General features: G+C 73.5%; 63 protein-coding genes (1 of these 63 only partly in view). 11 read left to right on the top strand and 52 right to left on the bottom strand.

Annotated elements, in window-relative coordinates; genetic code table 11:
- From FB380_RS10325 to FB380_RS10300, 6 genes are all read right to left on the bottom strand, one after another.
- Positions 1–1,569 carry the 5' portion of a stealth family protein gene (locus FB380_RS10325; protein ID WP_166754968.1) on the bottom strand. It extends 186 nt beyond the left edge of the window, so only the first 1,569 of its 1,755 coding nucleotides appear in the window; its start codon is at positions 1,567–1,569; its stop codon lies beyond the left edge, outside the window.
- Between the two features lie 76 nt (positions 1,570–1,645).
- A complete protein-coding gene (locus FB380_RS10320) occupies positions 1,646–2,317 on the bottom strand; it encodes an ABC transporter ATP-binding protein (RefSeq protein WP_425563413.1) in 672 nt (223 codons plus the stop codon).
- 83 nt (positions 2,318–2,400) lie between these two features.
- A complete protein-coding gene (locus tag FB380_RS10315) occupies positions 2,401–3,222 on the bottom strand; it encodes an ABC transporter permease (RefSeq protein ID WP_166754967.1) in 822 nt (273 codons plus the stop codon).
- A gap of 53 nt (positions 3,223–3,275) precedes the next feature.
- Complete coding sequence (locus tag FB380_RS10310; protein WP_166754966.1) at positions 3,276–4,337, bottom strand: glycosyltransferase family 2 protein; 1,062 nt, start codon at positions 4,335–4,337, stop codon at positions 3,276–3,278.
- Positions 4,338–4,638: 301 nt separating this feature from the next.
- Entirely contained in the window at positions 4,639–5,298 is a 660-nt protein-coding gene (locus FB380_RS10305; protein WP_188959614.1) for a response regulator, read from the bottom strand.
- Positions 5,295–6,533 carry an ATP-binding protein gene (locus FB380_RS10300; protein WP_166754965.1) on the bottom strand — a complete coding sequence of 413 codons (1,239 nt, stop codon included), beginning with the start codon at positions 6,531–6,533 and terminating at the stop codon, positions 5,295–5,297. The genes FB380_RS10305 and FB380_RS10300 overlap by 4 nt, the downstream gene beginning before the upstream one ends.
- Positions 6,534–6,667: 134 nt before the next feature.
- On the opposite strand from FB380_RS10300, the gene FB380_RS10295 reads away from it, so the two are divergent.
- Both FB380_RS10295 and FB380_RS10290 read left to right on the top strand, forming a co-directional pair.
- Positions 6,668–7,609, top strand: a complete 942-nt coding sequence (locus FB380_RS10295; RefSeq protein ID WP_166754964.1) for a PspC domain-containing protein — start codon at positions 6,668–6,670, stop codon at positions 7,607–7,609.
- Positions 7,602–7,895, top strand: a complete 294-nt coding sequence (locus FB380_RS10290; RefSeq protein ID WP_166754963.1) for a hypothetical protein — start codon at positions 7,602–7,604, stop codon at positions 7,893–7,895. Before FB380_RS10295 ends, FB380_RS10290 begins: the two co-directional genes overlap by 8 nt.
- Before the next feature lie 106 nt (positions 7,896–8,001).
- Here the strand turns inward: FB380_RS10290 and FB380_RS10285 are convergent, their stop codons facing one another.
- From FB380_RS10285 to guaB, 4 genes are all read right to left on the bottom strand, one after another.
- Entirely contained in the window at positions 8,002–9,027 is a 1,026-nt protein-coding gene (locus FB380_RS10285) for a sodium:calcium antiporter (RefSeq protein ID WP_229682137.1), read from the bottom strand.
- Between the two features lie 343 nt (positions 9,028–9,370).
- The gene (gene guaA, locus FB380_RS10280) at positions 9,371–10,954 is read right to left on the bottom strand and encodes a glutamine-hydrolyzing GMP synthase (protein WP_166754962.1); all 1,584 of its coding nucleotides are present in this window, start codon (positions 10,952–10,954) and stop codon (positions 9,371–9,373) included.
- Between the two features lie 6 nt (positions 10,955–10,960).
- On the bottom strand, positions 10,961–12,124 hold the full coding sequence (locus FB380_RS10275) for a GuaB3 family IMP dehydrogenase-related protein (RefSeq protein ID WP_166754961.1): 1,164 nt from the start codon (positions 12,122–12,124) through the stop codon (positions 10,961–10,963).
- A gap of 3 nt (positions 12,125–12,127) precedes the next feature.
- Positions 12,128–13,648, bottom strand: a complete 1,521-nt coding sequence (gene guaB, locus FB380_RS10270) for an IMP dehydrogenase (RefSeq protein WP_166754960.1) — start codon at positions 13,646–13,648, stop codon at positions 12,128–12,130.
- Between the two features lie 189 nt (positions 13,649–13,837).
- Between guaB and FB380_RS10265 the strand changes: the two genes are divergently transcribed.
- Positions 13,838–14,272, top strand: a complete 435-nt coding sequence (locus FB380_RS10265) for a DUF5319 family protein (RefSeq protein ID WP_166754959.1) — start codon at positions 13,838–13,840, stop codon at positions 14,270–14,272.
- Positions 14,273–14,397: 125 nt separating this feature from the next.
- On the opposite strand, the gene FB380_RS10260 is transcribed toward FB380_RS10265, so the two are convergent.
- Positions 14,398–15,156 carry a response regulator transcription factor gene (locus FB380_RS10260; RefSeq protein ID WP_166754958.1) on the bottom strand — a complete coding sequence of 253 codons (759 nt, stop codon included), beginning with the start codon at positions 15,154–15,156 and terminating at the stop codon, positions 14,398–14,400.
- 368 nt (positions 15,157–15,524) lie between these two features.
- On the opposite strand from FB380_RS10260, the gene FB380_RS10255 reads away from it, so the two are divergent.
- Positions 15,525–15,824 (top strand): WhiB family transcriptional regulator, encoded by a 300-nt coding sequence (locus FB380_RS10255; RefSeq protein WP_036334333.1) that lies wholly within the window; start codon positions 15,525–15,527, stop codon positions 15,822–15,824.
- Positions 15,825–15,921: 97 nt separating this feature from the next.
- Here the strand turns inward: FB380_RS10255 and FB380_RS10250 are convergent, their stop codons facing one another.
- The 3 genes from FB380_RS10250 to groES all read right to left on the bottom strand — a co-directional run bounded on the left by FB380_RS10250 (position 15,922) and on the right by groES (position 19,740).
- A complete protein-coding gene (locus tag FB380_RS10250) occupies positions 15,922–17,526 on the bottom strand; it encodes a GGDEF domain-containing protein (RefSeq protein WP_166754957.1) in 1,605 nt (534 codons plus the stop codon).
- Positions 17,527–17,679: 153 nt separating this feature from the next.
- On the bottom strand, positions 17,680–19,317 hold the full coding sequence (groL, locus tag FB380_RS10245) for a chaperonin GroEL (protein ID WP_166754956.1): 1,638 nt from the start codon (positions 19,315–19,317) through the stop codon (positions 17,680–17,682).
- Between the two features lie 114 nt (positions 19,318–19,431).
- Positions 19,432–19,740, bottom strand: a complete 309-nt coding sequence (gene groES / locus FB380_RS10240; RefSeq protein ID WP_014742799.1) for a co-chaperone GroES — start codon at positions 19,738–19,740, stop codon at positions 19,432–19,434.
- Between the two features lie 173 nt (positions 19,741–19,913).
- On the opposite strand from groES, the gene FB380_RS10235 reads away from it, so the two are divergent.
- Entirely contained in the window at positions 19,914–21,182 is a 1,269-nt protein-coding gene (locus FB380_RS10235) for a THUMP-like domain-containing protein (RefSeq protein ID WP_166754955.1), read from the top strand.
- A gap of 73 nt (positions 21,183–21,255) precedes the next feature.
- Here the strand turns inward: FB380_RS10235 and tsaD are convergent, their stop codons facing one another.
- The 3 genes from tsaD to tsaB are packed head-to-tail and all read right to left on the bottom strand — an operon-like array spanning position 21,256 to position 23,374.
- On the bottom strand, positions 21,256–22,290 hold the full coding sequence (gene tsaD / locus FB380_RS10230; RefSeq protein ID WP_166754954.1) for a tRNA (adenosine(37)-N6)-threonylcarbamoyltransferase complex transferase subunit TsaD: 1,035 nt from the start codon (positions 22,288–22,290) through the stop codon (positions 21,256–21,258).
- On the bottom strand, positions 22,287–22,748 hold the full coding sequence (rimI, locus tag FB380_RS10225) for a ribosomal protein S18-alanine N-acetyltransferase (protein WP_229682138.1): 462 nt from the start codon (positions 22,746–22,748) through the stop codon (positions 22,287–22,289). Before rimI ends, tsaD begins: the two co-directional genes overlap by 4 nt.
- On the bottom strand, positions 22,745–23,374 hold the full coding sequence (gene tsaB / locus FB380_RS10220; protein ID WP_166754953.1) for a tRNA (adenosine(37)-N6)-threonylcarbamoyltransferase complex dimerization subunit type 1 TsaB: 630 nt from the start codon (positions 23,372–23,374) through the stop codon (positions 22,745–22,747). The genes rimI and tsaB overlap by 4 nt, the downstream gene beginning before the upstream one ends.
- Before the next feature lie 109 nt (positions 23,375–23,483).
- Here tsaB and FB380_RS10215 point away from each other — a divergent pair, with 109 nt between their 5' ends.
- Positions 23,484–24,164, top strand: a complete 681-nt coding sequence (locus tag FB380_RS10215; protein ID WP_166754952.1) for an alpha/beta hydrolase — start codon at positions 23,484–23,486, stop codon at positions 24,162–24,164.
- 3 nt (positions 24,165–24,167) lie between these two features.
- Here the strand turns inward: FB380_RS10215 and tsaE are convergent, their stop codons facing one another.
- From tsaE to FB380_RS10150, 13 genes are all read right to left on the bottom strand, one after another.
- Positions 24,168–24,620, bottom strand: coding sequence for a tRNA (adenosine(37)-N6)-threonylcarbamoyltransferase complex ATPase subunit type 1 TsaE (gene tsaE, locus FB380_RS10210; protein WP_166754951.1), 453 nt, complete (start codon positions 24,618–24,620; stop codon positions 24,168–24,170).
- Complete coding sequence (locus tag FB380_RS10205) at positions 24,617–25,234, bottom strand: uracil-DNA glycosylase (RefSeq protein ID WP_166754950.1); 618 nt, start codon at positions 25,232–25,234, stop codon at positions 24,617–24,619. Before FB380_RS10205 ends, tsaE begins: the two co-directional genes overlap by 4 nt.
- A 32-nt stretch (positions 25,235–25,266) precedes the next feature.
- Complete coding sequence (locus tag FB380_RS10200; protein WP_166754949.1) at positions 25,267–26,454, bottom strand: alpha/beta fold hydrolase; 1,188 nt, start codon at positions 26,452–26,454, stop codon at positions 25,267–25,269.
- On the bottom strand, positions 26,454–27,605 hold the full coding sequence (gene alr / locus FB380_RS10195) for an alanine racemase (RefSeq protein ID WP_166754948.1): 1,152 nt from the start codon (positions 27,603–27,605) through the stop codon (positions 26,454–26,456). Before alr ends, FB380_RS10200 begins: the two co-directional genes overlap by 1 nt.
- A gap of 27 nt (positions 27,606–27,632) precedes the next feature.
- Positions 27,633–29,069 (bottom strand): NAD(P)H-hydrate dehydratase, encoded by a 1,437-nt coding sequence (locus tag FB380_RS10190; protein ID WP_166754947.1) that lies wholly within the window; start codon positions 29,067–29,069, stop codon positions 27,633–27,635.
- Positions 29,066–29,443, bottom strand: a complete 378-nt coding sequence (locus FB380_RS10185) for a holo-ACP synthase (RefSeq protein ID WP_166754946.1) — start codon at positions 29,441–29,443, stop codon at positions 29,066–29,068. Before FB380_RS10185 ends, FB380_RS10190 begins: the two co-directional genes overlap by 4 nt.
- Before the next feature lie 98 nt (positions 29,444–29,541).
- On the bottom strand, positions 29,542–30,729 hold the full coding sequence (locus tag FB380_RS10180; RefSeq protein ID WP_243850147.1) for an IS30 family transposase: 1,188 nt from the start codon (positions 30,727–30,729) through the stop codon (positions 29,542–29,544).
- A 95-nt stretch (positions 30,730–30,824) separates the two neighbouring features.
- A complete protein-coding gene (glmS, locus tag FB380_RS10175; protein WP_166754944.1) occupies positions 30,825–32,687 on the bottom strand; it encodes a glutamine--fructose-6-phosphate transaminase (isomerizing) in 1,863 nt (620 codons plus the stop codon).
- Between the two features lie 153 nt (positions 32,688–32,840).
- Positions 32,841–34,196: a phosphoglucosamine mutase gene (gene glmM / locus FB380_RS10170; RefSeq protein ID WP_166754943.1), complete on the bottom strand. Its 1,356-nt coding sequence runs from the start codon at positions 34,194–34,196 to the stop codon at positions 32,841–32,843.
- A 10-nt stretch (positions 34,197–34,206) separates the two neighbouring features.
- Positions 34,207–34,626 carry a 30S ribosomal protein S9 gene (gene rpsI / locus FB380_RS10165; protein ID WP_166754942.1) on the bottom strand — a complete coding sequence of 140 codons (420 nt, stop codon included), beginning with the start codon at positions 34,624–34,626 and terminating at the stop codon, positions 34,207–34,209.
- Positions 34,623–35,075, bottom strand: a complete 453-nt coding sequence (rplM, locus tag FB380_RS10160; RefSeq protein WP_425563404.1) for a 50S ribosomal protein L13 — start codon at positions 35,073–35,075, stop codon at positions 34,623–34,625. The genes rpsI and rplM overlap by 4 nt, the downstream gene beginning before the upstream one ends.
- A 167-nt stretch (positions 35,076–35,242) precedes the next feature.
- A complete protein-coding gene (locus FB380_RS10155; RefSeq protein ID WP_188959505.1) occupies positions 35,243–35,746 on the bottom strand; it encodes a beta-class carbonic anhydrase in 504 nt (167 codons plus the stop codon).
- Positions 35,747–35,798: 52 nt separating this feature from the next.
- Complete coding sequence (locus FB380_RS10150) at positions 35,799–36,764, bottom strand: PfkB family carbohydrate kinase (RefSeq protein WP_166754941.1); 966 nt, start codon at positions 36,762–36,764, stop codon at positions 35,799–35,801.
- Between the two features lie 108 nt (positions 36,765–36,872).
- Between FB380_RS10150 and moeA the strand changes: the two genes are divergently transcribed.
- Genes moeA through FB380_RS10135 form a run of 3 tightly spaced genes read left to right on the top strand, consistent with a single transcriptional unit; the run spans position 36,873 to position 39,126 of the window.
- Entirely contained in the window at positions 36,873–38,150 is a 1,278-nt protein-coding gene (moeA, locus tag FB380_RS10145) for a molybdopterin molybdotransferase MoeA (protein ID WP_229681865.1), read from the top strand.
- Positions 38,147–38,632: a cyclic pyranopterin monophosphate synthase MoaC gene (moaC, locus tag FB380_RS10140; RefSeq protein WP_166754940.1), complete on the top strand. Its 486-nt coding sequence runs from the start codon at positions 38,147–38,149 to the stop codon at positions 38,630–38,632. Before moeA ends, moaC begins: the two co-directional genes overlap by 4 nt.
- The gene (locus FB380_RS10135) at positions 38,629–39,126 is read left to right on the top strand and encodes a MogA/MoaB family molybdenum cofactor biosynthesis protein (RefSeq protein WP_166754939.1); all 498 of its coding nucleotides are present in this window, start codon (positions 38,629–38,631) and stop codon (positions 39,124–39,126) included. Before moaC ends, FB380_RS10135 begins: the two co-directional genes overlap by 4 nt.
- Before the next feature lie 125 nt (positions 39,127–39,251).
- Here FB380_RS10135 and fdhD read toward each other — a convergent pair whose 3' ends face one another.
- Positions 39,252–40,082: a formate dehydrogenase accessory sulfurtransferase FdhD gene (fdhD, locus tag FB380_RS10130; RefSeq protein WP_166754938.1), complete on the bottom strand. Its 831-nt coding sequence runs from the start codon at positions 40,080–40,082 to the stop codon at positions 39,252–39,254.
- Positions 40,083–40,124: 42 nt separating this feature from the next.
- Here fdhD and mobA point away from each other — a divergent pair, with 42 nt between their 5' ends.
- The gene (mobA, locus tag FB380_RS10125; RefSeq protein WP_166754937.1) at positions 40,125–40,712 is read left to right on the top strand and encodes a molybdenum cofactor guanylyltransferase; all 588 of its coding nucleotides are present in this window, start codon (positions 40,125–40,127) and stop codon (positions 40,710–40,712) included.
- Between the two features lie 58 nt (positions 40,713–40,770).
- On the top strand, positions 40,771–41,436 hold the full coding sequence (locus FB380_RS10120; RefSeq protein ID WP_166754936.1) for an NAD(P)H-binding protein: 666 nt from the start codon (positions 40,771–40,773) through the stop codon (positions 41,434–41,436).
- A 52-nt stretch (positions 41,437–41,488) separates the two neighbouring features.
- Here the strand turns inward: FB380_RS10120 and truA are convergent, their stop codons facing one another.
- The 21 genes from truA to rplN form a co-directional block, all read right to left on the bottom strand.
- Positions 41,489–42,334 carry a tRNA pseudouridine(38-40) synthase TruA gene (gene truA / locus FB380_RS10115; RefSeq protein ID WP_166754935.1) on the bottom strand — a complete coding sequence of 282 codons (846 nt, stop codon included), beginning with the start codon at positions 42,332–42,334 and terminating at the stop codon, positions 41,489–41,491.
- A 28-nt stretch (positions 42,335–42,362) separates the two neighbouring features.
- Entirely contained in the window at positions 42,363–43,076 is a 714-nt protein-coding gene (gene rplQ, locus FB380_RS26330) for a 50S ribosomal protein L17 (RefSeq protein ID WP_166754934.1), read from the bottom strand.
- Positions 43,077–43,204: 128 nt separating this feature from the next.
- Positions 43,205–44,272 carry a DNA-directed RNA polymerase subunit alpha gene (locus tag FB380_RS10105; RefSeq protein ID WP_166754933.1) on the bottom strand — a complete coding sequence of 356 codons (1,068 nt, stop codon included), beginning with the start codon at positions 44,270–44,272 and terminating at the stop codon, positions 43,205–43,207.
- Positions 44,273–44,431: 159 nt separating this feature from the next.
- Positions 44,432–45,058: a 30S ribosomal protein S4 gene (gene rpsD, locus FB380_RS10100; protein ID WP_036334300.1), complete on the bottom strand. Its 627-nt coding sequence runs from the start codon at positions 45,056–45,058 to the stop codon at positions 44,432–44,434.
- A gap of 33 nt (positions 45,059–45,091) precedes the next feature.
- Positions 45,092–45,499 carry a 30S ribosomal protein S11 gene (gene rpsK, locus FB380_RS10095; RefSeq protein WP_026844840.1) on the bottom strand — a complete coding sequence of 136 codons (408 nt, stop codon included), beginning with the start codon at positions 45,497–45,499 and terminating at the stop codon, positions 45,092–45,094.
- 128 nt (positions 45,500–45,627) lie between these two features.
- Positions 45,628–46,002: a 30S ribosomal protein S13 gene (rpsM, locus tag FB380_RS10090; RefSeq protein ID WP_036334299.1), complete on the bottom strand. Its 375-nt coding sequence runs from the start codon at positions 46,000–46,002 to the stop codon at positions 45,628–45,630.
- A gap of 14 nt (positions 46,003–46,016) precedes the next feature.
- The gene (gene rpmJ, locus FB380_RS10085) at positions 46,017–46,130 is read right to left on the bottom strand and encodes a 50S ribosomal protein L36 (protein WP_014742835.1); all 114 of its coding nucleotides are present in this window, start codon (positions 46,128–46,130) and stop codon (positions 46,017–46,019) included.
- A gap of 72 nt (positions 46,131–46,202) precedes the next feature.
- Entirely contained in the window at positions 46,203–46,424 is a 222-nt protein-coding gene (gene infA, locus FB380_RS10080) for a translation initiation factor IF-1 (RefSeq protein WP_012950459.1), read from the bottom strand.
- Positions 46,425–46,731: 307 nt separating this feature from the next.
- On the bottom strand, positions 46,732–47,535 hold the full coding sequence (gene map / locus FB380_RS10075) for a type I methionyl aminopeptidase (RefSeq protein WP_166754932.1): 804 nt from the start codon (positions 47,533–47,535) through the stop codon (positions 46,732–46,734).
- An 81-nt stretch (positions 47,536–47,616) separates the two neighbouring features.
- Positions 47,617–48,252, bottom strand: coding sequence for an adenylate kinase (locus tag FB380_RS10070; RefSeq protein ID WP_166754931.1), 636 nt, complete (start codon positions 48,250–48,252; stop codon positions 47,617–47,619).
- Positions 48,252–49,562, bottom strand: a complete 1,311-nt coding sequence (gene secY, locus FB380_RS10065; RefSeq protein ID WP_166754930.1) for a preprotein translocase subunit SecY — start codon at positions 49,560–49,562, stop codon at positions 48,252–48,254. The genes FB380_RS10070 and secY overlap by 1 nt, the downstream gene beginning before the upstream one ends.
- A gap of 197 nt (positions 49,563–49,759) precedes the next feature.
- On the bottom strand, positions 49,760–50,203 hold the full coding sequence (gene rplO / locus FB380_RS10060) for a 50S ribosomal protein L15 (protein WP_166754929.1): 444 nt from the start codon (positions 50,201–50,203) through the stop codon (positions 49,760–49,762).
- A 25-nt stretch (positions 50,204–50,228) separates the two neighbouring features.
- Positions 50,229–50,411 (bottom strand): 50S ribosomal protein L30, encoded by a 183-nt coding sequence (gene rpmD, locus FB380_RS10055; protein WP_164699904.1) that lies wholly within the window; start codon positions 50,409–50,411, stop codon positions 50,229–50,231.
- Position 50,412: 1 nt separating this feature from the next.
- Complete coding sequence (gene rpsE, locus FB380_RS10050) at positions 50,413–51,054, bottom strand: 30S ribosomal protein S5 (RefSeq protein ID WP_166754928.1); 642 nt, start codon at positions 51,052–51,054, stop codon at positions 50,413–50,415.
- A 37-nt stretch (positions 51,055–51,091) separates the two neighbouring features.
- Positions 51,092–51,508, bottom strand: a complete 417-nt coding sequence (gene rplR, locus FB380_RS10045; RefSeq protein ID WP_166754927.1) for a 50S ribosomal protein L18 — start codon at positions 51,506–51,508, stop codon at positions 51,092–51,094.
- Positions 51,508–52,047 carry a 50S ribosomal protein L6 gene (gene rplF, locus FB380_RS10040; protein WP_166754926.1) on the bottom strand — a complete coding sequence of 180 codons (540 nt, stop codon included), beginning with the start codon at positions 52,045–52,047 and terminating at the stop codon, positions 51,508–51,510. The genes rplR and rplF overlap by 1 nt, the downstream gene beginning before the upstream one ends.
- A 15-nt stretch (positions 52,048–52,062) precedes the next feature.
- Positions 52,063–52,473, bottom strand: a complete 411-nt coding sequence (gene rpsH, locus FB380_RS10035) for a 30S ribosomal protein S8 (protein WP_166754925.1) — start codon at positions 52,471–52,473, stop codon at positions 52,063–52,065.
- A 133-nt stretch (positions 52,474–52,606) separates the two neighbouring features.
- The gene (locus tag FB380_RS10030; protein WP_036334286.1) at positions 52,607–52,792 is read right to left on the bottom strand and encodes a type Z 30S ribosomal protein S14; all 186 of its coding nucleotides are present in this window, start codon (positions 52,790–52,792) and stop codon (positions 52,607–52,609) included.
- Between the two features lie 32 nt (positions 52,793–52,824).
- Positions 52,825–53,409 carry a 50S ribosomal protein L5 gene (rplE, locus tag FB380_RS10025; protein ID WP_166754924.1) on the bottom strand — a complete coding sequence of 195 codons (585 nt, stop codon included), beginning with the start codon at positions 53,407–53,409 and terminating at the stop codon, positions 52,825–52,827.
- A gap of 5 nt (positions 53,410–53,414) precedes the next feature.
- A complete protein-coding gene (rplX, locus tag FB380_RS10020; protein ID WP_425563405.1) occupies positions 53,415–53,762 on the bottom strand; it encodes a 50S ribosomal protein L24 in 348 nt (115 codons plus the stop codon).
- A 2-nt stretch (positions 53,763–53,764) separates the two neighbouring features.
- A complete protein-coding gene (rplN, locus tag FB380_RS10015; protein ID WP_026844850.1) occupies positions 53,765–54,133 on the bottom strand; it encodes a 50S ribosomal protein L14 in 369 nt (122 codons plus the stop codon).
- Between the last annotated feature and the right edge of the window lie 177 nt (positions 54,134–54,310).

Here is a 54,310-nt window from a genome sequence, read left to right as displayed (position 1 = left end):
GAGCATCCGCTCCAGCCGCCGCGCGGTCTCCGGCGCAGCGATGTCGGCGTACATGTAGCGCATCCGCCCTTCCACCGCCCGCCCGCTCAGGTAGGCGTAGTGGTGGTGCAACGAGGAGACGATGGAAAGGTCTGCCGGGCTGCGGAACTGGTGGCCCGCCGTCGCCGCGAACTCCGCGGCAAACCGCTCCTCCATCTCCAGGAGCAGGTCGCGGTGCAGGCTCTGCGGGACGTGCTTGAACTTGTTCGTGACCACTCGGTCGAAGGCCTTGAACAGCAGGTCCCGGTTGTTCTTCCCCCCACTCATCACCGGCCGGTCGAACGCACCGGTACCGCCGAGACCCAGCTTCGCGGTCGAGGTGAAGAAGCGGGCCAGTCCGTTGCCGTCGAAGAACGTCTGTGGAGCGACCGGCCGGCCGAAGAAGAAGTCGTCGTTCAGGTAGAGGAAGTGGTCGCTGAGTCCGGGGACGTGGTGCAGCTGCGACTCGATCGCGTGCGAGTTGAACGTCGGCAGCTTCCCCCGGTCAGCGAACAGCTCCCGGTGGCTCACCACGGTGATGCGCGGGTTCGAGACGTCCAGCCAGTCGGGCACCTGGTCATCGGTCACCAGGTAGACGTGCCGCACCCAGCTGGCGTACATGTCCAGCGACCGCAGCGAGTAGCGGAGCTCGTCCCGGGACAGGAAGCGCGACTCGTTGCTGGCGAACTCGTTCAGCTCACCGAGACCCACGGCGGCGTGCGCCGCCGCCTTGCGCTCCTGCCACGCCGGGTCGCTGCCGTCGACCCAGGTGTAGACCACGTCGATGGGGAAGTCGACGTCGAACGCGTGCCGCCCGGTGAGGGCCGGGACCGCCGGACGCTCGACCCCGTCGACGACCCAGCGCGCCGGCTCACCGATGTCTCCGGGCACCGCGTCCACCCAGCGGTTCCGCCGCGGGGCCACCCAGGACCCGGCACACAGCGGCTCACCCGTCTGGTGGTCGTCCGGCACGTCCTCGGCGAGCTCCCGCCAGAACTCCAGCACACAGCCCAGCTCGGGGCCGGCCAGTGCCTCGCCCGACCCGGCTGCCGCCTGGACCTGGAACACCGTGGCGGCCGTGGGTCCGGTGGAGGACCCCGCCAGCGAACCGAGGCGCACGCTCGGCCGGTCCCCCCGGGGGCTCAGCTCACGGACGTAGACCGGCATCCGGTCACCCGCCGCCACCAGGGCCGCCCAGGCCGCGGTCCGGTCGGTGTCGGCCACGGCCAGCACCCGCCGGCGGTTCACCGGGGCCTCGACGACGAGGTACCGCACGCCGGCCCGCTCGAGGGCGTCGGCGACGAAGGCGGCATTGGCGGCGAGGGTGTCCGCCGCGCGGAACCGGTCGACCGGCCGGGCGAGAAAGCGTTCGTTGCGGTAGCGCACGACCGTGAGCGGCCCGTCGACGTCCGGCTCGGCCGCGCGCCGCATCCGCTCGAACCGCGCTGCGGTGACGCGCTTCTGCCACGCGGTCGTCCCCGTGCCCACGTCCCGTGCCAGCCGCCACGCGGGCGCGGGGAGGACGCGGTGGGCCTGCTGCTGCAGGCGCACGGGGACCCTGCTCGTGAGACTGGGGCTCATCGTTCTCTCCGGCATCCGGTCGGTCGCGGTGCCGACGGGCACTCGCTCATGAGTCCTTGCCGTCCTGCGCGGCGTAGGAAGTGAGGACGTCGTCCATCGGCCCGTCCTCGACGAGCCGCCCCTGCCGCAGGTACAGGCCGCGGGTGCAGAACCGACGGAGGTCCCGGTCGCTGTGCGAGACCAGGAACAGGGTCCGCCCCTCGGCGATCAGCTCGTCGATCCGGGCGTAGCACTTGCGCTTGAAGGCCTTGTCGCCGACGGCGAGCACCTCGTCCACCAGGATCACGGGCTCCTCCAGCCGGGAGACCACCGCGAAGGCGACCCGCACCTGCATGCCGCTGGAAAGGTGCTTGTACGGGGTGTCGAGGAACTCCGAGATCTCGGCGAAGTCCACGATCTCGTCGAACCGCTCGGCGATCATCGCCTTGGACATGCCGTGCAGACCCGCCGTCAGACCGATGTTGTCGCGAACGGTGAGGTCGGCGACGAAACCACCGGTGATCTCGATCAGCGGAGCGACCCCCTCGCGGACGGTCACCTGGCCCCGGTCGGGGAGCAGGACGCCGGCGATGAGCTTGAGCAGCGTCGACTTGCCCTGCCCGTTGCGGCCGACCACGCCGATGGCCTCACCCGGCCGGACGTCGAAGGAGACGTCGTCCAGGGCCCAGAACTCCCCCGGACGCGTACCGCGGTCGGCACGCAGCGCCCAGTCACGCAGGCTGCGCTGCCGCCGGCCGCGCTGGAAGCGGACCCCGACGTCCCGAACCGAGATGACCGGCCGCAGGTCGATCGCCGTCGCCATCAGATCTCCTTCAGCACGGTGCGCTCGAGCCGGGCGAAGACGGCCCACCCGCCGGCGAGGACGGCGAGGGAGAACACCACGGAGACCCCCACGTGGGCCCAGTTCAGCTGCTCGGGGAAGAAGCCGGCCCGGCACAGCTCGAAGATCCCGGACAGCGGGTTGAGTGCGAACAGCCCGGCCCATGGCCCCGGCACGTCGGAGACGGCGAAGATCACCGGTGAGGCGTAGAAGCCCAGTCGCAGCGCGATCCGTACGACCCTCTCCAGGTCGCGGACCAGCACGATCATCGGGGCGAGCATCAGGCCCAGGCCGAGCAGGAGCGTCGCCTGCAGCAGCACCGCCGGGACGAGCAACAGGATCCGCCAGTTCACCGACGCCGCCTGGACGAGCGCGAAGAGGAAGAGCACCGGCAGGCTGAGGACGAACTCGATGCCCTTGGACACCACCACCCGCAGCACCCAGATCTCCCGGGGCACGTTGGTGGACCGGACCAGCTTCGCGTCGCTGCGCAACGCCTTCGCCGTGTCTCCGACCGCGGTGTTGAACCACGTCCAGGGCAGTAGCCCGGCCAGCAGGAAGACGATGTAGGGCTCCGCGCCCACCGACCGGGCGAAGACCTGGGTGAAGACGAACCAGTAGATGCCCGCCATCAGCAGCGGCTCGAGCACCGACCACAGGTAGCCCAACGAGGAGGACGCGTAGCGCACCTTGAGGTCACGGGCCACCAGCAGGCGGAGGGCCCGCCGCCGTCCCCACAACGCCACGACCCGCCGCGCGGGACCTCGCCGGCGGGCCGCGACCAGTTCGGTGCTGCCCGCCATGCCCTCAGACGGTAGACAGGCGACGCGCTCCAGGTCCTCGGAGGTGCGCAGGGTCACCGGCCGCGACCGCCCGGCCGCCGGCCGAACAGGAAGCCCGCACCCCAGCTGAGGTGGATGGTGGCGAGCACTGCCGGGAACCAGGCACGGGCGCGCCAGCCCAGGTCCCGGCTCTGCAGCACCGAGGCCCCCAGCACGCCGAGTCCGTAGGCCACCGGGGCCAGCCAGCCCCACAGGAGGGCGGGCACCCCGACCGTCGCTGCGGCCAGACCCGCTGCGGCGCCCAGGAGGATCGCGCAGACGACCAGCGGTGGTGCCAGGTACCGGGCGCAGATGGTGTCCGGGTACTGCCGGATGACCTCGCGGCGCCACCGACCGGTCGCGTAGAACTGGCGGGCGAGCTCGACCCAGGAGGACCGCGGCCGGTAGGTGACGGCGAGGTCCGGGGAGAACCAGACGAGCTCGCCGGCCTGCCGGATCCGGTGGTTCAGCTCCCAGTCCTGTGCGCGCTGGTAGTGCTCGTTGAACCCACCCAGTCGCTGCAGGACCTCGCGCCGGAAGACCCCGAGGTAGACGGAGTCGGCCGGGCCCTCGACGCCCCCGACGTGGAAGCTCCCGCCGCCCAGCCCGACCGGCGAGCGGTAGGCCTGGGCGACGGCCTGCTCGAACCCCGTCACACCGACCGCGAGCATGAGCCCGCCGACGTTGGCGGCGCCGGTGGACTCCAGCAGGCAGACGGCCCGCTCCAGGTAGCCGGGGAGCAGGATGCCGTGCCCGTCGACCCGGGCGACGATCTCATGACTGGCCGCCAGCACGCCGACGTTGAGCCCCGCAGGCGTCTTGCCCGTCGGGTTCCGCACCAGCTTCACGCGGGAGTCGGAGGCGGCGAGCTCCCGGGCCACGCGGTCCGTGTCGTCCCGCGACGGTCCCAGGGCGATGATCAGTTCGAGCTCGCCGAGGTAGTGCTGGGCGAGGATCTCGCCGACGCTCTCGGCCAGGTGCCGGGACTCGTTCAGCACGGGCATGACCACGGAGATCGACGGCCAGGCGCGCTGGCTGGTGGGAGCCGGCCACTCGATCGGGTGACCGCTCGACGCCTCCGTGACCGTCTCTGTCATGCCGGGGACTCTAAGTACACGAACGGCCACAATTGGCTCGAACGGGACGCTTCGGCAACTACTGCCATCACTCATCTGCACCGCCGATCCCGGCAGTCACACCCGTCTCACGCACCCCATCGACCTGGTGCCGGACACCCTCACTGCGGTCATCCCGAGGGCGGTGTGCAGATCGACCGCACAGCGTTCCTGACAGACCTCCCGGCTGCCGCGGACATCGCGGTCTCCCCGGTGGATGACAGCGCCGTCGGGTGCGCAGCGTGATCCCGGCGGGCGTGGTCCGGCCCGGAGGGCCGGGACCTCACAGCAGGCGGTTGGTCGCCGCCCAGCGGGTGAGCTCGTTGCGGTTGGACAGCTGCAGCTTGCGCAGCACGTTGGAGGCGTGGGACTCCACCGTCTTCACCGAGATGAACAGCCGCTGGCCGATCTCCCGGTAGGTGTAGCCGCGGGCCAGCAGCTGCATCACCTCCCGCTCCCTGGCCGACAGCAGGTCCAGGCCCGGGTCGGTGGCCGGGTCGTCGGCGGGCGCGGGGGCGGCGGGGCCGGCGGAGAAGGCGTCGAGCACGAAGCCGGCCAGCCGGGGGCTGAAGACCACGTCGTCCTCGGCGACCCGGCGCACGGCGTCCCGCAGGTCGGCCCCGGAGATCGTCTTGGTGACGTACCCCCGCGCCCCGGCCCGGATGACCGCGATGACGTCCTCGGCGGCGTCGGAGACCGACAGCGCCAGCCACCTCGTCGCGGGCAGCTCCGCACGCAGCGACTCCAGGACGGCGTGACCGCCACCGCCGGGCAGGTGGACGTCGAGCAGGACGACGTCCGGTGTGCTGGCCCGGATGCCGGCCACCGCGGTCGGGACGTCGGCGGCCTCGCCGACCACCTCGACCTCCTCGCCCAGCTCGGCGCGCACCCCGGCGCGGACCATCGCGTGGTCGTCGACCAGGAAGACCCGGGTGCGGCTCACGCCGTCGCCTCCGTCCGCTCGCGTGGGAGGCAGAGCTCCACCTCGGTCCCCTCTCCCGGCGCGGAGCGCACCGTCGCCGTGCCGCCCAGCCGGGTCAGCCGTCCCACCACCGAGTCGCGCAGTCCTCGCCGGTCGCCCGGCACGGCGGTGGGGTCGAACCCGGTCCCGCGGTCCCGGACGAACACCGTCACCGAGCCGGGCGTCACCTCGCTGTACAGCGACACCGACGGTGCGCCGGAGTGCTTGGCGGCGTTCACCACCGCCTCCCGGGCGGCCTGACCGAGGGTGGCGACGGCGTCGTCCACGGGCAGGTCACCGACGACGACCGGGTCGACGGTGACGGCGTGGTCGGCCTCCACCTCGGCGACCAGGCGGGCGACCAGCCCGGCCCAGGTGCCACCCGTGGCGACGGTCGGCTCGTACAGCCACGCCCGCAGCTCCCGCTCCTGGCTGCGCGCCAGCCGGCCCACCACCGTGGGGTCGGCGGCGTGCCGCTGGATCAGCGCGAGCGTCTGCAGCACCGAGTCGTGCAGGTGGGCGGCGACCGCGGCGCGCTCCTCCGAGCGGATCCGGGCCGCCCGCTCGGTCGCGCGCTGGTCCAGCAGCCGGCGCCACAGCGGGGCGGTCGCCAGCGCCACGCCGACGAGGATCACCACGGTGGCGGTGAAGCCGTTGCGGGCGTTGGCCAGCTGCCCGGTGGTGGCCAGCAGCAGCACCACGCCGACCACGCCGACCACGACACCGGCGGCCAGCCCCCAGCGGCTGGTGCGGCGGGAGAGCGAGGCGTCGCTGTCGGTCTGCCGCCAGATCACCGCCAGGCCGATCCCGGCGAGCACCAGCGGCAGGACGACGTCGTAGCCGCCGAAGGTGAGCAGCTGCGAGACCAGCCCGAAGACGACGAACGAGAGCAGCGCCAGCAGGATCAGCTGGCGGCGGCTGGGTCGCTGCCCGATCACGGCCGTCGGTGTGCTGTCCCCGGACGGGTCGGCGACCGGCATGGTCAGCCACAGCAGGGCATAGGCGACGACGCCGACGCCGGTGAACGCCAGCCCGACGACGACGACCCGGACCACCAGCGGGTCCAGGCGCAGGTGCGCGGCCGTGCCGGCGACCACCCCGGCCAGCAGCCGGCCCGAGGCCGGCCGCGCCAGCGGGGGCCGGGCCGGCCGGCCGTCGGGGGACCGGGCCGCGGACGGGGCGGGCTGCCCGGCCGTCGGCGCGGTGCTGGTGGTCACGACAGCGATGGTGTCACCGTCCCCGCGCCGCGCACACCGGTGATCACCCGGAGGCAGGGCGGTCGGCGCGGATCAGGGTCGGTCCAGGGGGTTCCCTGATACCGCGAGGGCGACCGCGGCGGCAGGCTCGTGGCATGACCTCAGCACTCCCTCCCTCCGCCCCGCCCCCGGCGGCCGAACAGCCGCCGGGCTCCTGGCCGCCCCCGCCGCCACCGCCGCCGGGCCAGGTCGCGCGGCCACCGCTGCGCCGCAGCCGCACGGACCGGGTGATCGGCGGCGTCGCCGGCGGCCTGGCCGAGTACACCGGTGTCGACGCCCTGCTGTGGCGGGTGGGCGCCATCGCGCTGACCCTCGCCGGCGGCAGCGGCCTGATCATCTACGTGCTGCTGTGGCTGCTCATGCCGGCCGCCCCCGCCGCCCCGCCCGGCCAGCCCGGGGTCCCGGAGCAGACCCGGACCGGCCCGCGTTCGCCGGTGCCCGGCGTGACGGTGGCGGCGCTGCTGATCATCGCCGGCATCGCGGTGATGCTCGACCAGTTCACCACCGTGGACCTGGGCGCCCGCGGGGTGCTGGGCGCGGCCCTGCTGATCGTCGGCGTCGGCCTGGTGTTCGGCGCGCTGACCGGGATCAGCCGGGGCGCCAAGGGCGGGCTCATCGGGCTGGGCCTGCTGCTGTCCGTGGCGCTGGCGATCGCCTCGACGGTCGACGTCCCGTCGGGGAGCGTGGGCGACCGCACGTGGCGCCCGGCGTCGGCCGCCGCGGTGCAGTCGGAGTACCAGAACGGGGCCGGTGACCTGCTGCTGGACCTGCGCGACGTGGACCTGGACGACCTGGACTCCCCGATCACCACCCGGATCGACTCGGGGGTCGGTGACATCGACGTCATCGTGCCCTTCTCCGCCGACGTGCAGCTGGAGGTCGTCCAGGGGCTCGGCGCGACCGACCTGTTCGGCGACAGCGTGGAGACCGGCTTCTTCCCCGGCCGCGGCACGGCCGACTGGTCCGGGGACTCCGAGCCGGAGTTCGAGATCACCATCAACTCCGGTCTGGGCGACGTGGAGGTGTCCCGTGGCTGAGCACGACGACTACGGACGGCGGGACACGGAGGTGTTCCCGCAGGGCACCCTCGGCGGCTCCACCGCTTCCTCGACCGCCTCCCCCACCGAGCCCGACCGGCGACGGGACCTCGACGCCGGTGCGCTGGTCGCCGGGGTGCTGTTCATCCTGGTGGCGGTGCTGCTGATGGCCGGGGTGGACCTGGACCTGGACTGGTTCGGCAACGGGGTCGCCTGGGTCATCCTGATCGGGGCCGGCGTCGCGCTGCTGGTCAACGAGTGGCGCAAGGCCCGCCGCCGCAGCTGAGGGCAGCCGCCGCGGACCGGGGGCGGGCGGGGTCACCCGGCACCCACCGAGGCACAGCGACATCCGACCGCGAGGGCCCGGGGAGCGACCGCTCCCCGGGCCCTCGTCACCGGCTGACGACCGCCAGGGCGACCGTGGCGACGTAGATGACGGGTATCAGCAGGCCCTCGAACCCGATGCCCTTCCGGTCGCGCATCACCAGGCCGGCGGTGAGCACGGCGATCAGCAGCATGGTGCCGCCTAGCAGGATCAGGCTGGTCGAGCCGGCGTCCCGGTACAGCGAGCCGTTCAGGTAGCCGAGGTCCGCGACGGCGATCATCAGCATGTCGAAGACGTTCCCGCCGACGATGTTGCCGACGCCGAGGGTGAGCTGCCCCATCCGCACCGCGGTGACCAGCACGACCAGCTCGGGCAGCGAGCTCACGGCCGTGGTCAGCGTGAACCCGATGATGCCGCCCTCCAGGCCGGTGCCCGCCGCGACGCCGAGGCCGGCCTGCCCGACGACCCAGCCGGCCACCCCGACGATCAGCCCCCACACGGCGAGGGTGGCCCACAGCCGGGGGGTGGACCGGTCGGAGCCGTCGTCCTCGTCCGCGTGGTCGCCCTCGGTCGCCGAGGTGTGGGTGGGCACCCACATCGGGTGGTCGTGCATCCTGCGCAGCAACCGCAGCCCGTAGGCGTAGAGGAGGGGGATGAGCAGCGTCACCGGGTGGATCCAGCCCAGTGTCAGCTGCGGGGTCGCGTAGGCGATCACCGGCAGCGACAGCATCGCCATGAGGATCACCGACTGCATGACGTTCTCCAGCGACGCGGCCGCGTGCTCGAGGTTGGCCCGGCGGTACACCAGGTCGGCGATCGCCAGCCAGACGGTCTGCAGGGCGATCCCGCCGACCGGGTTCGCCAGCGCGAAGCCCGCGTCGCCCTCCAGGGCCCCGGTGAGGACGGTGACGTTGCCCGGCAGCGAGGTCACCGCGCCGAGCAGCAGCGCCCCGCCGATGGCGTCACCGAGGCCGGTGCGGTCGGCGAGCTCGTCGGCCGTCCGGGTCAGCCGGACGCCCACGAACACGATGACCGCGGCCATGGCGACCAGCGCGATCGCACTCGGGACGAGCGGCCACGTTCCGGTGGTCACCCGAGGGCCTCCAGGAGTCGACGATCAGATCGACGACAACCCGATCATGAGCTCCCAGCCCCCGCCACTCGGGCGGCCCCCGATCTCACGACAGGTGACGTTCCGGATCAACCTCGTGGCCCTGGCGCCCGCGACGAGCGCCGGCGAGGAGCGGTCAGGCCCGTCCCGGGCCACGCCGCGAGCTCGCTCGTGGTACTGGAGGACGGGCCCCTCGACTCAGGGAGACGTGACGGCCCGGATCACTCCCGTGGCTCTGGTGCCCGCGACGAGCGCCGGCGAGGAGCGGTCAGGCCCCGTCCCGGGCCCCGCCGCGAGCTTGCTCGTGGTGGGGAGGACGGGGTCCTCACTCCCACTCGATGGTGCCCGGGGGCTTGCTCGTCACGTCGAGCACGACCCGGTTCACCTCGGCCACCTCGTTGGTGATCCGGGTGGAGATCCTCGCCAGCACGTCGTAGGGCAGCCGGGTCCAGTCCGCGGTCATCGCGTCCTCGCTGGACACCGGGCGCAACACGATCGGGTGGCCGTAGGTGCGCCCGTCGCCCTGCACCCCCACGGAGCGGACGTCGGCCAGCAGCACCACCGGGCACTGCCAGATCTCGGTGTCCAGCTTCGCCGCGGTCAGCTCCTCGCGGGCGATCGCGTCGGCCTGGCGCAGCACGTCCAGCCGCTCCCGGGTGACCTCGCCGATGATCCGGATGCCCAGGCCCGGCCCGGGGAAGGGCTGGCGCTGCACGAGGGTGTCGGGCAGGCCCAGCTGCCGGCCGACCTCGCGCACCTCGTCCTTGAACAGCGTGCGCAGCGGCTCGACCAGGGTGAAGGTGAGGTCCTCGGGCAGCCCACCGACGTTGTGGTGGCTCTTGATGTTCGCCGTCCCGGTGCCGCCACCGGACTCGACCACGTCGGGGTAGAGCGTGCCCTGCACCAGGAAGTCGACGGTCTCGCCGTGCTCCTTGGCGTCGGCGATCACGTCGAGCGCGGCCTGCTCGAAGACCCGGATGAACTCCCGGCCGATGATCTTCCGCTTCGTCTCCGGGTCGCTGACCCCGGCCAGCGCGGCGAGGAACTGCTCGCTGGCGTCGACGACGCGCAGGTCGGCGCCGGTGACGGCGACGAAGTCCCGCTCGATCTGCTCGGTCTCCCCCTCGCGCATCAGCCCGTGGTCGACGTAGACACAGGTGAGCCGGTCACCGATGGCCCGCTGGACCAGCGCGGCGGCCACCGCGGAGTCGACCCCACCGGAGAGCCCGCAGATGGCCCGGCGGTCGCCGATCTGCGCCCGGATCGAGGCGACCTGCTCGTCGACGACGTTGGCCATCGTCCAGCTCGGCTCCAGGCCGGCGATGTCGAACAGGAAGTGCTCGAGCACCGTCTGCCCGTGCGGGGTGTTCTTCACCTCGGGGTGGAACTGCACCCCGGCCAGCCGCCGGTCGACGTCCTCGAAGGCCGCGACCGGGGCACCGGTGGAGGTGGCCGTGACGGTGAACCCGGGCGGCGCCGCGCTGACCGCGTCGCCGTGGCTCATCCACACCGACTGCTCGTTGGGCAGCTGGCCGAAGAGCTGACCGGGCGTGGTGACGGTCAGCGGGGTGCCGCCGTACTCCCGGTCCCCGGTGCGGGCGACGGTGCCGCCGAGGCTGGCGGCCATCGCCTGGAAGCCGTAGCAGATGCCGAAGGCAGGCACCCCCGCCTCGAAGACGGCCGGGTCGACCTGCGGCGCGCCCTCGGCGTAGACGCTGGAGGGACCCCCGGACAGCACGATCGCCGCCGGCTCGCGGGCCAGCAGCTCGGCCACCGGCACGTCGGAGCCGACCAGCTCGGAGTAGACGCCGGCCTCCCGGATCCGGCGGGCGATCAGCTGGGCGTACTGGGCACCGAAGTCGACGACCAGCACGGTCGGGAAGTCCATGTTCGACAGGCCACTGCTCATCTGGGGTCAGCCGGCCAGGTGGCCGGGGGCGTCGTCGCTGCCGCCGCCGAGCACCAGGTCGACCCGCTGGAACTCCTTGAGGTCCCGGTAGCCGGTCTTGGCCATCGTGCGGCGCAGGGCACCGAAGAGGTTGGTGCGCCCGTCGGCGGCGGTGGCCGGGCCGAGCAGCACCTCCTCGAGCGTGCCGCGGGCCTGCGCCGGTGCCGATGTGCCGCCGCGGGGCAGCCGCGGGTGCGCGGCCACCGAGTCCCACCAGACGCCGCCGGCCGGGGCCTCGGCGGCGGTGCGCAGCGGCTCACCGAGCTGGACGGCGTCGGCCCCGCAGGCCAGCGCCCGGGCGATGGCGCCGCTGGTCTCGATCCGGCCGTTGGCGATGACGTGCACGTACCGGCCACCGGTCTCGTCCAGGTAGTCGCGGCGGGCCGCGGCGGCGTCGGCGATCGCGCTGGCCAGCGGGACGCGGATGCCCATGACGGCGTCCGCGGTCGACCAGCTGTCGGCGCCCACGCCGACGATCACGCCGGCCGCGCCGGTGCGCATCAGGTGCAGCGCGGTCTGGTAGTCCGCCGCGCCCCCGACGATCACCGGGACGTCGAGGTCGGCGATGAACTCCTTGAGGTTCAACGCGTCCCCGCCGGTGGTGACGTGCTCGGCGGAGACGATGGTGCCCTGGATGACCAGCAGGTCGACCCCCGCCGCGAGCACGGTCGGGGCGAGCGCCACGGTGTGCTGCGGGGAGACGCGCACCGCCGTCGTCACGCCGGCGTCCCGCACCTCCTTGACCCGGGCGGCGATCAGGTCCGGCTTCACCGGCTCGGCGTAGACCTGCTGCAGCAGCGCGGTCGGCGGGCCGCTGTCGGCCCCGGCGGCGTCGCGCAGCCGGCGGTAGACGTCGGTCGGGTCGTCGTACCGGGCCCACAGGCCCTCGGCGTTGAGCACGCCCAGCCCGCCGGCCTGCCCGACCGCGACCGCGGTCCCCGGGCTGACCACCGCGTCGCTGGGGCTGGTGACGAGCGGGATGTCGAACCGGAAGGCGTCGATCTGCCAGGCGGTGGAGACGTCGTCGTGGTCCCGGGTGCGCCGGGAGGGGACGATCGACACCTCGTCCAGGTCGTAGCCACGGCGGGCGAAGCGGTTCAGGCCGATCTCGACGTTGTCACGTACTGGCATGGGTCAGCGGCCTCGGTAGTTCGGTGCTTCGACGGTCATCTGGATGTCGTGCGGGTGGCTCTCGGTCAGCCCGGCGGAGGTGATCCGGGTCAGCTGGCCACGCTCCTGCAGGTCGGCGACGGTCGCCGCACCGGCGTAGCCCATGCCCGCGCGCAGGCCACCGACCAGCTGGTGGGCGACCCCGGACAGCGGGCCCCGGTAGGGCACCTGGCCCTCGATCCCCTCGGGCACGAGCTTGTCGTCGGAGAGGACGTCGTCGGCGAAGTACCGGTCGCGGCTGAAGGACTGGTTGCCGCGCTTCTGCATCGCGCCGAGGGAGCCCATCCCGCGGTAGGTCTTGTACTGCTTGCCGTTCATGAAGACCAGCTCGCCCGGCGCCTCCTCGACCCCGGCGAACAGGCCGCCGATCATCACCGTGTCGGCGCCGGCGACGAGGGCCTTGGCGATGTCACCGGAGTACTGCAGGCCGCCGTCGGCGATGACCGGGACCCCGGCCGGGCGCGCGGCGAGCGCGGCCTCGTAGATGGCGGTGACCTGCGGGACGCCGACCCCGGCCACCACGCGGGTGGTGCAGATCGAACCCGGCCCGACGCCGACCTTGACCGCGTCGACCCCGGCGTCGATGAGCGCCTGGGCGCCGGCCCGGGTGGCGATGTTGCCGCCGACGACCTGCACGCCGTGCCCGACGTTGGCGAAGTCCGCCTTCACCCGGGCGACCATCTCCAGCACCGCACGCTGGTGCCCGTGCGCAGTGTCGACGACGAGCACGTCGACCCCGGCGTCCACCAGCAGCCCGGCGCGCTTGTAGGCGTCCTCGCCGACGCCGAGCGCCGCCCCGACCGACAGCCGGCCGTCGACGTCCTTGGTGGCGTGGGGGTACTGGTCGCGCTTGACGAAGTCCTTGACGGTGATCAGCCCGCGCAGCCGGCCGGCGTCGTCGACCAGCGGCAGCTTCTCGATCTTGTGCTGCTTGAGCAGCGCCAGCGCGCGGTCCGGGTCGACGCCCACCGGTGCGGTGACCAGCGGCAGCGGCGTCATCACGTCGCGGACGAGGCGGTGCTGGTCGGTCTCGAAGCGCATGTCCCGGTTGGTGACCATGCCGACCAGCACGCCGTCGGCGTCGACCACGGGCGCACCGGAGATCCGGTACCGGCCCGAGAGGGCGTCGACCTCGGCCAGGGTGTTGTCCGGGGAGCAGGTGACCGGGTTGGTGACCATGCCGGCCTCGGAGCGCTTGACCAGGTCGACCTGACCGGCCTGGTCCTCGGCGGCGAGGTTGCGGTGCAGGATGCCGATGCCCCCGGCGCGGGCCATGGCGATCGCCATCCGCGACTCGGTGACGGTGTCCATCGCCGAGGAGACCAGCGGGATGGCCAGCCGGATGCCACGGGTCAGCCGCGTGCTGGTGTCCACGTCGGTGGGCACGATGTCCGAGGCACCGGGCACCAGCAGGACGTCGTCGTAGGTCAGCCCCAGCGGGGCGAACTTGGCCGGCAGTTCGGGCGTGCGCTCGTCGGGCTGCATGTGCCGCCACCCTCTCGACTTCTTCGGTGGGAGCGCCTCCGAGGCGCACGGGATCCCCTCACATGCTAGGCGGAGCACCGGAGGGCTCCCTCCCCCCGCTACCGTGGTCCGGTGGTCGGGTGCGCCCGACCCGACTGCTGGCTGACCAGCACTGACCGAGGAGGCCGGCCCGTCCGGCGAGGAGGACACGTGGACGCGTGGGACGACGCATTCGGCGCGACCCCGGATCGCGACCCGGACTTCGGGGGCGAGCTCGGCTCGGGTGACCACTCGGTGCAGCCACCGCTGACCATGGAGGAACGGGCCGGGGTGCTCGACGACCTGGCCGAGCTGGAGGTCTTCCGCACGCTGCTGGAGCCCACCGGGGTCAAGGGCATTGTCGTGGACTGCCCCGACTGCGACGAGGAGCACCACGTCGACTGGGCACTGATGCAGGCGAACCTGCGCCAGCTGCTCGACGAGGGCCAGACCGGCCGGCACGAGCCGCCGTTCGACCCCGACCCGGCCGACTACGTCAGCTGGGACTACGCCAGCGGCTACGCCGACGGGGTGGCCGCCCTGGCCGAGCGCGAGGAGCCCACCGGCCGGCACGGCACCGGCGGTCGCCACGCCCGCGACGAGTAGGTGCACCGAGGACGACTCGGAGGCCGACGTCCCGCCGCAGGGGCCAGGGGCGGCGCCCGAGGAACGGCCGAGCGCGGTGTCCGGGGGTCCGGACACCGCGCTCGGGCGCTCCCCGCTGGGTCAGCTCAGTGCATCATCCCGCGGCGGAAGCCGGTGGCCACGGCCTCGGCGCGGTCCTTGGCACCCAGCTTGCGGAACAGCCGCCGCGCGTGGGTCTTGATCGTGTCCTCGGACAGGTAGAGCTCCCGGCCGATCTGGGCGTTGCTCTTGCCCTGGCTCATCCCGGTGAGCACCTGCATCTCCCGCGCCGACAGGGCGACCTGCGGCGTCTCGGGCACGGTGGAGCGCACCGTGGTCGGGGCCAGGCCGGCCAGCGGGGTGGCACCGCCCCAGCCCGAGCCCATGGGCGCGCCGGCGAGCACGCCGGCCTGCTGGGGGCTGCGGGGTGCCGGGGCCAGCTGCGAGGGCAGGCGCCCGCCGTCGGGCCGCATGCCGGTGCGGGACAGGCCCAGCCCGAGCTCGACCGGGCTGGCGTCCCAGCGGAGGTAGCCGCGGGCGCCGAGGGACACCGCGGCGCGCACGGTCTCCGCGTCGTCCGGCGCCCCGAGCATGAGCACCGGCAGCGCCGGGTGGGCGCGCAACACCTGGGTGGCGACGGAGAGCCCGCTGTCGGTCGCCCGCTGGGTGCCGACGAGGAGGACGTCGGGCACGCGGTTGTCCAGCCGGGCCATCAGCGCCGCCGGGTCGGCGACGGCCTCGACGCGGCTGACGAACGGCAGGGCGAGCAGCCGGCCGGCGACGTCGTCCCGGACCCGGCGACGCTCGTCGAACACCCAGACGACGGATCCACCGCTGCCGTTGCCCCGCGTCCTGTCCTCGATCACGACTGCTCCCGTCTGCGCCGGCCGGGGCCGGCGGCGTACCGACCGGGCGTCGCCCGGGCGGGTGGCCGGAGCGGGGTGGTCACCCCGCTCCCGGGAGCGCCGGCACCTCCGGTCTGCCGGACGGGTGTCGGGGTGTCCCCCACCCTGGTGGTCGGCACTCACTGTGATCACCTTGATCCTGTCGGTAGCGCGACGACAGTGGCCGTCACCCCCGCGGGTGACGACCCGTGAGTGCGCGGCGGCTGAAGCACAACTCGGCCGATTCCGCACGACGAACGCGAACGGTCGTGTTTGCGGCTCGTCAGCAGCGGGCATCGGCCCGGAAGCGACCGGGCAGACCCCCCGGTGCACCGAGCCGAGGAGGTCCAATGGCTGACATCCGCCGACTGCCCAACCCCGTGGCCGAGGTCTGGGACTGGCAGCTGCACGGTTCCTGCCGGGGTGAGAGCACCTCGCTCTTCTTCCACCCCGACGGGGAGCGCGGCCCGGCCCGCGCACGTCGCCAGGCCGCCGCCAAGGCCGTCTGCGGACGTTGTCCGGTGATCGAGTCCTGCCTCCAGCACGCCCTGTCCGTCCGCGAGCCCTACGGGGTGTGGGGCGGCATGAGCGAGGAGGAGCGCGCGCGGCTGATCGCCGCGGAGCCCGCCGCCATCGCCGCTGCGGTCTGATCCGTCCGCGGGAGACCTCCCCCCGCTGACGAGATGCCGAGAGGGCCGGTCCGACGACTCACGTCGGACCGGCCCTCTCGGCTGTCCAGGGGTCTGCTCAGCCCCCGTCGCCGACGACCCGGTCCCGCCCCCGCGCCTTGGCCTCGTACAGGTGCTCGTCGGCGCGACCGAGCAGGTCGGCGAGGGACGCGGCAGCGCTCCCGCCGGTGGTCGCCACCCCGGCGCTGAGGGTCACCGCGAGTCCGTCGGCCAGCTCGGCCCAGGGGTGGGCGGTGACCGCCCGGCGCAGGTCGTCCAGCTGCCGGACGGCACGGCGCTCGTCGCCGCCCACCAGCACCAGCAGGAACTCCTCGCCCCCCATCCGGGCGGCGAAGCCACCCGGCACGGTCCAGCCGGACGCCGCGACCTCGAGCCTCGCCGCCACGGCGCGGAGCACCTGGTCCCCCACGTCGTGCGACCAGGCGTCGTTGATCCGCTTGAAGTGGTCCAGGTCGACCAGCGCCACGGAGACCGTCCCGGCGGTGGCGGACGCCCGGTCCAGCAGCTGCGGGAGCTGGTCGTCGACGAAGCGGCGGTTGTACAGGCCGGTCAGCGGGTCGCGCAGCGAGAGCTCGCGGTAGCGCCGGCTCTGCCGCCGCGCCTCCGTGGCCTCGTACATCGCCTGCAGCGCCCGGGCCCGGGCGTCGCGCTGCGCGGACTGCAGGTCCAGCGCCGCCTGGCTGTACAGCTGGTGCTCCTCGAAGGCGGCCCGGTAGTCCCCGCCCGCCGCGTGCAGCTCGGCCTGCTCCCGCCGGGCACGCACCCGGATGGCGGTCAACCCGTGCTGCTCGCACCGGCGCACGCACTCGTCCAGCGCCTCCTGGGCGCCCGCCACGTGCCCCCGCCGGCGGCGGACCTCGGCCAGGGTCAGCAGGAAGTCGGCGCCGGCGTCCCCGTCCGGCGAGACGTCCAGTGCCCCGGACTCGGTGCCCGGCGCCAGCGCGTCCTCCGCCTCCGCCAACCGGCCCAGGCCCAGCAGGGCGCGGGCGATGGTGTCCAACCGCCCGACGTGCAGCGGCACCCCGTGCCGTTCGGCGAGGGCCTGCAGCTGCGCGCTCAGGCGCAGTGCGCCGTCGTACCGGCCGGCGATCGTCTCCACGTAGGCCCAGTTGTTCAGGATGAGCAGCTGGCGGTCCACGTCGCCGAGCCGCTCGGCCAGACCGAGCACCTCCGCGTAACGCTCGCCGGCTCCCTCGTCACCCTGCAGGCCCTGGCAGTCGGCCAGCCGGGCGAGGTGGTCGATCCGCTGGACCGGCGGGTCCTCGTCCCCGAGCAGGTGCACCGACTGGACGGCGTGCTCCAGGGCGAGCGAGAGGTCGCCCAGCTCCTGCAGGACGGCCGCGAGGAGGAAGTGGCTGCGGGCCAGCAGGTGACGGGAGTCCGCGTCGGTGGCCCAGCGCTGCACCTGACGGGCGATGCGGCCGGCCTCGGCCACGTCGCCGCGCCGTCGGGCCAGGTCCGCCAGCACCAGCCGGGCCCGCCGCTCCAGGTCGGGTGCGCCCAGCGCGCGGGCGGCGTCCTCGGCCTGCTGCGCCCGCTCGCCGATGCCGTCGACGTCGAAGCGGGACAGCGCCTCCAGGTCGTGGAGCGCAGCCGCCAGCCCGGCAGCGTCCTCAGGGGTCGCCGGAGGCACGGGGGGCACGACCCGCTCACCGACCGCCATCTCCTGCACCTCACCCCATCGACGGCGCGTCCGCCACGCTGAGCCCCTGACCCGGCGGACTGACCCGCACGGGTGGGCCCACCGGTCGCCGACACGGGTCCGCCCCCGCTCCCAGGAGGGAACGGGGGCGGAGGTCAGCCGGTCGCGCTCAGCTCAGTGGCTGTGCCCGTGGCCGTGCGAGTGCCCGTGGGTGTGGTGCCCACCGTCGGACTCCTCCTCGGCGGGCTTCTCCACGATCGCGGAGTCGGTGGTGAGCACCATCGCCGCGATCGAGGTGGCGTTCGACAGCGCCGCCTTGGTGACCTTGACCGGATCGATGACGCCCTGAGCGGCCAGGTCGCCGTACTCGCCGGTCGCGGCGTTGAAGCCCTGGCCGATGCCCAGCTCCCGGACCCGGCCGACGACGACCGGCCCCTCGAACCCGGCGTTGGAGGCGATCAGCGCCAGCGGCGAGTCGATCGCCTTGCGCACCGACCGGGCGCCGACCAGCTCGTCGCCGGTCAGGTCCAGGTCGTCGATCGCCGTGGCGGCGTGCACGAGTGCGGAGCCGCCACCGGGGACGACGCCCTCCTCCACCGCGGCGCGGGTCGCGGCGATGGCGTCCTCGATGCGGTGCTTGCGCTCCTTCATCTCGACCTCGGTCGCGGCACCGACCCGGATGACCGCGATGCCGCCGGCCAGCTTGGCCAGCCGCTCCTGCAGCTTCTCGCGGTCCCAGTCGGAGTCCGTCGCCTCGATCTCCTTGCGGATCTGGGCGACCCGGTCGGCCACGGCACCGGAGGTGCCGCCGCCGTCGACGATCGTGGTGTCGTCCTTGGTGACGGTCACCCGGCGCGCGGTGCCGAGCACCTCGAGGCCGACGCCGTCCAGGGACAGGCCGACGTCCTCGCTGACGACCTGACCGCCGGTGACGATGGCGAGGTCGGTCATGAACGCCTTGCGCCGGTCGCCGAAGTAGGGCGACTTCACCGCGACGACCTTGACGGTCTTGCGGATGGAGTTGACGACCAGGGTGGACAGCGCCTCGCCCTCGACGTCCTCGGCCACGATCAGCAGCGGACGGCTGCCGGTGGCCAGCACCTTCTCCAGCAGCGGCAGCAGGTCGGCCAGGGCGCTGACCTTGCCGCTGACCATGAGCACGAGGGCGTCCTCGAGGACGGCCTCCATCGACTCGTTGTCGGTGACGAAGTACGGCGACAGGTAGCCCTTGTCGAACTGCACGCCCTCGGTGACGTCCAGGTCGGTGGACATCCCGTTGGCCTCTTCGACGGTGATGACGCCGTCCTTGCCGACCCGCTCCATCGCCTCGCCGATCAGCTCGCCGACCTCGGCGTCCTGGGCGGAGACGGTGGCGACCCCGGCGATGGCCTTCCGGTCGTCGACCGGGATGGCGACGGAGTCGAGGGCGGCCGAGACCGCCTCGACGGCGGCGCGCATGCCGCGGCCCAGGCCCATCGGGTTGGCGCCGGCGGCGACGTTGCGCAGCCCCTCGTGGACGAGGGCCTGGGCGAGCACGGTGGCGGTGGTGGTGCCGTCACCGGCGACGTCGTTGGTCTTGGTGGCGACGTTCTTGGCGAGCTGGGCGCCGAGGTTCTCGTACGGGTCCTCGAGCTCGATCTCCCGGGCGATGGTCACGCCGTCGTTGGTGATCGTCGGGGCGCCGAAGTTCTTGTTGATGACCACGTTGCGGCCGCGGGGGCCGAGGGTGACCTTGACGGCGTCGGCGAGCTTGTCGACGCCACGCTCGAGGGCGCGACGGGCGTCCTCGTCGAACAGGATGATCTTGGCCATGCCAGACCTCTCTCAGGTGGTGCGGAGGAGAACGGGGGCAGACGACGACCGCCCCGGGACCCGGTGGTTCGGGTCGCCGGGGCGGTGTCGTGCTGGTCTAGCGGAGGAGCGAGGTCACTTCTCCACGACGGCGAGCAGGTCGCGCGCGGACAGGACGAGGTAGTCCTCGCCGCCGTAGCGCACCTCGGTGCCGCCGTACTTCGAGTAGATGACCACGTCGCCGACGTTCACGTCGAGCGGGACCCGGTTGCCGTTGTCGTCGACGCGGCCGGGGCCGACAGCGATGACGGTGCCCTCCTGGGGCTTCTCCTTGGCGGTGTCCGGGATGACCAGGCCAGAGGCGGTGGTGGTCTCGGCCTCGTTGGCCTGGACGACCACGCGGTCCTCGAGCGGCTTGATGTTGACCTTGGTAGCGGTCGTCACGTCGTGACGCCCCCTTCGGTGTCGGACGGGCTCTCGGTGGATGGTGCTGATGCTGTGGCACGGGGGCTGGGCCTCGCCGTCGCGGGGGTCGGGGCCCGGCCCGTGTCGATTGGCACTCTACCCAGGTGAGTGCCAGCCGCTCAAGCGGGGTCCCACCCCGGGAGGGACGCCCGATGCGCCAGGCTGTGCCGGTGCCCGGCGACCTCCACGACGACGACGCGCCCGGCGGGCAGGCCGCAGATACGGTCCGCCAGTTGCGGGCGCTCGCGACCCCGGCCGGCGCGGCGGCGCTGACCCGGGCACGGGAGCTGCTGGCCGACCGCGCCGACGCCGTCACCGCGCTGACCCGGCTCCGCGCCGAGGTGGGGGTGGAGCTGGCCGGCCCGGCCTGGGGCATCGCCCGGCAGCGCGAGCGGGCCCGGCCGGTGTTCGGCGCCGACGCCGACCGGTTCCTCTTCACCGCCGACGCCCTCGAGCAGGCCGGCCGTCCCGTCCTCGCCGACCGGCGGGCGGCCCGGCTGCTGGCCGGCGGCGCCCGGTCGGTGGTCGACCTCGGCTGCGCCGCCGGCACCGACACGATCGCGCTGGCCCGGGCCGGCGCCGCCGTGGTCGCCGTCGACCTGGACCCGGTCGCCCGCGAGCTCACCCGGCTCAACACCGCCGCGGCGGGGCTCGGCGGGGTCGAGGTCCGGGCGGCCGACGCGGTCGACCTGGTGGCCGCCGCGACCGGGGGCCGGGTGGCCGGCTGCGACGCCGCCGTCCTGGACCCCGCCCGGCGGGCCGGCGGACGCCGTCAGCTCGACCCCGACCGCTGGTCGCCGCCCTGGTCGACGGTGCAGGCGCTGCTCGACGCCGCGCCCACCTGCGTGGTGAAGGTGGCGCCGGGGCTGGACCACGACCGGGTGCCGGCCGGGGTCGAGGCCGAGTGGGTGTCGATGGGCGGGTCGATCGTCGAGGCGCTGCTGTGGGGGCGGGCACCGTCACGTGCCTGGCGCCGGGCCACCGTCGTCGGCCGGGACGGCGTGCTGCGCGAGCTGACCGCCGACACCGACTCCGGGGACGCCGCGCCGGGTCCGGTGCGCGGCTGGCTGCACGAGCCCGACCCGGCGGTGATCCGCTCCGGCCTGGTCGCCCTCGCCGCGGCGGAGCTGGACGCGACCCTGGTCGACCCGACGATCGCCTACCTGACCTCCGATGCGGCCGCGGACTCCCCGTGGGTCAGCTCCTACGCGGTGACCGAGGTCCTGCCGTTCAACCTGAAGAAGCTGAAGGCGCTGCTGCGGGCACGCGGCGTCGGCCGGGTGGTGGTGAAGAAGCGGGGCTCGCCGATCGAGCCGGAGACGCTGGCCCGCCAGCTCCGCGGGCCCGGCGAGGGCAGCGCGGTCGTCGTCGTCACCCGCGTCGCCGGCGCCCCCACCGTGCTGGTCTGCGACTCCCCGTGAGGGCAGAAATGGCCATTTCTGCCCCGTGTGGGTACCGGGAGATCCCGAGTGGCTACCGGGAGATCCTGGGTGGCTACCGGGAGACGAGGTCGATCGGCATGGAGCTGTCGGCGCCCAGGTCGATCGGCGCCGGGGCCACGCCCGCCTCGACCAGCCTGGACCCGAGGGCGGCCACCATCGCGCCGTTGTCGGTGCACAGCCGCGGGCTGGGCGTGCGCAGCACGATCCCGGCGGCGTCGCAGCGCTCCTGGGCCAGCGCCCGCAGCCGCGAGTTGGCCGCCACGCCGCCGCCGATGACCAGATGGTCGACCCCGTGGTCGCGGCAGGCGCGCACCGCCTTGGCGGTCAGCACGTCGACCACCGCCTCCTGGAAGGACGCGGAGACGTCGGCGACCGACACCGGCTCCCCGTCCCGCTGCCGGCCCTCGACCCAGCGGGCGACCGCCGTCTTCAGCCCGGAGAAGGAGAAGTCGTAGGCGGCGTCGCGGGGGCCGGTCAGCCCTCGGGGGAACGGGATCGCCCGGGGATCGCCCTCCCGGGCGGCGCGGTCGATCGGCGGACCACCGGGGAAGGGCAGGTCGAGCACCCGGGCGACCTTGTCGAAGGCCTCCCCCGCGGCGTCGTCGATCGTCCGGCCCAGCTCCTGCACGTCCTGGGCGAGGTCGGGGACCAGCAGCAGCGAGCTGTGCCCGCCGGAGACGAGCAGCGCGATCGACGGCTCGGCCAGCCGGCCGTGCTCCAGCTCGTCGACGGCGACGTGCGCGGCCAGGTGGTTCACCCCGTACAGCGGGACGTCGAGGGCCAGCGCGTAGGCCTTGGCCGCGGCCACCCCCACCAGCAGCGCGCCGGTCAGCCCGGGCCCGGCGGTGACCGCGATCGCGTCGACGTCGCCCAGCGTCACCCCGGCGTCGGCCAGCGACCGGTGCACGGTGGGGACCATCGCCTCCAGGTGCGCCCGGCTGGCGATCTCCGGGACCACGCCACCGAAGCGCTCGTGCTCGGCCATGCTCGTGGCCAGCGCGTCGGACAGCAGCGTCTGCCCGCGCACCAGCCCGATGCCGGTCTCGTCGCACGAGGTCTCGAACCCCAGGACCAGGGGCTGGCTCATCGGGCCACCTCCCGCAGCATCACGACGGCGTCCTTCCCACTGAGCGGGTAGTAGTTCGGGCGGCGGCCGATCTCGGCGAACCCCCGCCGGCGGTAGAAGGCCTGGGTCGCCTCGTCGTCCTCGCGGACCTCCAACAGCACCGGCGTGCGCCGCCCGTCCGCCTCGGCGAGCAGGGTGTCCAGCAGCAGCGCCCCGATCCCCTCCTGCTGCCGCGTGCCGGTCACCCCGATGGTCGCGATGTGCGCCTCGTAGGGGTAGGAGATCAGACCGGCGTAACCGACCACGGCGTCGGCGTCGGCATCGGCGTCGACGGCGACCAGGTAGTGCCGGGTGTCGGGGCGGGCGAGCTCGTCGCGGTACATCCACTCGGTCCAGGTGTCCGGGGCGAAGAGCTCCTCCTCCAGCTCCATCACCCGGGGCAGGTCCGCGACGGTCATGTCGCGCAGCCGCACGCTCACTGGCTCACCGGCTTCCGGGTCACCGACGGCACCGCATCGGGACGGCGCAGGTACAGCGGCTCCAGCGGCGCCGGCGGCCGGTCCAGCAGGGGCAGGGCGGCGCGCAGCAGCCCGGCGGTGGTGACCTCGGCGGCGACCACCTCCCGGCCCAGCCGCTCGGCGAACCGGACGTCGCCGACGACCGGGTCGGCGACCGGGGCGTCCTCCGGCCGGTCCACGCCGGGGCCGGAGACCCGCGCACCCGCCGCGTCGTAGGTGGCCCAGTGGACCTCCTTGCGCCGCGCGTCGGTGACCACCGAACGGGCGCCCTCGCCCACGGCGTCCAGCGAGCAGACCCCGTGCACCGGGACCCCGCGGGCGTCGCCCAGGGCGGCCGCGGTCACGATGCCCACCCGCAGGCCGGTGAACGGTCCCGGCCCGAGGCCGACGACGACCGCGTCCAGGTCGGCCATCGCGACGCCGGCCGCGCTCAGCACCTCGCGGACCGCGGGGGTGAGCAGCTCGGCGTGCCGGTTGCCCGACGGCAGCCCGCGCTCGGTGAGCACCTCGGCAGGGCCACCGGCGGTCCAGCGGGCGAGGCCGACGACGAGGGTCGGGGTGGCCGTGTCGAGCGCGAGGACGAGCACGACCGTCGAGGGTAGATGCCGCTCCTGACGGCAGCGGCCGGGCGGTTGCGCCGGGGCCCACATGTTGATCAACTGCCCCTCCATCGCCCCCGACGACGAGGAACCTCCCATGCCCGCCACCCTGGTCCTGGTCCACGGCGCCTGGCACAGCCCCTGGTGCTGGCAGCCACTGGTCGACCAGCTGCCCGGCGTCGACGTCGTCCGGGTCGCGCTGCCCAGTTCCGGCACCGACCCGCAGTCGCTCGGCGACCTCACCGCCGACGCCACGGCCGTCCGGGACGCGCTCGCCGCGGTCGAGGGCCCCGTCGTCCTGGTGGGCCACTCCTACGGGGGCATCCCGATCAGCGAGGCGGCCAGCGCCGAGCTGGGCGTGGCGCACCTGGTCTACCTGTGCGCCTTCCAGCTGGACGTGGGCGAGTCGCTGGTGGGCAGCCTGGGCGGGCAGGTCCCGTCCTGGCAGGAACTGCACCCGACGCACGTGCGGGTCACCACGCCGGAGGAGGTCTTCTACAACGGCGTCTCCCCGGAGCTCACCCGGCAGGCGGTGGCCGAACTGCGGCTGCAGTCCACGGCCGCGCTCACCCAGCCGCTGAGCCGCGCCGCCTGGACCGGGCTGCCGAGCACCTACGTCGTCTGCGAGCAGGACCAGGCGATCCCGGTGGCGGCCCAGGAGGCGATGTCCTCCCGCGCCGACACGGTGCTCCGGCTCGACGCCGGCCACTCACCGTTCCTGGCCGTACCGGCGGAACTGGCGGCGCTGCTGCGCCCGATCGTCGAGCGGGCCGGCTGAGGCTCAGGCCCCGGGGAGCCGCTGCTCCCAGCCGGGGCCGTGCGGCACCAGCCGGACGGTGCGGACGTCGTCGTCCCGCCGGTCCAGCTCGACGACCAGGTGCTCGTCGGCCAGCTGCTCGACCAGGCCGTGCCCCCACTCGACGACGGTGACCGCCTCGTCGGTGGTGGCGTCCAGGTCCAGGTCGTCGACGTCGGCCATGCCGGTGAGCCGGTAGGCGTCCACGTGCACCAGCGGGACCCGCCCGCCGCGGTGCACCCGGGCCAGCACGAACGTCGGCGAGGTGACCGGACCCGGCACCCCGAGCCCGGCCCCGATGCCCTGGGTCAGCGCGGTCTTGCCGGCACCCAGGGGCCCGGCCAGCACGACCAGGTCGCCGGCCCGCAGCAGACCGGCCAGCTCGCGGCCGAACGCCTGGGTGTCGGCGACGGTGGGCAGCTGCTGCGCGCGCCTCACAGCGACGCCGCCACGGCCTGCAGGTCGGCGGCGAGCGCCGCCCGAGGGGCGCCGTTCGGGCCGAACCGGATCGCCGCCGACGGGTGGTAGGTGACCCACACCGCGCGCCCGTCGACGTCGTGCGCCCGGCCGCGCACCTGGCCGAGCACGGTGCGCGGGCCGAGGAACCACTTCGCCGAGGACAGCCCGAGCGCCACCACGACGTCGGCGCCGAGCAGGTCGAGCTGGCGGCGCAGCCAGCCGCTGCAGCGGGCGACCTCGGGGGCCTTCGGGGTGCGGTTGCCCGGCGGGCGGCACTTCACGATGTTGAGCACGGCCACCTCCGCCCGGGCCAGCCCGGCCTCGCCGAGCAGCTGGTCCAGCAGCGCGCCGCTCCTGCCGACGAACGGCCGGCCGGTCTCGTCCTCGGTGGCCCCCGGGGCCTCCCCCACGACCACCAGCCGCGGCCGCCCCGTCACCGGCACGTCGCCGACGACGACGTGCTGCCGGGTGGCGGCCAGCTCGGGGCAGGCGACGCAGGAGCGGGCGACCTCGGCCAGCGCGGCCCAGTCCGGCGCGGCCGCGGCGGTCGCCGCCACCTCTGCGGCGGCGGCGTCGGGTCGAGGAGCAGCCACGCCAGCACCCTACGGCGGGGCCTCGCGGCCGGTCAGCGGGGAGGCCGCTGGGCGGCGGCGACCCGGCGGATCAGGCCGGCCAGCGCATCGGTCACCCGCTCCGGGTGCTCCAGCGGCACCAGGTGCCCGGCGTCGGGGACGGTGACGTACTCGACGACGCCGTCCCCGGACTCCTCGAGGCGGGTCCGGATCCGCTCGCTGTGCGCCCTCGGGATCATCTTGTCCGCTTCCCCGGTGAGGACCACGGTCGGCACCCGGCACAACGGCTCGATCGCGCCGCTCACGTCCAGCCCGGTGATCGCCGGGTAGAACTCGGCGACCACGTCGACCGGCGTCCCGGCGATCATCGCGTCGACGTAGCGCCCCAGCGCGGGGTCGACGCCGGTGGAGGAGAAGGACATCGACCAGGTGACCGCCGACACGACGTCCTTGGCCAGGCGCCGGGTCAGCTCGGCGATCCCGGGACGTCGGCGCATGGTCCAGACCGCCACCGGCATGACCATCGAACGGACCCGGGTGAGCAGGGCGGGCAGGCCGAAGTCCAGCTCGCCGAGGTTGCCGCTGGAGGTGGACACCAGCGCCACGCCGGCGACCTGGGACCCGAACAGCTCCGGACGGCGCTGGGCGAGCGAGAGCACCGTCATCCCGCCCATCGAGTGGCCGACCAGCACCACCGGTCCCCGGGGCACGCGTGCGGTGAGCACCGCCTCCAGGTCCGCGGCCAGCTGGTCGATCGTCGAGCGCTCGGCGGCGCCGCGGCCGGAGGAGCCGTGCCCCCGCTGGTCGTAGAAGACCAGGCGGGCGGTGGGCCGGTGGCCGTTGGCGGTGGCCAGCTGCTCGCCGAGGTCCCGGCGCTGGAACGTCCAGGAGGCCATCGACAGGGCGTAGCCGTGCACGAAGACGACGGTGAGCGGGGCGTCGGTCGGGCCGATCTCCTCCACCGCGAGCGGGACCCCGTCGTCGGTCCGCACCACGACCGAGCGATCGGCGGCACGACGGCCGGAGCCCAACGGGTCCTCCCGCCGCAGCGTGCTCACCGGCAGGTCCTCGACCGGGCGGCCGTCCTCCCCGCGCTGGACCGCCAGCTCGCCGGCCCGGACCCGGGACGTCGCCGTCCGGGTGACCGCGACCCCGACCGCCGTGCCGGCCGCCGCCAGACCGACCGCGGCACCGACCAGGCCGGCCGCGCGGCCCAGGCGGAGGTGTCCGTGCTGCGCCATCACCGCACCCCGGCGGTGCCGACGTACCGGCGGGTGAAGCGGCCGCCCACCCGGGTGACGAGTTCGTAGTGGATGGTGTCGAGCGCGTCGGCCCACTGCTGGGCGGTCGGCTCCCCCTCCGCCCCCGGGCCCCAGAGCACCACCGCGTCCCCGGGGGCGATCGGGTCCTCGCCCACGTCCAGGACGAACTGGTCCATGCAGACCCGGCCCGCGATCGTCCGCTGCGCCCCGGCGGCCAGCACCGGTGCCCGGTTGCCGGCCGCGCGGGGAACCCCGTCGGCGTAGCCGACCGGCACCAGGGCCAGCGTCGTCTCGGCCGCCGGGGAGTAGGTGTGGCCGTAGGAGACCCCGGTCCCGGCCGGCACCCGCTTGGTCAGCGCGACCCGGGCCTGGACCGTCATCGCCGGGCGGAGCCCGTACTGCGCCGGGTCGCCGCCGAGGGGGTCCAGGCCGTAGAGCGCGACCCCGGGCCGGACCTGGTCGTACCAGGTTTCGGGCAGGGCGATCGTGGCCGCCGAGTTGGCCAGGTGCCGGCGGGCGTCGGTCAGCCCGGCCCGCCGCGCCAGCGCCACCGCCTCCTCGAAGACCTGCACCTGGCGGCCGATGGTCGGGTGGGTCGGGGCGTCGGCGTAGGCCAGGTGGCTCCACAGCCCGGTGACCACCAGCTCGCCGTCGGCCTGGGCGCGCGCGGCGGCGGCCACCAGCCTCGGCCAGGCCTCCGGCGTGGCGCCCTCCCGGGACAGGCCGGTGTCGGCGAACAGCTGCACCCGGGCGGTGCGGCCGGTCGCGCGGGCGGCGGCGACCACCTCGGTCAGCGCCCACTCCGCGTTGACCGACAGCTCGACGTCGGCGGCCAGCGCCGCGGCGTAGTCCTCCCCCGGCCCGTGCTGCCAGGACAGCAGCGGCGCGGTGACCCCGGCGGCGCGCAGCGCGAGCGCCTCCTCCAGCACCGTCACCCCGAGCGCGTCGGCGCCGCCGGCGAGGGTCGCGCGGGCGGCCGGCACCAGCCCGTGCCCGTAGCCGTCGGCCTTGACCACCGCCATCAGCGGCCGGCCGACCCGCTCGCGCAGGGCCGCGGTGTTCGCCGCGATCGCGTCGAGGTCGACGACCACCTCGGCCCGGTTGTCCAGCACCTGCTGCACCTGCGTCACGCTGCCCACTGTCCCAGGCCGCCGCGGTCAGCCGACGCCGGTGCGCAGCTGGGCCAGGGTCCCAGGCAGCCGGCGCACCAGGTCACCGGCGATCAACGGGCCCTGCTCGGCCGCCAGCTGACCGGCCCGGCCGTGCACGTGGGCGGCGACCGCCGCGGCCTCCGCCGCCGGCAGCCCGGTCGCCAGCACCGCCCCCAGGATCCCGGCCAGCACGTCACCGGTGCCGGCGGTCGCCAGCCACGGGGTGCCGGTGCCGTTGACGAACGTGGTGCCCTCGGCGTCGGCGACGACGGTGGCGTCGCCCTTGAGCAGCACCGTGCACCCCAGCTCCGCGGCGCCCCGGCGCGCGGCGGCCATCCGGTCGGTGCCGACCTCGCCGAAGAGGCGGGCGAACTCGCGGTCGTGCGGCGTGAGCACGGTGGGCGCCGACCGGTCCGCCACCAGCTCCGGGCGCTGGGAGACCAGGGTCAGCCCGTCGGCGTCGACCACCACCGGCAGGTCGGTGGCCAGCACCTCGGCGAGCACGCCGGCCGCGTCGTCGTCGGTGCCCATCCCCGGGCCGACCACCCAGGCCTGCACCCGTCCGGCGTCCCCCGGGCGCCCCGAGGTGACGATGACCTCCGGCCAGGCGGCCCGCACGCCCTCCGCGGCGGTGCCGGCGTACCGGACCAGCCCCGGCCGGGTGCGCACCGCGGCACCCGTGCACAGCACCCCGGCGCCGGGGTAGGTCGCCGAGCCGGCCAGGACGCCGACCACGCCGCGGGAGTACTTGTCGTCGTCGGGTGCGGGGGCGTCCAGGTGCGGGACGACGTCGGCGTCGGTCAGCTGCCGGGCCGCCGGCTCGGCCAGCTCGGGGCCGAGCCCGATGTCCACCAGGTGCACCGTGCCGGCCTGCCGGCGACCGGCGCCCACCACCAGCCCGGGCTTGACGGCGCCGAAGGTGACGGTGTGCTGGGCGGGGAAGGCCTCGCCGGGCACCTCCCCGGTGTCGGCGACGACGCCGCTGGGCAGGTCGACCGCGACCAGCAGCCCCGGGCCGGCGGTCGCCTCCTGGACCAGCGCGGCGGCGGGCTCGCGCAGCCCGCCGGTGCCGCCGAGGCCGACGATCCCGTCGAGGACCAGGTCGGCCCGGTGCAGTCCGGCGTCGGCCGCCTCGGCCACCCGCCCACCGGCCCGCCGGAACGCGGCCAGCCCCGCGGCGTGCACCCGTTCCGGGGTGAGCAGGACGGCGGTGACGGCCGCGCCGCGCCGCGCCAGCAGGGCGCCGGCGAACAGCGCATCGCCCCCGTTGTCCCCGGAGCCGACCAGCAGCACCACCCGGACGCCGTGCCCGCGGCCCAGCAAGCCGAGGCAGACCGTCGCCAGCCCGGTCGCGGCCCGCTGCATCAGCGCCCCGTCCGGGAGCCCGGCCAGCACGGCCCGCTCGGCGGCCCGCACCTGCGCGGAGGTGTACAGACCGATCACGGGGTGGCTCCTTCGGCGATCACCATGGCCGAGGCGATGCCCCCGTCGTGGCTCAGCGACACGTGCCAGGAGGTGACGCCCAGCTCCGCCGCGCGTTGCGCCACCGTGCCGCGGACCTCCAGGTGCGGGCGCCCCCGCTCCCCCACGACCACCTCGGCGTCGTGCCAGCGCAGGTCGCCCGGGGCACCCAGCGCCTTGGCCAGCGCCTCCTTGGCGGCGAAGCGGGCGGCCAGGGACTCGCTGCTGCGCTCCCCACCGGAGGGGGTGCGCTGCTCGGCCGGGGTGAACAACCGGTCGCGCAGCCCCGGGGTGCGGGCCAGCGATGCGGCGAACCGCTCCACCGGGCAGACGTCGACACCGATCCCGATGATCACGCCGACAGTGTGCCGCGCCGCCGTCCGCCCGCACGAACGGCTGTCCCCCTGCACCAACGCTGGTGCAGGGGGACAGCCGGTGATCAGGTCAGGTGGGTTCAGGTGGTCGTTGCATCACCGGTTGGTTGAGGTGGTGAGAGTAGGTCGTTTAGGGCTTCGGCGGGGGTGCGCCAGCCGAGGGTCTGGCGGGGTCGTCCGTTGAGTTCGGCGGCGACCATCGCCAGGTCGGTGGGGGTGTGCGCGGTGAGGTCGGTGCCTTTGGGGAAGTACTGGCGGAGCAGTCCGTTGGTGTTCTCGTTGCTGCCGCGCTGCCAGGGTGAGTGCGGGTCGCAGAAGTAGATGGGCAGGTCCGCGGCGAGGGTGATGTCGGCGTGCCGGCGCATTTCCAGACTTTGGTCCCAGGTCAGGGACAGTCGCAGGTGCTTGGGCAGTTGCCCGATGCCGGCGATGATGGCTTCTTGCAGGGCCAGTGGGTCGGGCTTGGTCCCGGGCAGGTGCAGCAGGATGCAGAACCGGGTGGTGCGCTCCACCAGGGTGCCGATGTAGGACTTGTTGGCCTTGCCGGCGATCAGGTCGCCTTCCCAGTGCCCGGGGACGGCGCGGTCGGCGGCCTCGGCGGGGCGTTCACTGATCATGATCTTGCCGGGGATGCGGCGGTTGGGGTCGGATCGGCCATCGATGCGGCGGCGGGGGCGGCGGATCGCGCGCCCGGTGCGCAGGCAGGCAGCCAGTTCCCGGCGCAGCAGGCCTCGGCCCTGGACGTAGAGGGCCTGGTAGATGGCCTCGTGGGAGGGGCGCATGGCTGGTTCGTCGGGGAACTCGATGGCCAGGCGCATGGCGATCTGGCGCGGTGAGTACTTGCGCTCCAGATCGGCCTGCACCCGTTCCCGCAGCGGCTCATGGGCCAGCTTGAACGGCTTGGGGCGGGCACCGCGGGTCTCGGCGTCGACCTGGGCCTGGACTGCCCGGTAGGGCCGGTCGGGATGGGCCTGGGCCCACAGGCCCAGCTCGCGGCTGACCGTCGTGGCCGCACGCCCCAGCTGACGGGCGATCTGCCGGGCGGACTGGCCAGCAGCCAGCCCGACCGCGATCTCCTCCCGCTCGCTCAGCGACAGGAACCGGCCCGAAGGCTCGGTGATCTCCAGCGGTGGCACCCCGCCAGCTTCCCGGAACCACCGTCGACCGCGCTGCCCACCGACCCGGGATCGCCGAGCGGCTGCCTCCGTCGGCAGCCCCTCAGCGATCCCCTCCCAGAACACCCGCTGATTTGCCCTCGTCACGGCCATCGACAGCACCCCTCAACTGGGGTGATGCAACGACCCCCTGACACCGAGTCACCTGATCGATGCTGAGCGGGGGCCACCGGGTGCCGGCGCCCCGGTCACTCGACGGTGACGCTCTTGGCCAGGTTGCGCGGCTGGTCGACGTCCAGGCCGCGGGTCGCGGCGATCTCGCAGGAGAGCACCTGCAGCGGCACCGTCGTCACCACCGGGGCCAGCAGGGTCGGCGTGCGCGGCACCCGGATGAGGTGGTCGGCGTAGGGCACCACGTCGTCGTCGCCCTCCTCGGCGATCACGATCGTGCGGGCGCCCCGGGCGCGGACCTCTTGGATGTTGCTGACCACCTTGCCGTGCACCGACTCCCGGCTCAGCGGCGACGGGACGACGATCACCACCGGGGTGCCCTGGTCGATCAGCGCGATCGAGCCGTGCTTCAGCTCGCCGGCGGCGAAGCCCTCGGCATGGATGTAGGCGAGCTCCTTGAGCTTCAGCGCCCCTTCCAGGGCCACCGGGTAGCCGACGTGCCGGCCGAGGAACAGGATCGTGTTCGCGGTGGCCAGGTCCCGGGCGAGCTCCCGGACCGGCTCCATCGCATCGAGCACCTGGGTGACCTGGGCGGGCAGCGACCGGAGGTCCTCGACGATCGCGGAGACCTCGTCGGCGTACTTCACCCCGCGCACCTGGGCCAGGAAGAGCCCCACCAGGTAGCAGGCCACCACCTGGGTGAGGAAGCCCTTGGTCGAGGCGACGGCGACCTCCGGACCGGCGTGGGTGTACAGCACGGCGTCGGACTCCCGCGGGATCGTCGACCCGTTGGCGTTGCAGATGGCCAGGACCTTGGCCTTCTGCTGGCGGGCGTGCCGCAGCGCCATCAGGGTGTCCATCGTCTCGCCGGACTGGCTGATGACCACGACCAGCGTGCTGCGGTCCAGCACCGGGTCGCGGTAGCGGAACTCGCTGGCCAGCTCCACCTCGACCGGGACCCGGGTCCAGTGCTCGATCGCGTACTTGGCGATCAGCCCGGCGTGGTAGGCGGTGCCGCAGGCGACGACGAAGACCTTGTCGACGTCGCGCAGCTCCTGGTCGGAGAGCCGGACCTCGTCGAGCACCAGCTCGCCGGTCTCGCCGAGCCGGCCCAGCAGGGTGTTGGCCACCGCCTCCGGCTGCTCGGCGATCTCCTTGAGCATGAACCAGTCGTAGCCGCCCTTCTCCGCAGCGGCGGCGTCCCAGTCCACGGTGCGGGTGGTCGGCTCGACGACGGTGCCGTCGAAGTGGGTCACCAGCACCCCGCGCTCGCGGTCGAGGAGGACGACCTGGTCCTCCTCGACGTCCAGCGCCCGGCGGGTGTGGCCGATGAACGCCGCCACGTCCGAGCCGAAGAAGTACTCCCCGTCGCCCACCCCGACCACCAGCGGGCTGTTGCGCCGCGAGGCGACCAGCCGGTCCGGCTCCTCGACGTGGCTGGCGACCAGGGTGAAGGCACCCTCCAGACGCCGGCTGACCCGGCGCATGGCCTCGGCCAGGCGGTCCGGGCCGGCGGGGACCTCCCGGTAGACCGCGGCGAGCAGGTGGGCGGCGACCTCGGTGTCGGTGTCGGAGGAGAACTCGATCCCGGTCGCCTCGCACTCGGCGCGCAGTGACGCGAAGTTCTCGATGATCCCGTTGTGGATCACCGCGACGGTGCGGTCGGCGGACATGTGCGGGTGGGCGTTCCGGTCGGTCGGCCCGCCGTGCGTCGCCCATCGGGTGTGGCCGATGCCGATGGTCGAGGCGGGCAGCCCCTGCTCGGCCAGCTCCTTCTCGAGGTTGGCGAGCTTGCCCGCCTTCTTGGCGGTGCTGAGCTGCCCGTCGGCCAGCACTGCCACCCCGGCCGAGTCATAGCCCCGGTACTCCAACCGGCGCAGGCCTTCCAGGACGACGTCCACCGAGTCCTGCGAACCGACGTACCCCACGATGCCGCACATTCGCCCGACGATACCGACTCACGCCGGGGCGCCGCCGCGACCGGGAACGTGCGTCCCGCGTGCACCACCGCTCGCTCCACGCGCACCACCGGACGCTCCACGCACGCCGGTTCCGCCGAGCGACGCCGCCGGCCGCCCGGGTCCGGGGGCGGATCAGCCCGTGGCGGCGACGACCTCGGCCAGCCGGGTGGCGACGGCGTCGGCCTCCTCCTGGGTGGGGGCCTCGACCATCACCCGCACCAGCTGCTCGGTGCCCGAGGGGCGCAGCAGCACCCGCCCGGAGTCGCCGAGCTCGGCCTCGACGGCGTTGACCGCCCGCGCGACCTCGTCGCTCTCCGCGACCGCGAGCCGGTCGGTCACCGGGACGTTGACCAGGGTCTGCGGCAGCCGCTGGACGACCGAGGCCAGCTCGGCCAGGGAGGCGCCGGTGGCGCTCATCCGGGACATCAGGGCCAGCCCGGTGAGCAGGCCGTCGCCGGTGGTCGCCCAGTCCAGGAAGACCAGGTGACCGCTCTGCTCGCCACCCAGGGAGAGCCCCCGGGAACGCAGCGCCTCCAGGACGTAGCGGTCGCCCACGGCCGTCGTCTGCACGGAGATGCCGGCGGCCCGCATGGTGTGGTGGAAGCCCAGGTTGCTCATCACCGTGGCGACGACCGTGTCGTCGGTCAGGTTGCCGCTCTCGTGCAGCGCAAGGGCACAGATCGCCAGGATCGCGTCGCCGTCGACGACGTCGCCCTGCGCGGTCACCGCCAGGCAGCGGTCGGCGTCCCCGTCGTGGGCGATGCCGATGTCGGCACCGTGCCGCGCGACGGCGTCGATCAGCGGCCCCAGGTGGGTGGAGCCGATGCCGTCGTTGATGTTCCAGCCGTCGGGCTCGCCGCCGATGACGTGCACCTGCGCACCGGCCCGGCGGTACACCTCGGGCGCGCAGCGGTAGGCGGCCCCGTGGGCGCAGTCGACGACGACGCGCAGGTCGCGGAGCGGCTCGCGCAGCGCGGAGAGCACGTGGGTGGTGTAGTCCTCCACGGCGCCGGCCAGGTCGCGGACGCGGCCGATGCCCCCACCGGTCGGGCGGTGGTCGACGCAGGGCTCACCCTCGTCGCCGCCCATGACCCGCCGCTCGATGGCGGCCTCGACCGCGTCGGGCAGCTTGTGCCCCCCACGGCTGAACAGCTTGATGCCGTTGTCGGGCATGGGGTTGTGGCTCGCCGACAGCATCACGCCCAGGTCGGCGTCGGTGCGGCCGGTCAAGTGCGCGACCGCCGGCGTCGGGAGGACGCCGACCCGCAGCACCTCGGCGCCGGCGCTCGTCAGACCGGCGACGACCGCGGCCTCGAGCATCTCCCCGCTCGCACGGGGGTCACGGCCGACGACCGCGACGGGACGCGAGGTCCCGTCGCGGTCGGCGAGCACGCTGGCCGCGGCCCGGGCCACCGAAAGCGCCAGTTCCGGCGTCAGCTCGGCGTTGGCCCGGCCCCGGACGCCGTCGGTCCCGAAGAGCCGACCCACGGACGTACCGTCAGCGCTTCGAGTACTGAGGCGCCTTGCGGGCCTTCTTCAGGCCGTACTTCTTGCGCTCGGTGACCCGCGGATCACGGGTGAGGAAGCCGGCCTTCTTCAGGGCCGGACGGTCCTCGGGCTCGATCTCGATGAGCGCGCGGGCGATGGCCAGGCGCAGCGCACCGGCCTGACCGCTGACGCCACCACCGTGCAGGATGCCGACGACGTCGTACTGCTCGGCCTTCTCCAGGATCACGAACGGCTCACGGATGAGCTGCTGGTGCACCTTGTTGGGGAAGTACTGCTCGATGCTGCGGCCGTTGAGCTTGAACTCGCCGGTGCCGGGGAGCAGTCGCACCCGGACGATGGCCTCCTTGCGGCGGCCGACGGTCTGGATGGGACGCCCGTCGGCGTCGGTCACGGTCAGTGCGCTGGTCACTGGGCCACCTGCTTGATCTCGTAGGTCTGGGGCTGCTGGGCGGCGTGCGGGTGCTCGGGCCCGGCGTAGACCTTGAGCTTGGAGAGCATCTGCCGGCCCAGCGTGTTGTGCGGCAGCATCCCCTTGACGGCGCGCTCGACGACGCGGTCGGGACGGGTCTTCAGCTCGTCGCCGACGTTGGTGGCCCGCAGCCCACCCGGGTAACCGGAGTGGCGGTAGGCGACCTTGGTGTCGCGCTTGGAGCCGGTCAGGGCCACCTTGCCCGCGTTGACGATGACGACGAAGTCGCCGGCGTCGACGTGCGGCGCGAACTGGGGCTTGTGCTTGCCGCGGAGGAGGATCGCGGTCTGGCTGGCGAGTCGACCGAGCACCACGTCGGTGGCGTCGATGACGTGCCAGGCCCGGGTGATGTCACCGGGCTTGGGGCTGTACGTGCGCACGAGGCTCACTTGTCCTGTCGTCGTCGGGCGGGGTGGCTGGTGGGACCGCCTCACCGAGGACGGGAGACGTGGGACGGTCCGACGAGGTCGGGGTCCCGGGCGCGCGTGCACCAGCCGGCGGCGTGCACCAGCAGACGACGATACCAGCGGGACCGGGGACCGTGCTCCCGCCCCTGTCACCGGGAGGCGGCGGGGTCCTCGATCTCGCGGAGCCGGCCGCTCGCGACGTCGTAGACGGTGCCCCGCACCTCGGTGCTGAGGAGGTACGGCGTCTCCCGGACCAGCCGCATCGACTCCCGGACGTCGGCGTCCACGTCGGTGAAGGTGCGCGCCACCCACGGGGGCCGGTGCCCGGTGGTCCGCTCCACCAGGTCGGCGACCTCCTGGTCGGTGGCCTTGTTGAGCCCGCAGTCGGTGTGGTGCACCAGCACGACCGCGCGGGTGCCCAGCACGTGCTGGGAGATGGTCAGCGAGCGCAGGGTGTCCTCGGTGACGACGCCGCCGGCGTTGCGGATGACGTGCGCGTCACCGATGGCCAGGCCGAGCATGCCGAACAGCGGCATCCGCGAGTCCATGCAGGCGACCACGGCGACCTTGCGCGCCGGCGCCACCGGGACGTCGCCGGGGAACTCCCCCAGCCAGGCCTCGTTCGCCGCCAGCATCCGGTCGATCTCGGTCACCTGCACCACCTCTGCTCCCGCCTCGTGTGTGGGCGAACGCTAGCGCGACGCCTCAGCGGCCGGCACCGCCACGCTCCCGGCACTCCTCGGCGAGGCGCGTGACCTCGCCGGGGTCGAGCGCCGGTCGCCCGCCGAGCCGGCCCACGGTCGACGCCGCCGCGGCTCCCGCCTGCCAGGCCGCCGTCCCGGGGTCGGCGCCGCGCAGCAGGGCGACGGTGAAGGCCGCGACCACGCTGTCGCCGGCGCCGGTGGGGTCGACCGGGTCCTGGCCGAGCAGCGGCACCAGCTCCTCGCGGACCCGGCCGCCGGGTTCGCGCCACACCGTGAGGTCGCCGTCCTCGCCGGCGGCGAGGCAGACCACCGTCGGCCCGGCCGAGCACAGCTGGCGGGCCGCGGCGCGCACGTCGCCCAGCCCGTCCAGCTCGCCGCCCACCCAGAGCGCGGCCTCGGCGAGGTCGGCGCGCAGGACCCGTACCTGGTCCAGCAGTGCCGCCCGCGTCTCGGCGTCCGGCGGGGCGCCGTCGGCGACGGTCAGCGCGTCCCGGGGAGCCCGTGCCAGCGCGGCGCGGACCGCGGCCCCCGGCTGCTGCAGCTGGAGCACCACGGCGGACGCCCGGGTGAACGACCGGGCCGCCGCCTCGACGTCGGCTGCGGTCAGCAGGGTCGCGTCCGGGACGTCCTCCAGCAGCCGCCGGGTGCCGCCGGCCTCCACCAGGTCGACCAGCAGGGCGGTCTGGGCGCCCTGGCGGCGGACCACGCCGGAGACCCACAGCCCGTCGCTGACCGCCTGGGCCAGGACCAGGTCGCCGGGTGGGTCGTCGCCGAGCACGCCGACCAGGGCGGTCGGCCAGCCCAGCTGCGCCATCGCGACGGCCTGGTTCGCCCCCTTCCCGCCGAGCAGTTCACGGCGGCGGCGGACGTCGGTGCTCCGGCCACCGCGCGGCAGCCGGTCGACCTCCAGCACCAGGTCGCGGCCCACCTGCCCGACGACGACCGCGGGACCCTCCGGAACGGGCACGCGTCCTCCTCCTCGGCTCCGGTCGTGCCGCGCCGCCCCCGGCCCGCCGCGCGGCGTCGGTCACCGTGCCAGCCTGCCCGCTCACGCTCCGTCGGGCGAGGATCGGCCGTGCACCACCCGACCACCGGGGTCCCGGCCCGCGCCGCCACCCGCTCCGGCGGCATCGGTGAGGATGGGGCCGTGCGCACGGTCGAGGAACACCAGGCAGCGGTCTCCGGGCTGCTCAGCCCCCTGCCGGTCGAGGAGGTCCCGCTCGCCGCGGCCGCCGGGCGGGTGCTCGCCCGCGATCTCCCCGCCCGGGTGTCGCTGCCCGGCTTCGACAACTCCGCCATGGACGGCTACGCCGCACGGCACGCCGAGGTGGGGACGGCCACCGCGGAGACCCCCGTCCAGCTGCCCGTCGCCGCCGACCTGCCGGCCGGGCGCACCGACGTGCCGCCCCTGCTGCCCGGCACGGTGCACCGCATCATGACCGGCGCCCCGGTCCCGGACGGCGCGGACGTGATCGTCCCGGTCGAGCGCACCGACGCCGGCACCGACGTCGTGACCATCACCTCCGCCCCCTCCGCCGGCACCCACCTCCGGCACGCCGGTGAGGACATCCAGGCCGGCGACCTGGCCATGCCCGCCGGCACCGCGCTCGGCGCGGCCCAGCTGGGGCTCGCGGCCGCGGTCGGGTACGACACCGTGCCGGTGCGGCGCCGACCCCGGGTGCTGGTGCTCTCCACCGGCAGCGAGCTGGTGGAACCGGGTCTCCCCCTGCAGCCGGGCCAGATCTACGAGTCCAACTCGGTGCTGCTCGCCGCCGCCGTCACCGAGGCCGGTGGCGAGGCCCGCACGCTGCACTTCGTGCCCGACGACATCGAGCAGTTCCTCACCACCGTCCGCGCCGAGCTGCCGGACGCCGACCTGCTGGTGACCAGCGGCGGGGTCAGCGCCGGCGCCTACGAGGTGGTCAAGGACGCCTTCGCCGGGCTCGGCACGGTCGAGTTCGGCAAGGTCGCCATGCAGCCCGGCGGCCCGCAGGGCGCCGGCACCGTCGACGGCGTCCCGGTGATCACGCTGCCCGGCAACCCGGTGAGCTCCTTCGTCTCCTTCGAGGTGTTCGTCCGGCCGGCCCTGCGCCGCGCCCTCGGCCACGCCTCCCCCGAGCGGCTGCGCACCACCGCCCGGCTCACCGCCCCGCTGCGCTCGCCGGCCGGCCGCCGGCAGTTCCTGCGCGGGCGGTTCGACGGGGAGGTCGTCGACCAGGTCGGCGGGCCCGGTTCGCACCTGGTCGCCCACCTCGCCCGCGCCAACTGCCTCGTCGTCGTCCCCGAGGACGTCACCGACCTGCCCGAGGGCGCCCAGGTCACCGTCGTCCTGATCGAAGGAGCCCTCCAGTGACCACCTCCCCCGACGGCCCGCGGCTCACCCACGTCGACGAGTCCGGCGCCGCCCGGATGGTCGACGTCACCGCCAAGCAGGTCACCGCCCGGGTCGCCACCGCCGCCGGCCGGGTGCTGGTCAGCCCCGAGGTGGTCGCCCTGCTGCGCGGCACGGGCGTGCCCAAGGGCGACGCCATCGCGGTGGCCCGGATCGCCGGGATCGCCGGCGCGAAGCGCACCCCCGACCTGATCCCGCTGTGCCACCCGATCGCCCTGCACGGCGTGACGGTCGACCTCGACGTCGCCGACGACGCCGTGGAGATCACCGCCACCGCCCGCACCGCCGACCGCACCGGCGTGGAGATGGAGGCGCTCACCTCCGTCGCGGTGGCCGGGCTCACCGTCATTGACATGGTCAAGGCCGTCGACCCGCGCGCCTGCATCACCGACGTCCGGTTGCTCGCCAAGTCCGGCGGCAAGAAGGGCGACTGGACCCGATGAGCGCCGACCTGCCGGCCGACGCCCGGGCCGTCGTGCTCACCGCCTCCAACCGCGCCTCGGCCGGGGTCTACCCCGACCGCTCCGGTCAGGCGCTCGCCGAGGGGCTGCGCGCGCTCGGGTTCACCGTGGAGGGCCCCCACGTCCGCCCGGACGACGTCGCGGCGCTCACCGAGGTGCTGCGGGAGGCCGTGGCCGGCGGGGCCGACGTCGTGCTGACCACCGGCGGCACCGGGCTCTCCCCCACCGACGTCACGCCGGAGGCCACCCGCACGGTGCTGGAACGCGAGGCCCCCGGCATCGCCGAGGCGGTGCGCCGGTACGGGGAGGGGGAGGTGCCCACCTCGGTGCTGTCCCGCGGCATCGCCGGCACCGCCGGACGCACCCTGATCGTCAACCTGCCCGGGTCCACCGGCGGCGTCCGCGACGGCCTCGCCGTGCTCGGCCCCCTGCTGCCGCACGTGGTCAGCCAGCTGCGGGGCGGCGACCACGTCTGACGTCGCGCCACCGCGCTCCACCGCGGCCGGGAGGCGTCCCGGCCCGCGTCGAGCCGGTGCCCGCGATCGCAGCGGCGAGCCTGCGGCCCGCGCTGCGCTCCCGGACGAGGATCCGTACCCGCTGTCTAGTCCGGCAGGACCAGGCGCTCGGGGTGGGTGTAGACGTTGCAGCCGTCGCCGCGGAGGAAGCCGATCAGGGTGATGCCCACCTCCTGGGCGAGCTCGACCGCCAGCGAGCTGGGCGCCGACACCGCGGCCAGCACCGGCACCGCGGCCATCGCCGCCTTCTGGGTGAGCTCGAAGGACGACCGGCCGCTGACCATCAGCACGTGCCCGGCCAGCGGCACCCGGCCCTCCCGCACCGCGTCGCCGACCACCTTGTCCACCGCGTTGTGCCGGCCGACGTCCTCCCGCAGCGCCACCAGCTCGCCGCCGGCGGAGAACAGGCCGGCGGCGTGCAGCCCGCCGGTCTTGTCGAACACCTGCTGGGCGGCGCGCAGCCGGTCGGGCAGCGCCAGCAGCGTTTCCAGCGTCAGCCGGGTGTCGTCGGCGGCGACGTCGTAGGCGGTCTTCGTGCGGATGGCGTCGATGCTGGCCTTGCCGCAGACCCCGCAGGAGCTGGTCGTGTAGAAGTTCCGGTCCAGTGCGGTGTCCGGGGCCTGCACCCCGGGTGCCAGGTCCACGTCCACGACGTTGTAGGTGTTGCGGCCCTCGTCGTCGACGGAGTTGCAGTACCGCAGCCCCGCGATGTCCGCCGCCGAGGCGATGACGCCCTCGGTGGTCAGGAAGCCGTGCACCAGGTCGAAGTCGTCGCCCGGGGTCCGCATGGTCACCGCCAGCGGCTCGCCGGCCAGCCGGATCTCCAGGGGCTCCTCGGAGGCGACCGTGTCGGGCCGTCGGGTGTGCACGGCGCCGCGGATGCGCAGCACCGGGGTGCGGCTGGTGACTCGTCCCACGCGGGTGACGGTACTCACCCGCCGCGCCCTACCGTTCCGGCCATGACCTCGCTCCCGCGCTTCGCAGCCGTCGTGCTGGCCGGCGGCCGGGCCGCGCGGCTCGGCGGGCAGCCCAAGCCGCAGCTGGACGTCGGGGGCCGGACGATGCTCGCCGCCGTCGTGGAGGCCGTCCGGGACGCCGATCCGGTCGTCGTCGTCGGGCCACCGCAGCCCGTCCCCGAGGGGACCGTGCTCGTCCGGGAGGTGCCGCCGGGGGGTGGGCCGGTCCCGGCGCTCGCCACCGGGCTCACCGCGGTCGGCGATGCCGAGGTGGTCGCCGTCCTCGCCGCCGACCTGCCCTTCCTCACCCGGGAGCTGGTGACCGACCTGCGCCGGCGCCTGGTCGACGACGGTGTGCTGGTCGTCGACGACACCGGTCGCGACCAGCTCCTCCTGGGCGTCTGGCGGACCGCGGCGCTGCGGGCCGCCGTCCGCGACCCCCGCCCGCACACCCCGCTGCGGGCCGTCCTCGCCGGGCTCACCGTCGGCCGCCACCGGCCGGACGCGCGACCCGGCCGGCCGGCGCCATGGACCGACTGCGACACCCCCGCCGACCTGGCCCGCGCCCGGGCGGTGCCCGGCCGCGAGTGAGCGGTTCCCCACGCCCGGCGCCTGCGTGCGGACCACACGTGGCGGGTAGGCCCTCGCCATGCGCGTCGTCACAGCAGGAGCCCACGGGAAGATCGCCCGCCGCCTCGGCCGGTTGCTGAGCCAACGGGGGGACACCGCCGTCGGCATCGTCCGCAATCCCGACCACCAGGCCGACCTGGAGTCCGACGGCGTCCAGCCGGTGGTGCTGGACCTGGAGCAGGCCTCGGTGGAGGAGCTCGCCGAGATCGTCTCCGGCGCCGACGCCGTGGTCTTCGCCGCCGGTGGAGGCCCGGACAGCGGCATCGCACGCAAGGACTCGGTCGACCGCGGCGCCGCCGTGCTGCTGGCCGAGGCCGCGGTCGCGGCCGGCGTCCGCCCCTACCTCCTGGTCTCCTCCATCGGGGTCGAGACGGTGGCCGGTGACGCCGTCCCCGAGGACATGGACGAGGTCTTCGTCGCCTACCTGCGGGCCAAGCTGGCCGCCGAGGAGCACGTGCTCTCCCGCGAGGGCCTGTCCCCCATGGTGATCCGGCCGGGCAGCCTGACCGACGACCCGGGCACCGGACGGGTCCGGCTCGAGCACACCACCGACCGCGGCGAGGTGCCCCGCGACGACGTCGCCGCCGTGCTGCTGGCCCTGCTCGACGACCCGAAGGACGGCGCCGTCGTCGAACTGCTCTCCGGTGACACCCCGGTCGCCGAGGCCGTCGCCGCCCTCCCCTGACCACCGGACGCCGACCTCGCGGTCCCGGCCCTGCGGTGGAGCCGGCGGCTGGTCAGCTGCGCTTCGCCCGGGTGACCACTGCCCGGGCCGCGAGGCCGGCGTCGTCGGGGTAGTCGACCCGCAGCAGCGTCAGTCCCCCGGCCGGCGCGACCGGCACGTCGTTGGCCCGCTCCGTGCGGGCGAGCAGGGACGACGGCCACTCCGGCGGCCGGCGCCCCTCCCCCACGGCGCCCAGGGCCCCGACCAGGCTGCGGACCATCGAGTGGCAGAAGGCGTCGGCCGAGGCCCGGATCTCCACCAGGTCGCCGTCCCGCTCGACGTCCAGGGCGAGCAGGGTCCGGATCGTCGTCGCACCCTCGCGCCGGCGGCAGAAGGCGGCGAAGTCCTGCTGCCCGAGCAGCAGCCGCGCCGCGGTCTGCATCGCACCGACGTCCAGGCGGCGCGGCCACCCGACCGTGTCGGCCCGGCGCAGCGGCGGCGGGCCGGCGTCGGCATCGGTGAGCCGGTACGCGTAGTGCCGGGCCAGCGCGGAGAACCGCGCGTCGAAGTCGGGCGTGACCTCCGCGGCCGAGGTGACGGCGATGTCCGGCGACAGCACCCCCCGCAGCCGGCGCAGCAGCCGGTCCTGGTGCGCGGCGAAGAGGTCCCTGGGGAGGTCGGCGTGTGCGACCTGCCCGGTGGCGTGCACGCCGGCGTCCGTGCGGCCCGCCACCGTCAGGTCCACGTCCACCCGCAGCACCGTCGCCAGGGCCAGTTCGAGTTCGCCCTGGACGGTGCGCAGACCGGGCTGACGTGCCCAGCCGTGCAGCGCCGACCCGTCGTAGGAGATCCCCAGCCGGACGCGGACGAGCCCGCCACCGGGATCGGTGGCGGGCTCGTCAGCGTGCACGTCGTGCATGAGGTGGACCGTCGGGGACGGTCTCAGCTCACTTCGGGTCGGTGGCCGGCTCGCCGCCGGGCGCCTGGGCACCCGCGGTCGCCGCGTCACTGATCTCCGCGGCCTCGACCTCGGCAGCGGCCGCAGCGGCCACGTCCGGGCTCAGCGTCGGGTCGTCGACGACGGCCAGGTTCTCCGACGTCGGCTCCGGGCTGACGTCGCCGTCGTCCTGACGCTCGCCGTCGGGCACGAAGACGTCGGTGACGACCTCTTCCGCCTCGGCGGACTGGTCGGTGTCGGTGGCGTCCGCGGTGACCTCACCGGCGGCGGCGGAGGAACCCGCGCCGGCGGCGAACCGGGTGCCACGGGCGCGCTCGGCCTCGCCGACGGCCTGCTGCGCCACGGTCTGGCCCTCGACCAGCTCGATGATCGCCATCGGAGCGTTGTCGCCCTTGCGGGGACCGACCTTCACGATGCGCGTGTAGCCACCGGGCCGGTCGGCGAAGCGCGGGCCGATCTCGGCGAACAGGTGGTGGACGACGTCCTTGTCCCGGATGGTCGTCATGACCTGGCGACGGGCGTGCAGGTCCCCGCGCTTGGCGAAGGTGACCAGCTTCTCGGCCAGCGGACGGAGCCGCTTGGCCTTGGTCTCGGTGGTCGTGATCCGTCCGTGCTCGAACAGCGAGGTGGCCAGGTTGGCCAGCATCAGCCGCTCGTGCGCGGGGGACCCGCCGAGACGGGGGCCCTTGGTGGGGGTGGGCATGTCGGTCCTTCCTCAGGCCGCCGGGGGGTCCCTGCGAGCCGCGCGTTCACTGATGGGTGGTGCTCCGGTGCCGGCGGTGCCGGACCCGGCGGGACCCTGCCGCCCCGGGGGGCGGCAGGGTCCGTCTGTCAGAGCTGCTCGGTCTCCTGGAAGCTGCCCTCGTCGTACTGGGCCGGGTCACCGAAGGCCGCGTCGCCCTGGTAGGCGTCGGTCTCGTAGCCCTCGTCGTAGCTCTCCACCGACGAGGGGACGAACCCAGGCGGGCTGTCCTTGAGCGCCAGGCCCATCGCGGCGAGCTTGAGCTTGACCTCGTCGATCGACTTCGCACCGAAGTTGCGGATGTCGAGCAGGTCGGCCTCGGAGCGGGTGACGAGCTCACCGACGGTGTGCACGCCCTCGCGCTTGAGGCAGTTGTAGGACCGGACGGTGAGGTCCATGTCCTCGATCGGCATCGAGAAGTTCGCGATGTCCGCGGCCTCGGCCGGGCTGGGCCCGACCTCGATGCCCTCGGCGTCGACGTTGAGCTCGCGCAGCAGGCCGAAGAGCTCGACCAGGGTCGAACCGGCGCTGGCGATGGCGTCGCGGGGCTCCATCGACGGCTTGGTCTCGACGTCGACCACGAGGCGGTCGAAGTCGGTGCGCTGCTCGACGCGGGTCGCCTCGACGGCGTAGGTCACCTTGAGCACCGGCGAGTAGATGGAGTCGACGGGGATGCGGCCGATCTCCTGGCCGGGCTGCTTGTTCTGGGTGGCCGGCACGTAGCCGCGACCGCGCTCGACGACCAGCTCGATCTCGAGCCGGCCCTTGGCGTTCAGGGTGGCGATGTGCAGGTCGGGGTTGTGCACCTCGACACCGGCCGGCGGGGCGATGTCGGCCGCCGTGACCTCACCGGGGCCCTGCTTGCGCAGGTACATGGTCACCGGCTCGTCGGAGTCGGAGCTGACCACGAGGCCCTTGAGGTTCAGGATGATCTCGGTGACGTCCTCCTTGACGCCCGGCACGGTGGTGAACTCGTGCAGGGTGCCCTCGATCCGGATGCTGGTGACAGCAGCGCCGGGGATCGAGGACAGCAGGGTGCGACGCAGCGAGTTGCCGAGGGTGTAGCCGAAACCCGGCTCGAGCGGCTCGATGACGAACCGCGAGCGCTGGGCGTCGATGGTCTCCTCGGCGAGGGTCGGACGCTGTGCGATGAGCATGGTGGTTCTCCTTCGTGTCCTCCGGCGACCGCCATATGACGCCGTGAGGGAGGTGGTGCCGGCGGGGCGGACATCGGTCCACCCGCTCCGCCGTCGTGCTGTGTGGTGCTGTCCCGCACCCTCACCCCCACCGCAGGGCGGTGGGGGTGAGGAGGTGGGTCACTTGGAGTAGAGCTCGACGATCAGCTGCTCCTGGACGGGGGTGTCGATCACCTGGCGCGCCGGGATGTTGTGGACCAACACCTTCAGCTGCGAGGAGATGACCTCCAGCCACGGCGGGACCGGCCGGGAGCCGGCCTTCGCCTGGGCGAGCTGGAACGGCACCATCTCGGCGGACTTCGCAGCCACCTCGAGGATGTCGTTGGCGCTCACCCGGTAGGACGGGATGTCGACCTTGCGGCCGTTGACCTTGATGTGACCGTGGCGCACCAGCTGGCGGGCCATGTCGCGGGACTCGGCGAAGCCGGCCCGGTAGACCACGTTGTCGAGGCGGGACTCGAGGATCTGCAGCAGGACCTCACCGGTCTTGCCCGACTTCTTGTTCGCCTCCTCGTAGTAACCGCGGAACTGCTTCTCCAGCACGCCGTAGATGCGGCGGGCCTTCTGCTTCTCGCGGAGCTGGAGCAGGTACTCGCTGTCCTTGCTGCGACCGCGGCCGTGCTCGCCCGGCGGGTACGGCCGGATCTCGATCGGGCACTTCGCGGACTCGCACTTGCTGCCCTTGAGGAACAGCTTCATCTTCTCGCGCCGGCACAGGCGGCAATCGGCTCCGGTGTAACGGGCCACGTGTATCTACCTCTTCGTCTCGTCAGTGACCGGTCAGACCCGGCGGCGCTTCTTGGGGCGGCAGCCGTTGTGCGGCTGCGGCGTCACGTCCTGGATCTGCCCGACCTCGAGGCCGGTGGCCTGCAGGGAGCGGATCGCGGTCTCCCGACCGGAGCCCGGGCCCTTCACGAAGACGTCGACCTTGCGCATGCCGTGCTCCTGCGCCTTGCGGGCAGCGTTCTCCGCAGCCATCTGCGCCGCGAACGGCGTGGACTTGCGGGAGCCCTTGAACCCGACGTGGCCGGCCGAGGCCCAGCTGATCACGTTGCCCGTGGGGTCGGTGATCGACACGATCGTGTTGTTGAAGGTGCTCTTGATGTGCGCCGCGCCGTGGGCGACGTTCTTCTTCTCCTTGCGGCGCACCTTCTTGGTGCCAGCTGCCGCGCGAGCCCTGGGAGGCATCTCTCTCCGGTCTGAGTCTGTGTTCGTGGCCTGGTCGCCCACCCGGTCCTAGCCGAGGGGGCGGTCGTGCTCAGGCGCACCGCCGGTCCGGCCCTACGGACCCGCGACGGTGCGCCGACGTGCTGGGATCAGCGGGCCTTCTTCTTGCCCGCGATGGTCTTGCGCGGGCCCTTGCTCGAGCGCGCGTTCGTCTTGGTGCGCTGCCCGTGCACCGGCAGGCCGCGGCGGTGCCGCAGACCCTGGTAGCAGCCGATCTCCACCTTGCGGCGGATGTCGGCGGCCACCTCGCGGCGCAGGTCACCCTCGACGCGGAAGTGCTCGTCGATGTAGTCGCGCAGCTTGAGCAGGTCCTCGTCGGTCAGGTCCTTGGCCCGCAGGTCCGGGCTGACGCCCGTCGCGGCCAGGGTCGCCTTGGCCGAGGTCGGCCCGATCCCGTAGATGTAGGTGAGCGCGATCTCCATCCGCTTCTCGCGGGGAAGGTCGACGCCAGCAAGTCGTGCCATTGTCAGGTACTCCCTCAGCCCTGGCGCTGCTTGTGCCGGGCGTTCTCGCAGATGACCATGACCCGGCCGTGCCGGCGGATCACCTTGCACTTGTCACAGATCTTCTTCACCGACGGCTGGACCTTCACCGGTGCCGCCCTCATTCCTGTAGATCGTGCGCCGACCCCCGGACCCACGTGGGGACCCGGACCGGCAGCGGGTTACTTGTAGCGGTAGACGATGCGGCCGCGGGTCAGGTCGTAGGGCGAGAGCTCCACGACCACGCGGTCCTCGGGCAGGATCCGGATGTAGTGCTGCCGCATCTTGCCGCTGATGTGGGCGAGCACCCGGTGCCCGTTCTGCAGTTCGACCCGGAACATCGCGTTGGGCAGCGGCTCGACGACACGACCCTCGACCTCGATGGCCCCGTCCTTCTTAGCCACGCCTACACGGCCTCCTCGTTCGATCGGGACTGCATGCGCCCATGCCGGAGTGACAGGGCGGTCGTGCGGGATTCCTTGCTGGCTGCACCCGACCAGGTCGGGTGCGGTGGTGCGGGCGTCCTCACTGAGGGCGTCCGGCGGCGTACGGCCACAGCACGACGACGGACGGCGCGAACGCCATCGGCCACTGTACTCCCAGCAGCTGCGACACTCCAACCCGGGGCGAGGTGACAGAGCCCTCCCGCCGGTCCGTCCCGCACCCGACGGCAACGGGCCAGGGACCCGCTCCGCCGGGAGGCCGCCCCCGCTACTGGCGGGCGGTGACCCCGAAGGGCGCCAGTCCGGCCGCGCCGCCGTCCTCCGCCGTGAGGACCCACGGGCCCTCGGGCGTGATGGCGACGCTGTGCTCGAAGTGCGCGGCGCGCGAGCCGTCCTTGGTGACGACCGTCCAGCCGTCCTCGAGCTCCACGGTGGCCGGGTCGCCCACGGTGACCATCGGCTCGATGGCCAGTGCGAGCCCCGGGACCAGCTTCGGGCCGCGGCCCGGGCGCCCGTAGTTGAGCACGTGCGGGTCCTGGTGCATCTCGGTGCCGATGCCGTGACCGCCGTAGTGGTCGACGATCCCGTAGCGGTGCTCGTGCGCGGTGATCGACTCCTCCACCGCGTGGCTGATGTCGGTGAGCCGGCCACCGGCGACGGCCTTCGCCAGCCCGGCCCACATCGACCGCTCGGTGACCTCCAGCAGGGCGGCGTCCTCCGCCGACGGCGCCCCCACCGGCACGGTGATCGCCGAGTCGCTGTGCCAGCCCTGCAGGATCGCCCCGCAGTCGATCGAGATGTTGTCGCCCTCGGCCAACGTGCGGTCCGGGTTCGGGATCCCGTGCACGACCTCGTCGTTGATCGAGGCGCAGATGGTGCCGGTGAACCCGTGGTAGCCCAGGAAGTTCGGGACCGCCCCCGCCGACCGGATGTGGTCCTCGGCGATGGCGTCGAGCTCACCGGTGGTGACCCCCGGCCGCACCGCCGCCCGGACCGCCTTGAGCGCGCCTGCGGTGACGAGCCCGGAGGCGCGCATCAGCTCGATCTCGTGCGCCGTCTTGATCTGGATCATGCGTCCACTCCACTTCGCCAGCAGCGGCAGCCGGGCGAGGAGCGCAGACCCGCGGTCACCGTGCACCGCAGCCCCGCCGTCTCAGACCCCGGTCGGGCCGTTGGCCGGGTCGTCGCCCGGCTCGTCGTCCAGTACGTGCTCCGCGCCGAGCGCCTCGAGCGCCCGGCGGGTGACCTCGTCGATCTCACCGATGGCGTCGATCTGGCTCAGCAGCCCGGCCTCGGCGTAGAAGCCCGACAGCGGGGCCGTCTGCTCCCGGTAGACCTCCAGCCGGTGGCGGACCGTCTCGGGCTTGTCGTCGTCGCGCTGCACCCACACACCGTCGACCAGCATCCGGCGACCGGAGAGCCGGCGCACCAGCTCCTCCTCGTCGACGACCAGTTCGAGGCACCGGTCGAGCGCATGGCCCATCTCGGCGAGCGAGTCGCGCAGCTGCTCCGCCTGGGCGATGGTGCGCGGGAAACCGTCGAGCAGGAACCCGACCTTCGCGTCCGGTTCGGCCAGCCGGTCGGAGACCATCGCGACGGTGATCTCGTCAGGCACCAGGTCGCCGGCGTCCATGTAGACCTTCGCCTGCTGACCGAGCTCGGTCTCGCCGCTGACGTTGGCCCGGAAGATCTCACCCGTGGAGATGGCGGGGACGCCCAGCCGCGCGGCGATCACCTGCGCCTGCGTTCCCTTGCCGGCGCCGGGAGGGCCGAGCAGCACGACGCGCATCAGCGGAGGAACCCTTCGTAGCTGCGCTGGTTGAGCTGCGTCTCGATCTGCTTCACCGTCTCCAAGCCCACTCCCACCATGATCAGCACCGCGGTCCCGCCGAACGGGAAGTTCTGGTTCTGCCCCTCTTGGGTGATCGAGAGGAACAGGTTGGGCAGCACTGCCACCAGCCCGAGGTAGATGGACCCCGGCAGGGTGATCCGCGACAGCACGTACTGCAGGTACTCCGCCGTGGGCCGGCCCGGTCGGATGCCCGGGATGAAGCCGCCGTAGCGCTTCATGTCGTCGGCCCGCTCTTCGGGGTTGAACGTGATCGACACGTAGAAGTACGTGAAGAAGATGATGAGCCCGAAGTAGATGGCGATGTGCACCGGGCTGCTCTGGTTGATCACGTAGTTCTCGAAGAACCGGCGGACCGGGCCGCTCGAGTCGCTCTGCAGCTGGCTGAGCAGCTGCGGCAGGTACAGCAGCGAGGAGGCGAAGATGACCGGGATGACGCCGGCCTGGTTCACCTTCAGCGGCAGGTAGGTCGACGTGCCGCCGTACATCCGGCGGCCGACCATCCGCTTGGCGTACTGCACCGGGATGCGGCGCTGCGCCTGCTCGACGTAGACGACCGAGGCGATGACCACCAGGGCGAAGAGGCAGACCACGGCGAAGATGAACGCCCCGCGGGTCTGCAGGATGGCGCCGCCCTCGGCGGGGATCCGGGCCGCGATCGAGGTGAAGATCAGCACGGACATGCCGTTGCCGATCCCCTTCTCGGTGAGGAGCTCGCCCAGCCACATGATGACGGCCGTGCCGGCGGTCAGCGTGATGACGAGGACGACCGTCGTCCAGACGGAGTCCGACGGGATGATGTCCTGCGGACAGTTCGGGAACAGCTGGCCGCTGCGGGCGAGGGCGATGATCCCGGTGCTCTGCAGGACGGCGAGGGCGATCGTCAGGTACCGGGTGTACTGGGTCAGTTTCGCCTGACCCGACTGCCCTTCCTTCTTCAGCTGCTCGAACCGTGGGATGACCACGACCAGCAGCTGGACGATGATGCTCGCGGTGATGTACGGCATGATGCCGAGCGCGAAGACGGAGAGCCGCAACAGCGCCCCACCGGAGAACAGGTTGACCAGCGAGTAGACGTCGCGCTGGTCGGAGGCCGCAGCCAGGTCCAGACAGCTGTTGATCGCCTCGGTCGAGACCCCTGGCCCGGGGATGCTGGCGCCGAGCCGGTAGACGGCGATCACCGCCAGGGAGAACAGCAGCTTGCGCCGGAGATCTGGCGTCCGGAACGCCGCGGCGAACGCCTGCAGCACGTGCCCTCCCCGAGTAGGTCGTATGAGGCTATCAACGTCAGGCCGCCGCCCGGTCGGCCCGCCCACCCGGAGGGGTGGTGCAGACCGTGCGGACGACGGTCAGGTGGCGCTCCGGCCGGCGGCCGGACAGAGAAAAGCCCCCCTGGGCTCCCCCGCCGCGAAGTGAGTTCGCGACGGGGGGACAGGGGGGTCCTTCGTCAGATCTGGGTGGTGCTGCCCCCGGCAGCGCCGATCTTCTCCTCCGCGGACTTGGAGAACGCGTGCGCCTGCACGTCGACCTTCACGCCGCCGAGCTCGCCCGTGCCGAGGACCTTGACCGGCTGACCGCGACGGACGGCGCCGGCGTCGGCCAGCGTGTCCGGGCTGATCGTGCCGCCCTGCGGGAACAGGGAGGCGATCCGGTCCAGGTTCACGACCTGGAAGACGACCTTGTTGTTGTTCTTGAAGCCGGAGAGCTTCGGCAGCCGCATGAAGAGGGGGGTCTGACCACCCTCGAAGCGGGCAGAGACCTGCACGCGCGCGCCGGAGCCCTTGGTGCCGCGACCGGCCGTCTTGCCCTTGGAGCCCTCACCACGACCCACGCGGGTCTTCTTGGTGTGGGCGCCCGGAGCCGGACGCAGGTGGTGGACCTTGAGAGTCATGTCAGTATTCCTTCTCGCCCGACGCTCAGACGATCTCTTCGACGGCGACCAGGTGCGGCACCGTCGCGACCATCCCGCGGATCTCGGGACGGTCCTCCTGGACGACCGAGTCGTTGATCCGCTTCAGCCCGAGCGAACGCAGCGTCTGGCGCTGGTTCGGCTTGGTGCCGATGGCCGACTTGACCTGGGTGACCTTCAGCTGAGCCATCTCAGACCCCCTGACCGGCCCGCGCACGCAGCATGGCGGCGGGGGCGACGTCCTCGAGAGGCAGGCCGCGGCGGGCCGCGATCTCCTCGGGGCGGACGAGGTCCTTCAGCGCCTGCATGGTCGCGTGGACGATGTTGATCGGGTTCGAGGACCCGAGGCTCTTGGACAGGATGTCGTGGATCCCGGCGCACTCGAGCACGGCACGCACCGGGCCACCGGCGATCACACCGGTACCGGGGCTGGCCGGCTTGAGCAGCACGACACCGGCAGCCGCCTCACCCTGCACCGGGTGCGGGATGGTGTTGGCGATGCGGGGCACCTTGTAGAAGTGCTTCTTGGCCTCCTCGACGCCCTTGGCGATCGCCGCGGGCACCTCCTTGGCCTTGCCGTAGCCGACACCCACGGTGCCGTTGCCGTCGCCCACGATCACCAGCGCGGTGAAGCTGAAGCGCCGACCGCCCTTGACGACCTTGGACACGCGGTTGATGGCCACCACGCGCTCGATGAACTGGCTCTTCTCGGCGGTACCGCCACCGGGGCCGCGGCCGCCGTCGCGGCGGTCACGGCGGTCGTTGCCGCCGCCGGCACCGCCGGGGCCACCCGTCCCGCCGGCGCCACCGCCGCGTCGCTGTGGTCCTGGCATCAGACGTCCCTCTCGATCTGCTCAGTGATGGTGCTCATCAGAAGTCCAGCCCGCCTTCGCGGGCGCCGTCCGCCAGGGCGGCGATGCGCCCGGCGTACCGGTTGCCGCCCCGGTCGAAGACGACGGCGGCGATGCCGGCGGCCTTGGCGCGCTCAGCGACCAGGGCCCCGACCTGCCGGGCGAGGGCGGACTTGTCGCCCTCGGCGCCCTTCAGGCTGGCGTCCATGGTCGACGCACTGGCCAGGGTACGGCCCACCGTGTCGTCGATGACCTGGACGTGGATGTGCCTGGAGCTGCGCTTGACCACCAGACGGGGGCGCTCCGGCGTACCGCCGACGCGCTTGCGCAGCCGGTTGTGCCGGCGCAGCCGCGAGACGCGGCGCGCGGTGCTGACGTCGGTGCCGACGGGCTTGTGCACCCGGACACCCTTCTCGGTCTTGGCTGCCTGTGCCATCACTTGCCCGTCTTCCCGACCTTGCGCTTGACGACCTCGCCCTGGTACCGCACGCCCTTGCCCTTGTACGGGTCGGGCTTGCGGATCTTGCGGATCTTGGCGGAGACCTCGCCGACCTGCTGCTTGTCGATGCCGCTCACCCGCAGGCGGGTGGGGGCCTCGACGGTGAAGGCGATCCCCTCGGGGGCCTTCACGAGCACCGGGTGGCTGAAGCCGAGGGCGAACTCGAGGTCGCTCCCCCGGGCCTGCACGCGGTAGCCGACGCCGACGATCTCCAGGGTCTTCTCGAACCCCTGGGTGACGCCGGTGATCATGTTGGCGATGAGGGAGCGGGACAGGCCGTGCAGGGCACGGCTCTCGCGCTCGTCGTTGGGACGCTGCACCAGCAGCACCCCGTCCTCACCGCGCTCGACGGTGATGGGAGCTGCCACCGTGTGGCTGAGCTTCCCCTTCGGGCCTGAGACGTTGACCGTTCGCCCGTCGATGGCGACGTCAACCCCGCTCGGCACCGGAATCGGGAGTCGTCCGATCCGTGACATGTCTGCTCGCTCCTCTTACCAGACGTAGGCGAGGACTTCCCCACCCACGCCCTTCTTGTTCGCCTGCTTGTCGGTCAGCAGCCCGGTGGAGGTGGAGATGATCGCCACCCCGAGGCCGCCCAGGACCTTGGGCAGGGCAGTCGACTTCGCGTAGACACGCAGGCCGGGCTTGGACACCCGACGGACACCGGCGATGCTGCGCTCGCGGTTCGGACCGTACTTGAGGGAGACCACGAGCTCCTTGCGGACGTGGCCGTCGACCTCGACGTCGTTCACGGTCCAGCCGCCGATGTAGCCCTCCTGCTGGAGGATCTCGGCGACCTTCGTCTTGAGCTTCGACGACGGCATGGCCGCGGCGTCGTGGTACGCCTGGTTGGCGTTGCGGATCCGCGTGAGCATGTCCGCGATCGGGTCGGTCATCGTCATGGGTGCGTCGTGCCTCTCTCGCCGCGGTTCCGCACGCTGTCGTGCGCGGGCCTCTCGGCGACGTGGGTGGTGCCCCGGGTCGAACCCGGGAGCGGGTGGCCCGCCCCGTGCGGGGCGGGCCGTACTGCGTCTGTTACCAGCTCGACTTGGTCACGCCGGGCAGCTCGCCCGCGTGCGCCATCTCCCGCAGGCAGATCCGGCACAGGCCGAACTTGCGGAAGACCGCGTGCGGCCGGCCGCAACGCTGGCAGCGGGTGTAGCCGCGGACGGCGAACTTCGGCGTGCGAGCCGCCTTGTTGACAAGGGCCTTCTTGGCCATCTCTTGGTCTCCTACCTTCTACGCAGACCGCGTCAGCGGGTGGCGTTCACGACGGTCTGGCCGGCGAAGGGGAACCCGAGGAGCGTCAGCAGCTCCCGGCCCTCCTCGTCGGTCGTGGCGGTGGTCACCAGGGTGATGTCCATGCCGCGGGGCCGGTCGATCTTGTCGACGTCGATCTCGCGGAACATCGACTGCTCGGTCAGACCGAACGTGTAGTTGCCGTGGCCGTCGAACTGCTTGGGGTTCAGGCCACGGAAGTCGCGGATGCGGGGCAGGGCCAGCGACAGCAGCCGGTCCAGGAACTCCCACATGCGGTCGCCGCGGAGGGTGACCTTCGCGCCGATCGGCATGCCCTCGCGCAGCTTGAACTGCGCGATCGACTTGCGGGCCCGCACGACGGCGGGCTTCTGGCCGGTGATGGCGGTGAGGTCGCGGACCGCGCCGTCCATCAGCTTGGCGTCGCGGGTGGCCTCGCCGACGCCCATGTTGACCACGATCTTGACCAGACCGGGGATCTGCATGACGTTCGGGTAGCCGAACTCGGACTGCAGGGCCGGCGCGATCTCCTCGCGGTACCGGGCCAGCATGCGGGGCAGCTCACGGGTGGGTGCGCTCATGGTGATCAGAGGTCCTTACCGGTGCGCCGCGAGACCCGGATGTTGCGGCCTTCCTCGTCCTTGCGGTAACCGACCCGGGTCGGCTTGTCCTCGGAGTCGATCACCATCACGTTGCTCACGTGGATGGCGGCCTCCTGCGTGACGATCCCGCCCTGCTGGGCACCGCGCTGGCTGGTGCTGATCCGGGTGTGCTTCTTCACCCGGCCGATGCCCTCCACCAGGACCTTCTGGGTCCGGGGGAACGCCGCGATGACGCGGCCCTTGGCACCCTTGTCCTTGCCGGCCAGGACGACGACCGAGTCGCCCTTCTTGACCTTCATCGACGGGGTCTTCCCGCTCGTCGGCTGAGCCATGATCACAACACCTCCGGAGCGAGCGAGATGATCCGCATGAAGCGCTTGTCGCGCAGCTCCCGGCCCACCGGGCCGAAGATGCGCGTGCCGCGCGGGTCGCCGCTGTCGCGGATGATGACCGCGGCGTTCTCGTCGAAGCGGATGTAGGAGCCGTCCGGACGGCGACGCTCCTTGACCGTGCGGACGATGACGGCCTTGACCACATCGCCCTTCTTGACGCCGGCGCCGGGCAGCGCGTCCTTGACGGTGGCGACGATGACGTCACCGATGCCCGCGTAGCGGCGCCCCGACCCGCCGAGCACCCGGATGCACAAGATCTCCTTGGCCCCGGTGTTGTCGGCGACCCTGAGCCGCGACTCCTGCTGGATCACTTCCTGCTCCTGAATCTGAGTGGCGACAGCCGGACCGGATCGGTGAACCGGCTGTCCGGCACCCACGTGCGGACGCACCGGCAGCGTGGGCCGCCGGTGCGTCCGTGCACGGGTACCGGGATGCGGCGCGCACCGAAGAGCGCGCCAGTCGTCCAGGGTACTCCCTGCTCACCGACC

The organism is Modestobacter marinus, assembly GCF_011758655.1.
Classification (GTDB): domain Bacteria; phylum Actinomycetota; class Actinomycetes; order Mycobacteriales; family Geodermatophilaceae; genus Modestobacter; species Modestobacter marinus.
The sequence above is the reverse complement of the archived record's forward strand: the minus strand, read 5'-3'. Positions and strand labels throughout refer to the sequence as shown.

Excerpts from the sequence above, each read along its gene's own strand:
- FB380_RS10215 (WP_166754952.1), top strand. The coding sequence starts at position 23,484 with ATGCCCGCCACCCTGGTCCTGGTCCACGGCGCCTGGCACAGCCCCTGG.
- FB380_RS10295 (WP_166754964.1), top strand. The coding sequence starts at position 6,668 with ATGACCTCAGCACTCCCTCCCTCCGCCCCGCCCCCGGCGGCCGAACAG.
- FB380_RS10070 (WP_166754931.1), bottom strand. The coding sequence starts at position 48,252 with ATGCGCGTCGTGCTGCTCGGCCCTCCCGGCGCCGGCAAGGGAACGCAG.
- rplR (WP_166754927.1), bottom strand. The coding sequence starts at position 51,508 with ATGGCACAGGCAGCCAAGACCGAGAAGGGTGTCCGGGTGCACAAGCCC.
- rpsK (WP_026844840.1), bottom strand. The coding sequence starts at position 45,499 with ATGCCTCCCAGGGCTCGCGCGGCAGCTGGCACCAAGAAGGTGCGCCGC.
- FB380_RS10255 (WP_036334333.1), top strand. The coding sequence starts at position 15,525 with ATGGCTGACATCCGCCGACTGCCCAACCCCGTGGCCGAGGTCTGGGAC.
- guaA (WP_166754962.1), bottom strand. The coding sequence starts at position 10,954 with ATGAGCAGTGGCCTGTCGAACATGGACTTCCCGACCGTGCTGGTCGTC.
- map (WP_166754932.1), bottom strand. The coding sequence starts at position 47,535 with ATGATCCAGATCAAGACGGCGCACGAGATCGAGCTGATGCGCGCCTCC.
- FB380_RS10180 (WP_243850147.1), bottom strand. The coding sequence starts at position 30,729 with ATGGCCGTGACGAGGGCAAATCAGCGGGTGTTCTGGGAGGGGATCGCT.
- rplQ (WP_166754934.1), bottom strand. The coding sequence starts at position 43,076 with ATGCCCACCCCCACCAAGGGCCCCCGTCTCGGCGGGTCCCCCGCGCAC.
- guaB (WP_166754960.1), bottom strand. The coding sequence starts at position 13,648 with ATGCAGCCCGACGAGCGCACGCCCGAACTGCCGGCCAAGTTCGCCCCG.
- FB380_RS10315 (WP_166754967.1), bottom strand. The coding sequence starts at position 3,222 with ATGGCGGGCAGCACCGAACTGGTCGCGGCCCGCCGGCGAGGTCCCGCG.
- rplF (WP_166754926.1), bottom strand. The coding sequence starts at position 52,047 with ATGTCACGGATCGGACGACTCCCGATTCCGGTGCCGAGCGGGGTTGAC.
- rpmD (WP_164699904.1), bottom strand. The coding sequence starts at position 50,411 with ATGGCTCAGCTGAAGGTCACCCAGGTCAAGTCGGCCATCGGCACCAAG.
- groL (WP_166754956.1), bottom strand. The coding sequence starts at position 19,317 with ATGGCCAAGATCATCCTGTTCGACGAGGACGCCCGTCGCGCCCTCGAG.
- FB380_RS10120 (WP_166754936.1), top strand. The coding sequence starts at position 40,771 with ATGCGCGTCGTCACAGCAGGAGCCCACGGGAAGATCGCCCGCCGCCTC.
- mobA (WP_166754937.1), top strand. The coding sequence starts at position 40,125 with ATGACCTCGCTCCCGCGCTTCGCAGCCGTCGTGCTGGCCGGCGGCCGG.
- rpsE (WP_166754928.1), bottom strand. The coding sequence starts at position 51,054 with ATGCCAGGACCACAGCGACGCGGCGGTGGCGCCGGCGGGACGGGTGGC.
- rplE (WP_166754924.1), bottom strand. The coding sequence starts at position 53,409 with ATGAGCGCACCCACCCGTGAGCTGCCCCGCATGCTGGCCCGGTACCGC.
- FB380_RS10310 (WP_166754966.1), bottom strand. The coding sequence starts at position 4,337 with ATGACAGAGACGGTCACGGAGGCGTCGAGCGGTCACCCGATCGAGTGG.
- rplO (WP_166754929.1), bottom strand. The coding sequence starts at position 50,203 with ATGACTCTCAAGGTCCACCACCTGCGTCCGGCTCCGGGCGCCCACACC.
- FB380_RS10030 (WP_036334286.1), bottom strand. The coding sequence starts at position 52,792 with ATGGCCAAGAAGGCCCTTGTCAACAAGGCGGCTCGCACGCCGAAGTTC.
- FB380_RS10250 (WP_166754957.1), bottom strand. The coding sequence starts at position 17,526 with ATGGCGGTCGGTGAGCGGGTCGTGCCCCCCGTGCCTCCGGCGACCCCT.
- FB380_RS10200 (WP_166754949.1), bottom strand. The coding sequence starts at position 26,454 with ATGGCGCAGCACGGACACCTCCGCCTGGGCCGCGCGGCCGGCCTGGTC.
- glmS (WP_166754944.1), bottom strand. The coding sequence starts at position 32,687 with ATGTGCGGCATCGTGGGGTACGTCGGTTCGCAGGACTCGGTGGACGTC.
- FB380_RS10235 (WP_166754955.1), top strand. The coding sequence starts at position 19,914 with ATGCGCCAGGCTGTGCCGGTGCCCGGCGACCTCCACGACGACGACGCG.
- FB380_RS10135 (WP_166754939.1), top strand. The coding sequence starts at position 38,629 with ATGAGCGCCGACCTGCCGGCCGACGCCCGGGCCGTCGTGCTCACCGCC.
- FB380_RS10105 (WP_166754933.1), bottom strand. The coding sequence starts at position 44,272 with ATGCTCATCGCACAGCGTCCGACCCTCGCCGAGGAGACCATCGACGCC.
- rpsH (WP_166754925.1), bottom strand. The coding sequence starts at position 52,473 with ATGACGATGACCGACCCGATCGCGGACATGCTCACGCGGATCCGCAAC.
- truA (WP_166754935.1), bottom strand. The coding sequence starts at position 42,334 with ATGCACGACGTGCACGCTGACGAGCCCGCCACCGATCCCGGTGGCGGG.
- tsaD (WP_166754954.1), bottom strand. The coding sequence starts at position 22,290 with ATGAGCCAGCCCCTGGTCCTGGGGTTCGAGACCTCGTGCGACGAGACC.
- rplX (WP_425563405.1), bottom strand. The coding sequence starts at position 53,762 with ATGGCTCAGCCGACGAGCGGGAAGACCCCGTCGATGAAGGTCAAGAAG.
- FB380_RS10275 (WP_166754961.1), bottom strand. The coding sequence starts at position 12,124 with ATGCCAGTACGTGACAACGTCGAGATCGGCCTGAACCGCTTCGCCCGC.
- rpsM (WP_036334299.1), bottom strand. The coding sequence starts at position 46,002 with ATGGCACGACTTGCTGGCGTCGACCTTCCCCGCGAGAAGCGGATGGAG.